Below are 57671 nucleotides of genomic sequence, written 5' to 3'. Positions count from 1 at the left end.
CGGGAAAAGGCCGCTGCCGTGTCCATGCCCGGGCGAGAGGCACGCCGGCTTCCGACCATGGCCAACTGTGGTTTTTCCAGAATACCGGGGTCGCCCGCAACGAATAACAGCGGCGGTGCATCGTCGATCTGCGCGAGCAACGCCGGGTAATCAGGTTGGTCCCACATCAGCAAATGCTGGGCCGGACGCGCCAGCCAGGCCAAAGCCTCACTGGCACCGTCACGGACTTTGGGGCTACGTCGAGCCTCGGCACTGACCGCGGGCAAACCGAGGGAACGCCAGGCGCTGGCGGGAGCACTCAGGGCCTTGGAAGCGCAACCAAAGGCTTGGATCAATACGTGAAAACGCTTGGGCCCCAGTTCTGGCAGCCTGTGCAAGCGTAGCCGGGCTTCCAGCTCTGCCGGGGAAATATCGCTACTGTTTATCGGATTCATATGATCATCCTTGACCGGAACAAGCTGTGGATAACTCTGTTGGTAACTTATTTAGCAGGCTATTTATTGCGCTTGATCAGCCGTCTCGAAACGGTCTTGCACGGCCAGCGACCGTGAAGCACTGAGCACCAGGGCATAGCTGAGCTTTTCATAGGTGCGAAACACCAGCAGGGTGCCGGATCGCTCATCCGGGAGTGGTGTGGGCGTGCCGGTGAGGGCGTCTCGCACGATGGCGCCAGCCTTGATCACCGTCAGCAGTTGGCCTTCCACCAAGCCATCGCGGCGGCCCTTGTTCAGGGTCACAGCGTCGAGCACGCCAATCTGCGTGACGCCCTTGGGGATGTCGATGATGTGCCCTGTAATCAAGGGTGCAGGTTTGCAGGGTTCCAGGTTGGCAAAAGCAACGGGAGGCTCGGCGCGCAACAAACGGTCACCCGGGCGAATTTCCTGGGTCACCCGTTGCACTGCCAAGGTGGTGAGGCTGTCGGCAAGCACAAAGCGCGCAGTGCCGATGTCGTCGGCATTGATGCCGAGTAATTCCTGGGTAACGGGGTCGGTGTAGGCCTTGCCCCGCCGGAAGATCCCGTAGCTCGGCTGGGCCGGGTCCAGATGCCCGCGCGCATGCACACGCTCGTCGTTGGCACCCAGCACGCGCCCGCCTTGCGCCGCAATAATGTAAGGCGCGTTGTCCAGGTCCTGGGGTGAGTCAAAAATACGGTTGTGCAGTAAAAAGTGCTGGATGGCCTGTTGCGCTGCCTGATCCAGGCGCTCAGTGGGTTGCGCAATCAATGCCGTGGCGAATGGGGCCCACAGCAGCAAGACGAGTAGCGATTTCCTCATGGGGTGAATCTCCTTTATTATGTGCGTTCGCGTGAAATGCCATGGCCTTCGCGGCTTCCGAGCGTTTCACACCGGCCGTATGGGTCCATCCCACCGCCGATTTGTCTCTTCCTTACATGTGCAGCAATTACGCTTATGGCTATTTTGAACATCCTCGAATTTCCCGACTCGCGCCTGCGCACGATCGCCAAGCCGGTGGCCGTAGTGGACGACAAGGTTCGTCAGTTGGTCGATGACATGTTTGAAACAATGTATGAAGCCCCGGGCATCGGCCTCGCCGCTACCCAGGTCAACGTGCATCTGCGCGTCGTGGTCATGGACCTGTCGGAAGACCGCAGCGAACCTCGGGTGTACATCAACCCTGAGTTCGAACCGCTGACCGAAGAGATGGGCGAATACCAGGAAGGCTGCCTGTCGGTGCCGGAGTTCTACGAGAATGTGGAACGCCCGCTGCGCGTGAAGATCAAAGCGCTGGACCGTGACGGCAAGCCTTTCGAGCTGGTTGCCGAAGGCCTGCTGGCGGTGTGTATCCAGCATGAATGCGACCACCTCAACGGCAAGCTGTTTGTCGATTACCTATCCACGCTCAAGCGTGACCGCATCAAGAAGAAGCTGGAAAAAAAGCATCGCCAGCAAGCCTGATGCCCTTCTTCCAAAGGCTTGCTGCGGCAAGCCTTTTTCTTTTGTGACTGCTTTTAACCGAGAACTCCCATGACCGAGCCATTGCGCATTGTTTTTGCCGGCACTCCTGAATTTGCCGCCGAACACCTCAAGGCGCTGCTTGCCAGCCCTTATGACATCGTCGCGGTGTACACCCAGCCGGATCGCCCGGCCGGTCGCGGGCAAAAACTGATGCCGAGCCCGGTCAAGCAGTTGGCGCTGGAGCACAACATTCCTGTGCTGCAACCGCCGACCCTGCGTAACGCCGAGGCCCAGGCCGAACTGGCCGCGCTGAAGCCGGACCTGCTGGTGGTGGTGGCTTACGGTTTGATCCTGCCTCAGGCTGTGCTGGATATCCCGCGCCTGGGTTGCATCAACAGTCATGCTTCACTGCTGCCACGCTGGCGCGGTGCGGCGCCGATTCAACGCGCCGTTGAAGCAGGCGACAGCGAGAGCGGCGTGACCGTGATGCGCATGGAAGCCGGCCTGGACACCGGGCCGATGCTGCTCAAGGTCACTACACCGATCACCGCCCAGGACACCGGCGGCAGCCTGCACGACCGCCTCGCTGAGCTGGGGCCACCCGTCGTGATCCAGGCCATCGCCGGCCTGGCTGCCGGCACCCTGCAAGGTGAAATCCAAGACGACAGCCTGGCCACCTACGCCCACAAGCTGAATAAGGACGAAGCGCGCATTGACTGGAGCCGCCCGGCCGTGGAGCTGGAGCGCCTGGTACGTGCCTTTAACCCATGGCCGATCTGCCACAGCACCCTGAACGGCGAAGCGTTGAAAGTGTTGGCCGCGACCCTGGCCGATGGCGCAGGCGCTCCCGGCGCGATCATCGGCGCCAGCAAAGACGGCCTGTTGGTGGCTTGCGGTGAACAGGCGCTGTGCCTGACGCGCCTGCAATTGCCCGGCGGCAAGGCGCTGAACTTCAGCGATTTGTTCAATAGCCGTCGTGAGAAATTCGCCCTGGGCACCCTGCTTGGGGTGGTCACTCAATGAACCCACGTCTGGCCGCCGCCAAGGCTCTCGCCGTCGTCCTCAACGGCAAGGCTTCGCTGAACAGTTCGCTGCCGACGCAGTTGGACAAGGTCGAAGACCGCGACCGGGGGTTTACCCAGGACCTGGCCTTTGGCACCGCCCGTTGGCAGCCAAGGTTGTCTGCACTGGCGGCCAAGCTGCTGCAAAAACCGTTCAAAGCGGCGGACGCGGATGTCGAGGCGCTGTTGCTGGTGGGTCTCTACCAGTTGCTCTACACCCGCGTGCCCGCCCACGCCGCCATCGGTGAAACCGTCGGTTGCGCCGACAAGCTGAAAAAGCCCTGGGCCAAGGCCCTGCTCAATGCCGTACTGCGCCGCGCCCAGCGCGAAAGCGAAGCCCTGCTGGCCGAGCTGGAACATGATCCAGTGGTGCGCACCGCCCACCCGCGTTGGCTGCAAAAATCCCTGAAGGCCTTTTGGCCTGAGCAATGGGAAGCCATCTGCGCAGCCAACAATGCGCATCCGCCAATGATCCTGCGGGTCAACCGTCGTCACCACAGCCGTGACGCGTATCTGCAGTTACTGGCCGACGCGGCCATCAACGCCACCCCTTGCGTGTACAGCACGGACGGCATCGTGCTCGAAGCCGCCACCGATGTACGCAGCCTGCCGGGCTTTGCCGAAGGCTGGATCAGTGTGCAGGACGAAGCCGCGCAGTTGGCCGCCGACTTGCTCGACCTCGCCCCCGGCCAGCGCGTACTCGATGCCTGCTGCGCGCCCGGCGGTAAGACCTGTCACATCCTCGAAGTGGAAAAAGGCCTGGCTGGTGTAGTCGCAGTGGACCTTGAAGCCAAGCGCCTGGTGCGCGTGCGGGAAAACCTCGCACGCCTGGGCTTGAGCGCTGAACTGATCGCCGCGGATGGCCGCGACACCGCCACTTGGTGGGACGGCAAGCCATTCCAGCGCATCCTGCTGGACGCTCCCTGCTCGGCCACCGGCGTGATCCGCCGTCACCCGGACATCAAGCTGACCCGCCAGCCCGACGACATCGCCGCCCTGGCGGTGCTGCAAGGCGAACTGCTCGACGCGCTGTGGCCGACCCTGGAAGTCGGCGGCATCCTGCTTTACGCCACCTGCTCCACCTTGCCCACCGAAAATACCGAGGTCATCCAAGCCTTCCTCGCCCGCACCAGCGGCGCGCGTGAACTGGACCTCGCTACCACGGCCGGCATCAAGCAGCCCCACGGTCGCCAACTGCTCGCGCAGGAAGGCGGGCACGATGGCTTCTACTACGCCAAACTGATCAAGATTGCCGCCGCGCGCGGCTGAATGGTTTTAAGGGAGTGACCGGATGAAAATCATCATCCTTGGAGCAGGGCAGGTTGGTGGCACGCTGGCCGAACATTTGGCCGGTGAAGCCAACGACATCACCGTGGTCGACACCGATGCCGAGCGCCTGCGCAACCTCGGCGACCGCCTGGACATTCGTACGGTGCAAGGCCGCGCGTCGTTTCCGACGGTGCTGCGCCAGGCCGGTGCCGACGATGCCGACATGCTGGTGGCTGTAACCAACAGCGACGAGACCAACATGGTCGCCTGCCAGGTCGCCCACACCCTGTTCCATACCCCGACCAAGATCGCACGGGTGCGCGAAGCGGCCTACCTGACCCGCGCCGGCCTGTTCGATAACGACGCCATCCCGGTTGACGTACTGATCAGCCCGGAGCAGGTGGTGACCCACTACATCAAGCGCCTGATCGAAATTCCAGGTGCGCTGCAGGTCATCGACTTCGCCGAAGGCAAAGCGCAACTGGTGGCAGTGAAGGCCTATTACGGCGGGCCGCTGGTTGGCCAGCAATTGCGCCAGCTACGTGAGCACATGCCGAATGTGGAAACCCGCGTCGCCGCGATTTTCCGCCGTGACCGGCCGATCCTGCCCCAGGGCGATACAGTGATCGAGGCTGACGATGAAGTGTTTTTCATCGCCGCCAAGGCGAACATTCGCGCAGTCATGAGCGAAATGCGCAGGCTTGACGAAAGCTACAAACGCATCGTCATCGCCGGCGGTGGGCAGATCGGCGAGCGTTTGGCCGAAGCCATCGAAAGCCGCTACCAGGTGAAGATCATCGAGATGAGCCCGACGCGGTGCCGGCATTTGTCCGACACCCTCGACAGCACCGTCGTACTGCAAGGCAGCGCCTCGGACCGTGACCTGCTGATGGAAGAGAACATCGCCGACGCCGACATCTTCCTGGCCCTGACCAACGATGACGAAGCCAACATCATGTCGTCGCTGCTGGCCAAACGGCTGGGGGCGAAGAAGGTGATGACGATCATCAACAACCCGGCCTATGTCGACCTGATCCAGGGCGGCGATATCGACATCGCCATCAGCCCGCAACTGGCGACTATCGGCACCTTGCTCGCCCACGTGCGCCGTGGCGACATTGTCAGCGTGCACTCGTTGCGCCGTGGCGCAGCGGAAGCCATCGAGGCGATTGCCCACGGTGACTCCAAGTCCAGCAAAGTGATTGGCAAGGCGATTCGCGATATCGGCCTGCCGCCGGGTACCACCATTGGCGCGATCATTCGCGATGAAGAAGTGATCATTGCCCATGACGATACGGTGATCGCCACGGGTGACCATGTGATTTTGTTCCTTGTGGATAAGAAACATATCCGCGATGTGGAGAAGCTGTTCCACGTGGGGCTGAGTTTTTTCTGATTAAAAAATTGAGTGAGCCTGCCGCCGCCATCGCGGGCAAGCCCGCTCCCACATGTGATCGCGTTCCAAGTGTGGGAGCGGGCTTGCCCGCGATGACGATATCTAAACCGCTATGTAGCTAAAGGACGCACAGCCATGCTCGAATCCCTGGAAAAAATGCTCGCCAAGGGTGTGGATAATTCATTGCTGCGCTTTGGTCTGGGCAAGGGTTACCTGGACCTGAAGGACAACGCCAAGGCGGCCGAGCATTTGCAGCGATGCGTCGAGTTTGATCCGAAGTATTCGGCGGCGTGGAAGTTGTTGGGGAAGGCGCGGCTGGGATTGGAAGATCGCGCGGCAGCACACCTGGCATGGGAGAAGGGCATCGAAGCCGCCCAGGCCCATGGCGACAAACAGGCCGAAAAAGAAATGACGGTGTTCCTGAAGAAACTTGATCGCCAAACCTGAGGTGATCACCTGTGGGAGCTGGCTTGCCTGCGATGCAGACACCTCGATATATCAGGCACTCCGAGGTGATGCTATCGCAGGCAAGCCAGCTCCCACATTTGATCTCCATTGGGCTGGAGGTCAGCGGTGAGTCAGTACCACCGCGCCTCACCCGGCGGGCGTTTCTTGAAGCGCTTCATGCTCCACATGTACTGGCTTGGGTAAGCACCTACATAGCGCTCAACTACCTTGCTCATCGCCGCACAGGACGTCGCGGTGTCGGTGCTGTACATGTCCTCCGGCGCCGCTTCCAGGATCACCTTGTAGCCCGAGCCGTCCGGCAGCCGCAGGGCATGCAGGAACACACCCACCGCCTTGTGGCCCGCAAGCATGTTCGGCACGAACTTGCTGGTAAGCGCCTGGGTCGCAAAAAACGGTACGAAGATCCCGGCGGACTCAGCCGGCTCCGGGTCGGCAGGAATGCCCACCTGGCCACCTTTGCGCACTTCCTTGATCACGCTGAGAATGCCTTCCTTGGTGGAAGCCGCCACGCGGTTGCCCAGCTGCACGCGCTGCTTGCGCAGTAATTCGTCCACGGCCTTGAGCTTGGGCGGGCGATAGAAAATGATCGGTTTGCACTGGCTGCAGTAGAAGTGATTCAACACTTCCCAGTTGCCCAGGTGGCTGGTGATGCCCACCACGCCTTTGCCAGAAGCCAGGGCCTCGTGCAGCACTTCCAGGCCCTCGACTTCGCGGACCAGATCGATAGAGCGCTGCGCCGGCCAGATCCACGCACAGGCGCTTTCGGTGAGGGACTTGCCGATGTCCATCAGGCTGCGGCCCACCAGGCGCTCGCGCTCTGCCGGGTCCATGTCCGGGAAGCATTTGGAGAGGTTGATCCGCACCGTATCGCGGGAACGGTTGGGGGTTTTCCACATGATCCAGCCGATCCCTGTGCCGACGGCTTGTACAGCGCGCCAGGGCAGCAGGGCAAACAACCGAAGAGCGCCTACCAGCAAGGCGCCTTTAAACTTTTCCACAGGTCACTCCTGATCGTGTGTGGTGCGCAAAGCCGGCATTCTAACCGGCGTTGACCAAGTCCGCGTAACGGTCGCAGTCCTGAGTGTGATCCATGACCATGCCCGAGGCCTGCATGAAGGCGTAGCAAATGGTCGGCCCGACGAAGGTGAAGCCGGCCTTTTTCAAGGCTTTGCTCATGGCTTCGGCTTCGGGCGTAATCGCCGGGACGTCGCTGCGATCCTTGAAGTGATTGACCTTGGGTTTGCCGCCGACAAACGACCACAGCAACCCCACCGGATCTTCCAGCGCCAGCCAGGCCGCGGCGTTGCGCCGGGTAGCGTTGAGCTTCAAGCGATTGCGCACGATGCCCGGGTCCTGCATCAGCACCTCGATTTCTTCATCGCTCAACTGCGCCAGACGTTGCGCGTCAAAGCCGAACAACACCTTTCGATAATGCTCGCGTTTGCGTAAAACGGTGATCCAGGACAGGCCTGCCTGGAACCCTTCGAGCAAAAGCAACTCGAACAAACCCTGCGCATCGCGCAGCGGCGTTCCCCACTCTTGATCGTGATAAGCCATGTACAGCGGATCTTCAGAACACCAAAAGCAGCGTGGCATAAGGCTCCAGGGAGTGGTGGCGGGGCCGAATCGGGTATACTCCCGCTCTTTAAATCGCAGCCCAAGTAACAGGTGAATTTCGTGAGCCAGCCTACGCCAGCCGTGCGTACCTTCCAAGACTTGATCCTCGCCCTCCAGCAATACTGGGCCGAGCAAGGTTGTGTGGTACTTCAGCCCTACGATATGGAAGTAGGCGCCGGCACTTTCCACACCGCTACATTCCTGCGGGCCATCGGCCCGGAAACCTGGAACGCCGCTTATGTGCAGCCCAGCCGCCGCCCGACTGACGGCCGCTACGGCGAAAACCCGAACCGTCTGCAGCACTACTACCAGTTCCAGGTGGTATTGAAGCCCAACCCGGACAACTTCCAGGAACTGTACCTGGGCTCGCTGAAACATGTCGGCCTGGACCCACTGGTGCACGATATCCGTTTCGTCGAAGACAACTGGGAGTCGCCAACCCTGGGCGCCTGGGGCCTGGGCTGGGAAGTCTGGCTCAATGGCATGGAAGTGACGCAGTTCACTTACTTCCAGCAAGCCGGCGGCATCGAGTGCTACCCGGTCACCGGCGAGATCACCTATGGCCTGGAACGCCTGGCCATGTACCTGCAAGGCGTGGACTCGGTCTACGACCTGGTATGGGCTGATGGCCCGTTCGGCAAGGTGACCTACGGCGATGTGTTCCACCAGAACGAGGTGGAGCAGTCCACCTACAACTTCGAACACGCCAACGTCGACAAGCTGTTCGAACTGTTCGACTTCTATGAAAGCGAAGCCAAGCGCCTGATCGAACTTGACCAGCCGCTGCCGTTGCCAAGCTATGAAATGGTGTTGAAGGCCTCCCATACCTTCAACCTGCTGGATGCCCGCCGTGCCATCTCGGTCACCGCGCGCCAGCAATACATCCTGCGTGTGCGCACCCTGGCGCGTTCCGTCGCCCAAGCCTATTTGCTGGCTCGCGCCAAGCTGGGCTTCCCGATGGCAACCCCGGATTTGCGTGATGAAGTGTTGGCTAAGCTGGAGGCTGCACAATGAGTGCTCAAGATTTCCTGGTTGAACTGGGCACCGAAGAGCTGCCGCCCAAGGCCCTCAATACCCTAGCCGATGCATTCCTGGCCGGTATCGAAAAAGGCCTGCAAACTGCCGGCCTGAAGTTTGAAGCCAAAAAGGTCTACGCCGCGCCGCGCCGCCTGGCAGTACTGTTGACCGCGTTGGAAACCCAGCAGCCGGATCGCAGCATCAACCTGGACGGCCCACCGCGCCAGGCGGCTTTCGACGCTGAAGGCAACCCGACCCAGGCCGCCCTTGGCTTTGCCAAGAAGTGTGGCGTGGAGTTGAGCGAGATCGACCAGAGCGGCCCGAAACTGCGCTTCAGCCAGGTCATCACCGGCAAGCCGACCGCCAGCCTGTTGCCAACCATCGTTGAAGATTCCCTGAACGACCTGCCTATCCCCAAGCGCATGCGCTGGGGTGCACGCAAGGAAGAGTTCGTGCGTCCGACCCAATGGCTGGTGATGCTGCTCGGTGACCAGGTCATCGATTGCACCATCCTCGCCCAGAAGGCCGGTCGTGATTCCCGTGGTCACCGCTTCCATCATCCAGAAAGCGTGCGCATCACTTCGCCGGCCAACTATCTCAACGACCTGCGCGCTGCTTACGTGCTGGCCGACGCCAATGAGCGTCGCGAGCTGATCAGCAAGCGCACCGAAGAATTGGCCCGCCTGCAGGAAGGCACCGCCATCGTGCCGCCAAGCCTGCTGGACGAAGTGACCGCCCTGGTGGAGTGGCCGGTGCCGCTGGTGTGCTCGTTCGAAGAGCGTTTCCTCGATGTGCCGCAAGAAGCCTTGATCACCACCATGCAGGACAACCAGAAGTACTTCTGCCTGCTGGATGCGGACGGTAAGTTGTTGCCGCGTTTTATCACCGTGGCCAACATCGAAAGCAAAGACCCACAGCAGATCATCGCCGGTAACGAAAAAGTCGTGCGCCCGCGCCTGACCGACGCCGAGTTCTTCTTCAAGCAAGACAAGAAGCAGAAGCTGGAAGACTTCAACCTGCGCCTGCAAAACGTGGTGTTCCAGGAAAAACTCGGCAGCGTCTACGACAAGGCCGTGCGGGTTTCCAAGCTGGCGGCCTACATTGCCCCACGTATTGGCGGCGATGCCGCGTGGGCTGCGCGTGCCGGCTTGCTGTCCAAGTGCGACCTGGCCACCGAGATGGTCGGCGAGTTCCCAGAGATGCAAGGCGTGGCCGGTTACTACTACGCCCTCAACGACGGCGAGCCGGATGATGTCGCCCTGGCCCTGAACGAGCAGTACATGCCGCGCGGTGCCGGTGCAGAACTGCCGAGCACCCTGACCGGTGCAGCCGTGGCCATTGCCGACAAGCTGGACACCCTCGTTGGTATCTTCGGTATCGGCATGCTGCCCACCGGCAGCAAAGACCCGTATGCCCTGCGCCGTGCGGCCTTGGGCGTGCTGCGTATCCTGATCGACAAAAAGCTGGACCTCGACCTGACCCAGGCCGTGGTATTTGCCGTCGGCCAGTTCGGCACCAAGGTCAAGCAAGCCGGCCTGGCCGAGCAAGTGCTGGAGTTCGTGTTCGACCGCCTGCGTGCGCGTTATGAAGACGAAGGCGTGGACGTTTCCGTCTACCTGTCGGTACGTGCCCTGCAACCGGGCTCGGCACTGGACTTCGACCAGCGTGTACAAGCCGTGCAAGCGTTCCGCAAGCTGCCGGAAGCCGATGCCCTGGCCGCCGTGAACAAGCGCGTGTCGAACCTGCTGAGCAAGGCCGACAACCTCGGCACTGCTGAAGTCGACCCAGGTCTGTTCGCCGATGCCAAGGAGTTCTCGCTGAACTCAGCCATCGCCAAGGCCGAGAACGCCGTGAAGCCGCTGATCGCCGAGCGTGACTACGCGCAAGCGCTAGCGCGCCTGGCGTCGTTGCGTGAGCCGGTGGATGCGTTCTTCGAAGCGGTGATGATCAATGCCGACGATGCCGGCGTACGCAAAAACCGCTACGCCATGCTCGCGCGCCTGCGTGGTTTGTTCATCAATATCGCCGACATCTCCGTACTGGGCTGACCATGTTGAAACTGCTGATTCTCGATCGGGACGGGGTGATCAACCACGACTCCGACGCTTACATCAAGTCGGTGGAGGAGTGGATCCCGCTGCCCGGTTCGATCGAGGCCATCGCGCAGTTGAGCAAAGCCGGCTGGACGGTGGCCATCGCCACCAACCAGTCCGGCATCGCCCGCGGTTACTACGACATCGCGACCCTGGAGGCCATGCATGCGCGTTTGCGCACGTTAGTGGCCGAGCAGGGCGGCGAGGTGGGGCTGGTGGTCTACTGCCCCCACGGGCCGGACGAAGGCTGCGATTGCCGCAAGCCCAAGCCTGGCATGTTGAAAATTATTGCAGAACATTACAAGGTGCCCTTGGCTGGGATATGGTTCGTCGGGGACAGCCTCGGTGACCTGGAGGCGGCCAAAGCCGTCGACTCTCAGCCAGTTTTGGTTAAAACCGGGAAAGGCGAAAAGACCCAGGCTAAAAACCTGCCGGTAGGCACCTTGATTTTTGACGATCTGGCGGCCGTTGCCGCAGAACTTATCAACAACTAGCCGCCCTCGACTTCCTGACCAAGGACTGTTCGGGAGTGCGCTTTTAACAGGCGGGCCGTGTCCCGCAACGGTAAATGCCGCCATGTCGATCTTGCAGGCCATCAGAACCTTTTTCTTTTACCTGCTGCTGGGCACCAGTTCGTTTCTCTGGTGCACCCTGAGCTTTTTTATTGCACCGTTCCTGCCCTTCAAGGCGCGCTATCGCTTCATCAACGTCTACTGGTGCCGCTGCGCGTTGTGGCTGAGCAAGGTGTTCCTGAATATTCGTTTCGAGGTCAAGGGCGCTGAAAACGTCCCTGATCAGCCGTGCGTGATTCTCTCGAACCATCAGAGCACCTGGGAGACGTTCTTCCTCTCGGCGTACTTCTCGCCGTTGAGCCAGGTGCTCAAGCGCGAGCTGCTGTACGTGCCATTCTTCGGCTGGGCCATGGCCATGTTGCGTCCGATCGCCATCGACCGGGACAACCCCAAGGCTGCGCTCAAGCATGTCGCCAAGAAGGGCGATGAGTTGCTCAAGGACGGCGTCTGGGTGCTGATCTTCCCTGAGGGCACGCGGGTCCCCTACGGCACCGTGGGCAAGTTCTCACGCGGTGGCACCGCCCTGGCGGTCAACGCCAACCTGCCTGTGCTGCCGATTGCGCATAACGCCGGCAAGTTCTGGCCCAAGACTGGCTGGGCTAAACGCCCAGGCACTATCACCGTAGTGATCGGCGAACCGATGTACGCAGAAGGCGAAGGTCCACGTGCCATCGCCGCCCTGAACGACCGCGCTGCGGCGTGGAATGAGGCGCAGCAACGGGCCATGGGTTCCCTGCCTCCGGAACCGGTGGTGGTGGAGACACCGGCAGTTTGAGAATCTGTGGATAACCTGTGTACGCTTTGTTGGCGAATTGGCTTTTTTGCCTCATAACAATCTGATTTACTTACATATTTCTGAAGCTCATAAAATTCAGAAAAACGTGCATAAGTTTTTTCTTCATAAAAAAACCGGTCCTTGTGACCGGTTTTTTATGCACAGCAGAAAAGCCGCTTTTTCAGTCCTCCAATAGCGGTAGCAGCAGGATAAACGTCGAGCCCTTGCCCAGCTCACTTTCACACACGATGCGCCCACCGTGCCGTTCTACTACCGCCTTGACCATGGTCAGGCCCAACCCAAGACCTTCGCTGCCCTGGGCCGAATCGAAACGTCGGTATTGGTTGAACAACTCCGGTAGATCCTCAGACGCAATCCCCGGTCCCTGGTCGCTTATCCTGCATTCCAACCAACCTTGCGCACTGCCATGCCTCAACCTGACGGTTGTGCCGGACGGGGAGTATTTGATCGCGTTCTCCAGCACATTGAACAACGCCCGGGTGAGCAGCGATTGGTCGGCATAGACCATGGCCTCATCCGCCTCATCCAGGTCGTGGACCAAATGGATGCCCTTCAACTGCGCAATCACCGCCACTTGATCAAAGGCGTCCATCACCAGCATGGCAAACAGGGTGGGCTGGAACTGGTAACCGTCCGCTTCAGCCTTGGCCAATTGCACAAAGGATTCGGTCAGGCTCAAGGCTCGCCGTACCTGCTGTTCGATCTGGGTAAACACCGGGGACTCCCCGTTGTGCACGTCCAGCAGGGCGAGGATCGCTGAATGCGGTGCACGCAGGTCGTGGGAAAGGAAACGCAGCATCGTCTCGCGGTGCTGCTGGGCTTCACGCTCCTTGCTCAGGTCCGTCAGGCTCAACAACCAGCCGAGGGCGAAATCCCCTTCGGCAGGCAGCAAAGGTGCCAGTTCCATGCGCAAACTGCGTTGGTGGATATCGCGAAACTCGACCAGTTCCAGCGCCGACAGGGCAGGGCGTACACCATTGTGCAGCGGGGGATAACCCAGGTCGGCGAGCTGTTCGATGAGGTTTTCGCCGACCAGGTCATTGCCGAATACTTCACGGGCCACGCGGTTGGCCAACAGGATGCTGCCCTGGGGATCGGTGATCAGCGTTGCTACCGGCAGGCACTCCAGTCCGTCAGCCATAAAGCGCCGCGTATCGCGTGTACGACTGACGGCTTGTTCAAGAGCAAAGATCCGCCCTTGCAGCACATCGCCCTTACTGGCGGGCGCGCGACGACGTTCCGGAAGCACCTTGGGTTCGTTGTCCAGGCGTGCCAGTTCCCAGCCAAAGTAGGCGAGGATTACGCTCAGGCGTCGCCAATTCCAGATCAGGTAACTCAGCAACAAACCGATCAGGCACGCTGCGGGGCTCCACCAGTGGCCCAGGCGCAATAAGGCCCATGAGCCCAGCAAAGCCCCGGCCATGCCTGCCAAGGTCATCCACAGGGCGTAGCGTGGGCGCACAAGCAGAAGGCCCAACAGCAGGGCCACCAGGGACGTTGCCAGCAACGCCGCCAGCCAGCCGGGCAGATCGACAATGCTGCGGCCCTGCAACAAACCATTCAGTACATCCGCCTGGATCTCCACCCCTGCGGTGGTACCCACGGTGGAAGAGAGCGGCGTCACAAAACGATCGGCCATGCCATAGGCTGAGGCGCCGATCAGAACCAGGCGACCCCGCAGCGACTCGGGAAGTACCTCGCCGCGCAATAAGCTGACGTAGGACACACTGGGAAAATGGCCTGGTTGCGAAGTGAACGGCACACGAATCTCATGTTCCTGGTGCCAGTGCCCTCCAGTAGGCTCCTGTGGCAGGCCCGGCATCGTCTCGGCGTGCTCGCTCATGGCGAATGCCAGCCACGCCAACTGAGGGAGTGTGCTGCCCGGAGGGCCTTCACGTAGATACACGCTGCGCACCACACCGTCGTTATCCGCTTCAACGTTAATGTGCCCGACGCCCTTGGCGCACTTGAGCAGGGGCGATAACGGCGCTACAGGGGCCTTGGGGCTGACGCTACTGTCTCCGGCAATGGGCAGCAATACATTGCCGGCTTTGCATACGGCATCGGCCAGTCGTTGGTCGTCATTACTGTTGCCGGTCTCACTGAAGATCACATCAAACAAAATGCCCGCCGGCTGTGCGGCGTTCAGGCGTTCAATCAGCTCGGCATGTACGCTGCGCGGCCAAGGCCACGGGCCGAGTGCTTCCAGGCTGGGCGCGTCAATGGTCACCAGAACAATGCGTGGATCTACCGGTAAGGGCGTGAGGCGGCGCAGGCTATCATAGAGCGGATTGTTGAGCGCTAAGCCAGCGCTCAAGGATAAGTAGGCCGTAAAGGGCAGGAGTACCAAACCGATCAGCAGCCATTCACGAACCAACCCATGGAACAAAAGCTGGGCCTGGGTAGGTTGGCGTTTCTCGGCTTTGCGCCAGAGCTTCACAGGGCTACCGCCACGAGGGGGCCAAGGCATTGATGGTCGTTAAATAAAGATGTCATAAGCCCAGGATCCCTCTCCATGGGGTTGCGATGAAGTGCATGCGGTGTTCTGAAACCAGTGAAGCTTATTTCGGTCTCATTGGAGGACTTGCCACGACCGCGCAATGAACGATACCGCACATTGGAGCAGGCCTGGCACCGGCGAGGCGATCGGCACCGAGCCTTTTGCGCAACGACAAGAGCCGGTATCTTCTTCGAAGATCGTAGTGAAATGAGTTTACGGCGCTTTCAGCGTATCGAGAGATCCAAGCACTGTAGAATCCGTCCATAATTATTCAGATTCAGAGGCCGGCGTTTGTACAGCATGCGCCCCCATTAAAGCTCTCGTATTTTTGTAGGAAGGACCCCGCCCATGCGTGTCGCAATACTGGATGACGAACCCGCAGAATTGCGACGGGTGGAACAGACACTGCGACAGATTCCCGGCCCGGCTGAACAGCCCTGGTCGCTGCATTTTTTTGAACGTGGCGAAGACCTGCTGCGCCAGCTACGTCGGGAAACCTTTGACCTGCTGATCCTCGACTGGCAACTGCCGGATATTTCCGGGATAGCGTTACTGCGCTGGACCCGCGAGCACATGGAGTCGCCTCCCGCCGTTATCATGCTCACCAGTCGCGATGCCGAGAGCGACATCGTGACGGCGTTGAACAGCGGGGCGGACGACTATGTCAGCAAGCCGTTTCGGCCCAACGAACTCAAGGCTCGAGTCAGCGCCGTCCTGCGGCGCCACGGTTTGCAGAAGTCGAATACGCAGGAAGTGCAGAGCTTTAACGATCTGACATTCGACGATGCAGAACTGACCGTCACCCGCGCAGGTAAACCCATCAACCTCACAGAACGGGAATACCGCTTGGCAAGTTGTCTATTTGCCAACCTGGCCCGGCCGTTGTCTCGCGAGTACCTGTATGAGCGGTTCTGGAGCCACGAAGAAATGGTCTCGTCGCGGCCGCTGGACACGCATATCTACCGCCTGCGTAACAAGCTAGGGCTGACCGCGGATCGCGGTTGGCAGCTGCTGACGATCTACGGTTACGGATATCGATTGGAAAGTGTGACACCCGCTGTGGAAAGTTAGATATGCCGATGTTCCACGTGGAGCATTTAAAAATGGGGGACTGCAGACCAACAAAAAAGGCCAACGCTAAGCGTTGGCCTTTTGTTTTTAGCAGATGTACCTGATCAGAAGTCCAGGTTAGACACCGCCAAGGCATTGCTCTCGATGAAGTCACGACGAGGCTCGACCGCATCACCCATTAGGGTGTTGAAGATCTGGTCTGCGCCAATGGCGTCTTCGATGGTCACGCGCAGCATGCGACGCTGAGCAGGGTCCATGGTGGTTTCCCACAGCTGATCCGGGTTCATCTCGCCCAGACCTTTATAGCGCTGGATGGTATGACGCTTGGTGCTTTCCGCCATCAACCAGTCCAAGGCTTCCTTGAACTCCTTGACCTGCTTCTTGCGTTCGCCACGCTGAATGTAAGCACCGTCGTCCAGCAGGGTGCTCAGTTGCGCGCCGAGGGTGACTACGGTCTTGTAGTCGTTGCTGCCGAAGAAGTCGCGGTTAAAGGTGACGTAATTGGACAGGCCGTGGGAGATCAGTTCGACCTCTGGCAGCCATACGTTACGTTCGCGGTCTTCACGCAGGCTGGCTTTGTACACCAGGCCAGACTTCTCCACAGTACGCAGGCGCACTTCGTATTGGGCCAGCCAATCCTGCATGGCGGCGTGATCGCCCAACTGCTCCAGGCTCACGGCCGGCAGGTAGATGAAGTGCTCGGTCAGCTCCTGAGGGTACAGGCGCGACAAGCGCTTGAGCGTCTTCATGACCATACGGAAGTCGTTGACCAGGCGCTCCAGCGACTCACCCGAGATACCCGGCGCTTCGTCATTCAAGTGCAGGCTGGCATCTTCCAGGGCCGACTGCGTCATGTACTCTTCCATGGCGTCGTCGTCTTTGATGTATTGCTCTTGCTTGCCCTTTTTCACTTTGTACAACGGCGGCTGGGCGATGTAGATATAGCCACGCTCGATCAGCTCCGGCAACTGACGGAAGAAGAAGGTCAGCAACAGGGTACGGATGTGCGAACCGTCGACGTCAGCATCGGTCATGATGATGATGTTGTGGTAACGCAGCTTGTCGATGTTGTACTCATCGCGGCCAATACCGCAGCCCAATGCCGTGATCAAGGTGCCGACTTCCTGGGAGGAAATCATCTTGTCAAAGCGGGCCTTCTCAACGTTGAGGATCTTGCCCTTCAACGGCAGGATGGCCTGGGTGCGACGGTTACGGCCCTGCTTGGCGGAACCGCCAGCAGAGTCACCTTCCACCAGGTACAGTTCGGAGAGGGCAGGGTCCTTCTCCTGGCAGTCAGCCAGTTTGCCGGGCAAACCGGCAATATCCAGCGCGCCTTTACGACGGGTCATCTCACGGGCCTTACGTGCGGCTTCACGGGCACGTGCAGCATCGATCATCTTGCCGACAACCAGCTTGGCTTCGTTCGGGTTTTCCAACAGGAAGTCGGAGAAGTACTTACCCATTTCCTGTTCAACCGCGGTCTTCACTTCGGAAGACACCAGCTTGTCTTTGGTCTGGGAGCTGAACTTCGGATCCGGAACCTTGACCGAGATGATCGCCGTCAGGCCTTCACGAGCATCGTCACCGGTGGTGGCGACTTTGTGCTTCTTCGCCAATCCTTCCGCTTCGATGTAGGTGTTCAGGTTACGCGTCAACGCAGAACGGAAACCCACCAAGTGAGTACCGCCATCGCGCTGGGGAATGTTGTTGGTGAAGCACAACAGGTTCTCGTTGAAGCTGTCGTTCCACTGCAGGGCGATTTCCACGCCGATGCCGTCTTCACGCTGGATGTTGAAGTGGAACACCTGGTTGACCGCAGTCTTGTTGGTGTTCAGGTATTCAACAAAAGCACGCAGGCCGCCTTCGTACTTGAACAACTCTTCCTTGCCGCTGCGCTCATCCTTGAGGACGATGCCAACACCGGAGTTAAGGAAAGACAGTTCGCGAATCCGCTTGGCCAGGATGTCCCAGCTGAAGTGGATATTCTTGAAGGTCTCAGCCGATGGCTTGAAGTGGATCTGGGTACCGGTGGTTTCACTGTCACCAACGATTTTCATCGGTTCCTGTGGCACACCGTGGACGTAAGTCTGTTCCCAGATCTTGCCGCTACGGCGAACGGTGAGAATCAACTCTTCGGACAGAGCGTTCACTACCGACACACCTACACCGTGCAAACCGCCGGATACTTTATAGGAGTTGTCGTCGAATTTACCGCCGGCGTGGAGCACGGTCATGATGACCTCTGCCGCCGAAACGCCTTCTTCTTTGTGTACGTCTACCGGGATGCCACGACCGTTGTCACGCACGGTAATGGACTCATCCGGGTGGATGATAATGCTGATGTCGTCGCAGTGACCGGCCAGAGCTTCGTCGATGGAGTTATCGACCACCTCAAACACCATGTGGTGCAGACCGCTACCATCATCGGTGTCGCCAATGTACATACCGGGACGTTTGCGTACGGCATCCAAACCTTTCAGCACTTTAATGCTGGTCGAGTCGTACGTGTTTTCTTCGCTCATGCCTTCACTCCCGATGGTCGTGGGTCTGGGTGATACGGCCTTGTTCCACGTGGAACAAAGCGACTGGCGTTTCCGTCTGCCAGCCTTCCCTCAATAATTCGTGGTCTACACAGGTGATAAACACCTGGCAGCGTAAGTCTTCCAACAAGCGGCATAGCGAGCGGCGGTGCTGCTCATCGAGTTCCGACGGCAAGTCATCCACCAAATAAATACACTGACCGCGCCGAGCTTGGCTAACCAAGTGACCTTGCGCGATACGCAACGCACAGACCACCAACTTCTGCTGGCCGCGGGACAAGATATCCGCAGCATTGTGTGCACCTAATCTAAGGCGCAAATCAGCGCGCTGGGGGCCGGCCTGGGTGTGTCCGATTTGCTGATCCCGTTGCAAGGACGTTGCAAGCACTGCACTCAGCTCACGTTCTTTGTCCCAACCCCGGTAATAACTCAGCGTCAGCCCCTCGAGGTCCAATAACTCGCTCAAGGTCTGCTCAAAGACTGGTTTCAAGGCTTTGATATAGGCGCGGCGGTATTCATCTATTTCGTCGCTGGCCAGGCACAGTTCACGGTCCCAGGCTGCTTGCGAAGCGGCGTCAAGTGTACCATGCCGCAGCCATGAGTTCCGCTGCCGCAGGGCCTTCTGCAGGCGCTGCCAAGTGGCCATGAAACGTGGTTCCACGTGGAACACGCCCCAGTCGAGGAATTGCCGACGGATTTTCGGGGCCCCTTCCAACAATCGAAAGCTGTCGGGGTTGATCAGCTGCAACGGCAGGATCTCTGCCAACTGCGCTGCGCTGCGCGCATTTTGCCCGTCGATTCGGATCTGGAATTCGCCACCGCGATCACGTGATATCCCCAAACTGCTATGACCGCCCTCAGCCAGTTCCACTTGGCCGAAGACGGTGCAGGCCAATTGTTCGTACTGAATCACGGGTAGCAGGCGGGCGCTGCGAAAGGAACGCGCAAGCCCCAGCAGGTGGATAGCTTCCAGCACGCTGGTTTTACCACTGCCGTTGGCGCCATGGAGGATGTTGATGCGGGGGGAAGGAGAGAAGGTCACCGGGTGCAGATTGCGCACCGCGGTGACTGAGACGCGACTGAGGGACATCTAGCTTCTGCTGAGCATGATTACAGGCGCATCGGCATGACAACGTAAGCCGAGTCGTCGTTGTCGGATTCTTGCACCAGGGCGCTGCTGTTGGAGTCCGACAGGATCAGACGAACCTGTTCGGTGGTCATAACACCCAGCACGTCCAACAGGTAGCTCACGTTAAAGCCGATTTCCAGCGATGCGCCGTTGTAGTCGACACCCACTTCTTCTTCCGCCTCTTCCTGTTCCGGGTTGTTGGCCTGGATTTTCAGTTGGCCGTTGGCCAGTTGCAGGCGAATACCACGGTACTTTTCGTTGGACAGAATCGCGGTACGGCTGAAAGCTTCACGCAGAGCCTGACGATCACCGACCACCAACTTGTCGCCACCCTTGGGCAATACACGCTCGTAGTCCGGGAACTTGCCGTCGACCAGCTTGGAGGTGAAAGTGAACTCGCCGGTGGTCGCACGAATGTGGTGCTGGCCCAACACGATGCTGACGTTGCCGTCCGGCTCGGTGAGCAAGCGTGCCAGTTCAAGGATACCTTTGCGTGGAACGATCACCTGGTGACGATCCGGCTGACCGATATCGGCACGCATCGAGCACATCGCCAGACGGTGACCGTCGGTGGCGACGGCACGGATGATGCCTTCCGATACTTCCAGCAGCATACCGTTGAGGTAGTAACGCACGTCCTGCTGGGCCATGGCGAAGCTGGTGCGCTCGATCAAGCGACGCAGCTTGCTTTGCTCCAGGCTGCATGTCAGCGAGCCCGGGCCTTCTTCCACGGTAGGGAAATCATTGGCCGGCAAGGTCGACAGGGTGAAACGGCTGCGGCCTGCCTTGACCACCAACTTCTGCTCGTCCACCTTGATGTCGATCAGCGCATCGTTAGGCAGGCTTTTGCAGATATCCATCAGCTTGCGCGCTGGCACGGTGATCTCGCCCGGTTCGGCGGGCTCTTCGAGCTGGACGCGACCCACCAGTTCGACTTCCAGGTCGGTACCGGTCAAGGACAACTGTTGGCCCTCGACCACCAGTAATACGTTGGAAAGCACCGGCAAGGTCTGTCGGCGCTCGACGACGCCTGCGACCAGTTGCAGGGGTTTCAACAGGGCTTCGCGTTGAATGGTGAAATGCATGGTCTAGTCCCTTGCCTTAATAAGCTGCGCTGGTGTCATCACGTAGTCAGTGTACGCAGCAGGTTCTTGTAGTCCTCGCGAATATCCGCGTCGGATTCCTTAAGTTCATTGATCTTGCGGCATGCGTGCAAGACCGTGGTGTGGTCGCGTCCGCCAAACACATCACCGATTTCCGGCAGGCTGTGGTTGGTCAACTCCTTGGAGAGGGCCATGGCAACCTGGCGTGGACGTGCGACCGAGCGCGAACGGCGCTTGGAGAGCAGGTCGGAAATCTTGATCTTGTAGTACTCGGCCACGGTGCGCTGGATGTTATCCACACTCACCAGCTTGTCCTGCAAGGCCAACAAGTCTTTCAAGGACTCGCGAATCAGCTCGATGGTGATATCGCGGCCCATGAAGTGCGAGTGAGCGATGACCCGCTTGAGCGCGCCTTCCAGCTCACGCACGTTGGAACGGATGCGTTGGGCGATGAAGAACGCAGCATCGTGCGGCAGATCGACTTTAGCCTGATCGGCCTTCTTCATCAGGATCGCAACGCGGGTTTCCAGCTCCGGTGGCTCGACTGCAACGGTCAGGCCCCAGCCGAAACGCGACTTCAGACGTTCTTCCAGGCCTTCGATTTCCTTCGGGTAACGGTCACTGGTCAAGATGACCTGCTGGCCACCTTCGAGCAGGGCGTTAAAGGTGTGGAAGAACTCTTCCTGGGAACGTTCCTTACGGGCGAAGAACTGAATGTCATCGATCAACAAGGCATCAACGGAGCGGTAGAAACGCTTGAACTCGTTGATGGCGTTGAGCTGCAAGGCCTTGACCATGTCAGCCACGAAGCGCTCCGAATGCAGGTAAACCACCTTGGCATTCGGGTTCTTCTTTAATAGGTGGTTACCGACGGCATGCATCAAGTGCGTCTTACCCAAGCCCACGCCGCCATACAGGAAAAGCGGGTTGTAACCATGCTTGGGGTTATCGGCGACCTGCCAGGCGGCCGCTCGGGCCAGCTGGTTGGACTTGCCTTCGACAAAATTCTCGAAGGTAAACGTGCGGTTCAGGTAACTGGTGTGCTTTAGCGCGCCTTCTACCTGCACAGTACGCTGCTCGGAGCGCACAGGCGCCTGCTGGGAGCTGGCACCGGCCATCGGGTCAAAGCTGTCGCGGGACGGCTCCTCATTCTCTGGCGCATTTTTGCGCGACGACGGCATGGACGGCGCAGCTGTCGGTGCTGGTGCAGTGGCGACAGGCGCCACTGCGGACTGGGCTTGCGACGCGGCGGCGGCCAATGGTGCATTCGGCGCGGCGCGGGGAGCTGAGCTGCGCTTGCTGCCTATTAATAAGGAGAGAGCAGGCGCCAGACCGTTGCCATGTTCGTCGAGCAATTCGAGAACACGGCCCAGGTACTTCTCGTTGACCCAGTCGAGGACAAAACGATTGGGCGCATAGACGCGCAACTCGTCGCCTTCGGCTTCGACCTGTAGCGGACGGATCCAGGTGTTGAATTGCTGGGCAGGCAGCTCATCGCGCAAAAGCTCCACGCACTGCTGCCAAAGTTCCACTGACACGGATATCCCCTAAGTTGAAAGCCGGTGAGGCAAAAACAGCCGCCATTGTAGCGGCCAGCCGTCCACTTATCCACATGTAGGTTGCTCACAGGCCACCCAAAATCAATGCCTTAACCGCTAAAAAGGCGACCAGTGGTCTGTGTATAAGCTCTGTGGATAAACCCACCTAAGCTCGTTGTACAAGTGGGGTCGAAAGTCTGTGGGTAACCAGCCTGTGGATAACTAGCTGTTCCACACACAGCTTATCCGATAGCGCAGCACAGGCAGAGCACCGCTTCTCCCCCGTGTTGTCATTCTCTGTACAACACGTAGAACAAGGGCTAAAGGCAGTTATCCACAGATGATTGCGCCCCTAGCTTTTATAAGCTTTACAGAAAAGCTTTAAATAACTTCCTTCTTTATTTTTATATCTATGGCATGCCGGATGGAAGCCAAACGTGGAGAAAGGCGTCACGACCCCCTCGACATCTAATTAAAGGAAAAGCTGGTTGGAAATTGACCTAGAGGCTTGCTTTCTCTAGAATCGCCGGTCTCTTAAAACGGGGGCCATTCCGGCCCGTTGTGGACGAACCAGGTAACAACGCCATGAAACGTACTTTCCAACCAAGCACCATCAAACGCGCCCGTACTCACGGCTTCCGTGCTCGCATGGCTACCAAGAACGGCCGTGCTGTCCTGTCGCGTCGCCGCGCCAAAGGTCGTGCGCGTCTGGCAGTTTGATAATCCGGTACTGGTGGTGAGTCAGGACTTCAGTCGGGAAAAGCGTCTGCTAACCCCCCGGCATTTCAAGGCAGTCTTTGACTCCCCCACCGGCAAGGTTCCGGGGAAAAATCTCCTGCTCCTTGCGCGTAACAACGATCTTGATCACCCCCGTCTCGGGCTGGTGATCGGCAAGAAGAGCGTAAAGCTCTCCGTTGAGCGCAATCGCCTCAAGCGTCTGATGCGCGAATCGTTTCGCCTCCACCAGGACACTCTGGTTGGTTGGGATATTGTTATCGTCGCGCGCAAAGGCTTGGGTGATGTAGAAAACCCCGAATTGATTCAGCATTTCGGCAAGCTCTGGAAACGTTTGGCGCGTACCCACAAGCCAGCACCAGCAGTCAGCACCGAAACTGTAGGGGTAGACAGCCTTGATGCGTAAACTGGCAATCGTTCCGATCCAGTTTTATCGCTATGCCATTAGTCCTCTGATGGCCAGTCACTGTCGTTTCTACCCCAGTTGTTCCTGCTACGCGTTAGAGGCCATAGAAAATCATGGTCTTCTGCGCGGTGGCTGGCTGACCTTTCGTCGTTTAGGTCGCTGTCATCCGTGGAATCCCGGTGGTTATGACCCGGTTCCACCTATCCCTACCTCCCGTTCTTCTTCGATGGCCGAGTAATCATGGATATTAAACGCACAATCCTGATCGTCGCCCTGGCAATCGTGTCCTATGTCATGGTCCTTAAATGGAACCAGGACTACGGTCAGGCTGCCCTGCCGACTCAGAATGTTGCTACCAATCAGGCTGCGCCGGCTATTCCGGACACCCCGCTGGGTAACAATGCGTCCGCGAGTGCCGATGTTCCCAGCGCGAATGGCGAGACAAGTGCCCCGTTAGAAACGCCAGTGGTCACCAACAAAGACCTCATCCACGTGAAAACGGATGTGCTCGACCTGGCTATCGATCCACAAGGCGGTGATATCGCACAGCTGAAGCTGCCGCTTTATCCACGTCGCCAAGACCATCCGGATGTGCCGTTCCAACTGTTCGATAACGGTGGTGAACGTACTTATCTGGCGCAAAGCGGCCTGACCGGTACCAACGGTCCGGATGCGCGTGCTACCGGTCGTCCGGTTTATTCGACCGAGCAGAAGACTTATCAACTGGCAGACGGCCAGAACCAGTTGAACGTCGACCTGAAATTCAGCCTCGACGGCGTCAACTACATCAAGCGTTTCAGCTTTACCCGCGGTTTGTACGATTTGAAGGTCACTTACCTGATCGACAACACCAGCGACAAAGCCTGGAGCGGCAACCTGTTTGCCCAGCTCAAGCGTGACGCCAGCTCCGATCCGTCTTCCAGCACTGCCACTGGCACCGCGACTTATCTGGGCGCCGCCCTGTGGACAAGTAACGAGCCGTACAAAAAAGTGTCGATGAAAGATATCGACAAGGGCACGCTGAAAGAAACCGTCCAAGGTGGCTGGGTAGCGTGGCTGCAGCACTATTTCGTGACAGCCTGGATTCCGAACAAGGGTGACGCGAACCTGGTTCAAACCCGCAAGGACAGCCAGGGCAACTACATCATTGGCTTCACTGGCCCGGCGTTGACCGTCGCTCCAGGTGCCAAGGCTGAAACCAGCGCTACCCTGTACGCCGGTCCTAAAAGCCAGGCTGTGTTGAAAGAGTTGTCCCCAGGTCTGGAACTGACTGTGGATTACGGCTTCCTGTGGTTCATTGCCCAGCCGATCTTCTGGCTGTTGCAACATATCCACAGCATCGTCGGTAACTGGGGCTGGTCGATCATCTTCCTGACCATGCTGATCAAAGGGCTTTTCTTCCCTCTGTCGGCAGCCAGCTATAAGTCGATGGCGCGTATGCGTGCCGTGGCTCCGAAACTGGCCGCGCTGAAAGAACAACATGGTGATGACCGGCAGAAAATGTCGCAGGCCATGATGGAGCTGTACAAGAAAGAGAAGATCAACCCGCTGGGTGGATGCTTGCCGATTCTGGTACAGATGCCAGTGTTCCTCTCGCTTTACTGGGTACTCCTGGAAAGCGTGGAAATGCGCCAGGCGCCGTTCATGCTGTGGATAACTGACCTGTCTATCAAAGACCCGTTCTTTATCCTGCCGATCATCATGGGCGCGACCATGTTCATCCAGCAGCGTCTGAACCCACCCCCGCCGGATCCGATGCAGGCCAAGGTAATGAAAATGATGCCAATCATCTTCACCTTCTTCTTCCTGTGGTTCCCTGCTGGCTTGGTGCTGTACTGGGTGGTCAACAACGTGTTGTCGATCTCTCAACAGTGGTACATCACACGTAAAATCGAAGCGGCTACCAAAAAAGCCGAGGCGTAATTTACTCTGTGGATAACCACTCAAGACGCCCCCTAGTGGGGCGTTTTGCTTTCCGTCACTTTTGTTCTGGAACCTGCTGATGAGCGCACCTCGTGAAACCATCGCTGCTGTCGCCACCGCTCAAGGTCGAGGCGGCGTCGGTATCGTTCGAATTTCCGGGCCGTTGGCGGGCGTAGCAGCCAAGGCTATCAGCGGCCGGGAGCTGAAACCCCGTTATGCCCATTACGGCCAGTTCCTGGATGCCGACCAAAGCGTATTGGATGAGGGTCTGGCTATCTACTTTCCAGGGCCAAACTCGTTCACCGGTGAAGATGTCCTTGAATTACAAGGGCACGGTGGGCCTGTGGTGTTGGATATGCTGCTGCAGCGCTGCTTGCAATTGGGTTGCCGCCTGGCCAGACCCGGGGAATTCAGCGAACGCGCATTCTTGAACGATAAGCTCGACCTGGCCCAGGCCGAAGCCATCGCCGATTTGATCGAAGCCAGTTCTGCACAGGCTGCACGTAACGCATTGCGTTCATTGCAGGGGGCTTTTTCCCTGCGTGTGCATAACTTGACCGAGCAGTTGATCAGTCTGCGCATCTACGTCGAAGCCGCGATTGATTTTCCGGAAGAAGAAATCGACTTCCTGGCGGATGGCCATGTATTGGCGATGTTGGATAAAGTCCGTGATGAGTTATCCACAGTGCTGCGTGAAGCCGGGCAGGGCGCCTTGCTGCGCGATGGTATGACGGTGGTGATTGCCGGCCGGCCCAATGCCGGCAAGTCCAGTCTGCTCAATGCTCTGGCAGGGCGCGAGGCGGCCATCGTCACCGAGATCGCGGGCACTACCCGGGATATCTTGCGTGAACATATCCACATCGACGGTATGCCGCTGCACGTGGTGGACACCGCTGGTTTGCGCGACACCGACGACCAGGTGGAAAAGATCGGCGTGGAACGTGCGCTCAAGGCGATCAGCGAAGCCGATCGTGTGTTGCTGGTGGTGGATGCCACTGCACCGGAAGCTGTGGATCCTTTTGCCTTGTGGCCCGAATTCCTTGAACAACGGCCAGACCCGGCCAAAGTCACCTTGATCCGTAACAAGGCCGACCTTACGGGTGAAGCCATCGCCCTGGAAACCAGCGAAGATGGCCACGTCACTATCAGCTTGAGCGCGAAATCGGCCGGTGAGGGTCTGGAGTTGCTGCGCGAGCACCTTAAAGCCTGCATGGGCTACGAACAGACGTCGGAAAGCAGCTTCAGTGCACGGCGCAGGCACCTGGAAGCGCTGCGTCATGCCAGCGCGGCCTTGGAGCACGGGCGGGCCCAGCTGACCTTGGCGGGGGCTGGGGAGCTGCTGGCTGAAGATTTACGTCAAGCACAGCAACTGCTGGGAGAAATTACCGGCGCGTTCAGCTCGGACGATTTGCTGGGCAGGATCTTCTCCAGCTTCTGCATCGGTAAATAGACCTTCGTTGTCCACAGACAGGCCATTCGCGCCTGTCTGTTCAGCCCGATTCAGGGCAACCCAATCCATTTTTGACTGACCCGCCGAGCAATCGGTGTTTTTCCGTGCGCGCTATTCGCCTCGGCTGGTACTTTTTTGTGGATTAAGCCCTGTGAATAACCGCGCCTGTGCCCAGTTGATAACAGGGCCTGAAACCTGAGTAAAAACCCCTCTGTGGATAACCACCTGTTTAATCCACAGGCTTAAAGCACTTATCCAAGGGACTCATTGGCACATGACCACAGGCTTTTGAATCTCTGTACACATTGTAAATAAAGGCCTACAGCAATCTATCCACAGAAAGGTGGTTCAGTATAAATAAACATAAAAACAAAGATTTAATAAATTTCTCTCTTTTAATTTCTATTGTCTGTGATTCATCCACAGCTGGTTAAATTTTGTGCAAAGGGTTCTTTAGGAAGGCCTAAGTCCCTATACTTGCCCGCAAAGCTCTAAAACCCTTTCAACAAACAATTCCTGATTACCTACATAAGCAGGCACGAGGTGCGTGGTGGATTTCCCTTCCCGTTTTGAAGTGATCGTCATCGGCGGCGGTCATGCCGGTACCGAGGCAGCACTGGCGTCAGCACGCATGGGCGTAAAAACCCTGTTGCTGACGCACAACGTGGAAACCCTCGGTGCCATGAGTTGCAACCCCGCGATTGGCGGGATTGGCAAAAGCCATCTGGTCAAGGAAATCGATGCCCTTGGCGGCGTGATGGCCATGGCCACCGACAAAGGTGGTATTCAGTTTCGTGTGCTCAACAGCCGCAAAGGCCCGGCCGTGCGTGCAACGCGTGCCCAGGCCGACCGTATCCTGTACAAGGCAGCGGTACGGGAAACCCTGGAAAACCAGCCGAACCTGTGGATATTTCAGCAGGCAGCCGATGACCTGATCGTCGAACAGGACCAGGTACGCGGTGTTGTCACTCAAATGGGCCTGCGTTTCTTCGCAGAATCCGTAGTACTAACCACCGGCACCTTCCTGGGTGGGCTTATCCACATCGGTATGCAGAACTATTCCGGTGGTCGCGCTGGCGATCCGCCGTCGATTGCTCTGGCAAAACGCCTGCGGGAATTGCCGCTGCGGGTCGGTCGCCTGAAAACCGGGACCCCGCCACGTATTGACGGGCGTTCTGTGGATTTTTCGGTGATGACCGAACAAGCCGGCGATACGCCGATTCCGGTCATGTCGTTCATGGGCTCCAAGGAACAGCACCCGAAACAGGTGAGTTGCTGGATCACCCACACCAACGCCCGTACCCACGAAATCATTGCTGCGAACCTTGATCGTTCGCCGATGTATTCCGGGGTGATCGAAGGCATTGGCCCGCGTTATTGCCCGTCGATCGAAGACAAGATCCACCGCTTTGCCGACAAGGAAAGCCACCAGGTCTTTATCGAGCCGGAAGGGTTGACCACCCACGAGTTGTATCCGAACGGAATTTCCACTTCGCTGCCGTTCGACGTGCAAATCCAGATCGTGCAGTCGATTCGCGGTATGGAAAACGCGCACATCGTGCGTCCGGGCTACGCCATCGAGTACGACTACTTCGACCCGCGCGACCTGAAATACAGCCTGGAAACCAAAGTGATCGGCGGCCTGTTCTTCGCCGGCCAAATCAACGGCACCACCGGTTATGAAGAAGCCGGCGCCCAAGGTTTGCTGGCCGGGACCAACGCAGCATTGCGTGCACAGGGCAAAGACAGCTGGTGTCCGCGTCGCGATGAGGCCTACATCGGCGTATTGGTCGACGACCTGATTACCTTGGGTACCCAGGAACCGTACCGGATGTTCACATCTCGGGCGGAATACCGTCTGATCCTGCGCGAAGACAACGCCGACCTGCGCTTGACCGAAAAAGGTCGCGAGCTGGGCCTGGTCGATGACGCCCGCTGGGCGGCCTTCTGCAAAAAACGCGAAAGCATCGCGCTCGAAGAACAGCGTCTGAAAAGTACCTGGGTTCGCCCGGGCACGGAGCAGGGCGACGCCATTGCGGAAAAATTCGGCACGCCGTTGACCCATGAGTACAACTTGCTCAACCTGCTTTCCCGTCCGGAAATCGACTACGCTGGTCTGGTCGAAGTGACTGGCCACGGCGCAGAAGACCCACAGGTTGCCGAACAGGTTGAAATCAAGACCAAATACGCAGGCTACATTGATCGCCAGCAGGACGAGATCGCCCGGCTGCGCGCCAGTGAAGACACCAAGCTGCCTGTGGATATCGACTACACCGGGATTTCCGGGTTGTCGAAAGAAATTCAAAGCAAGCTGGGGATAACTCGGCCGGAAACCCTCGGGCAGGCTTCACGTATCCCAGGCGTCACCCCGGCAGCCATCTCGCTGTTGATGATTCATTTGAAAAAACGCGGCGCGGGCCGTCAGTTGGAGCAAAGCGCTTGAGTTCGTTGGTCACCTCGCAACACGCCGAAGAGTTATCCACAGGAGCGCGCCAGTTGGGCGTGGCCCTGACCGAAGCCCAGCATGAGCTACTGCTGGGCTACCTGGCCCTGTTGATCAAGTGGAACAAGGCTTACAACCTGACCGCAGTACGTGACCCAGACGAGATGGTGTCGCGACATTTGCTCGACAGCCTCAGCGTGATGCCGTTTATCGAAAATGGCCGTTGGCTCGATGTGGGCAGCGGCGGCGGCATGCCTGGCATTCCGTTGGCGATCCTGTTTCCCGAGTCCCACGTGACCTGCCTGGACAGCAACGGCAAGAAAACCCGCTTCCTGACCCAGGTCAAACTCGAACTCAAGCTGGATAACCTGCAAGTTATCCACAGTCGTGTCGAAGCATTCACGCCTGAACTGCCTTTCAACGGGATTGTGTCCCGGGCGTTCAGCAGCATGGAGAACTTCAGCAACTGGACGCGCCACCTGGGCGGCCGTGATACCCGCTGGTTGGCAATGAAGGGCGTTCATCCAAGCGACGAGCTGTTAGCATTGCCGGCAGACTTCCACCTCGATAGCGAACACGCCTTGGCCGTACCTGGTTGCCAAGGCCAACGCCATCTGCTGATACTGCGCCGCACGGCATGATTGGGAACACAAGCAAGAATGGCTAAGGTATTCGCGATAGCGAACCAGAAAGGTGGCGTGGGTAAAACCACCACCTGTATCAACCTCGCAGCATCCCTGGTCGCGACCAAGCGTCGGGTGCTGCTGATCGATCTCGATCCACAGGGCAACGCCACCATGGGTAGCGGTGTGGATAAACACGGCCTGGAAAACTCGGTCTACGATTTGCTGATTGGCGAATGCGACCTGGCCCAGGCCATGCACTATTCCGAGCACGGCGGTTACCAACTGCTGCCGGCCAACCGCGATCTGACCGCGGCGGAAGTGGTGCTGCTGGAAATGCAGATGAAAGAAAGCCGTCTGCGCAGCGCCCTGGCGCCCATTCGCGACAACTACGATTACATTTTGATCGACTGCCCACCGTCGCTGTCGATGCTTACGCTTAACGCCCTGGTGGCCGCCGATGGGGTCATTATCCCCATGCAGTGCGAGTACTTCGCTCTCGAAGGCTTGAGCGACCTTGTGGATAACATCAAGCGGATCGCCGAGTTGCTCAACCCGAACCTGAAAGTCGAAGGCCTGCTGCGTACGATGTATGACCCGCGCCTGAGCCTGATGAACGATGTTTCGGCGCAGCTCAAGGAACACTTCGGTGACCAGCTGTACGACACCGTGATTCCACGCAACATCCGCCTGGCCGAAGCGCCAAGCTATGGCATGCCCGCGCTGGCGTACGACAAATCCTCGCGCGGCGCCATTGCCTACCTGGCGTTGGCTGGCGAGATGGTTCGCCGCCAACGCCGCAATTCACGCACCGCTGCAGCCCAGCCAACTTAAGGAATCCCCATGGCCGTCAAGAAACGAGGTCTCGGACGTGGACTGGATGCACTGTTGAGTGGTCCGACCGTCACATCGCTTGAAGAACAAGCGGTGCAGGCCGAGGAGCGCGAGCTGCAGCACTTGCCGCTGGACCTGATCCAGCGCGGCAAATACCAGCCACGTCGGGACATGGACCCCCAGGCCTTGGAAGAACTGTCCAACTCGATCAAGGCCCAGGGCGTGATGCAGCCCATCGTGGTGCGCCCCATTGGCGGCGGCCGCTTTGAGATCATCGCCGGGGAGCGCCGCTGGCGTGCCAGCCAGCAGGCCGGCAAGGAGACCATCCCGGCGATGGTGCGCGATGTGCCGGATGAAACCGCGATCGCCATGGCGTTGATCGAGAATATTCAGCGTGAAGACCTCAACCCGATCGAAGAAGCGATTGCGTTGCAGCGTTTGCAGCAGGAATTCCAGCTCACCCAGCAACAAGTGGCCGAGGCAGTGGGCAAGTCCCGCGTCACCGTGTCCAACTTGTTGCGTTTGATCGCGCTGCCGGAAGTGATCAAGACCATGTTGTCCCACGGCGACCTGGAAATGGGCCATGCCCGTGCGTTGCTCGGTTTGCCGGAAAATCAACAGGTTGAAGGGGCGCGACACGTTGTCGCACGAGGCCTGACCGTACGTCAGACCGAGGCGCTGGTGCGCCAGTGGCTGAGCGGCAAACCTGCACCGGTCGAAACCGCCAAACCTGATCCGGATATCGCGCGACTTGAGCAGCGCCTGGCCGAGCGCCTGGGCTCTGCGGTGCAAATTCGTCACGGCAAGAAGGGCAAAGGGCAATTGGTCATCGGATATAACTCCCTTGACGAGCTTCAAGGCGTCCTTGCCCACATCCGCTGAAACATTTGCTTATGTAGCGCGTGATCGGAAATCACTCCCCGACAGTTGAATAGGGGCTGAACCGCCCCTATACTCTGCGCGCATTTTGTCGGCACAAATTATGCCAAGTTATTGATTTCCGGCAGCCGACCATTGAGGAGCAAGAGTGATGGAAACCCGCACGCCAAACACGTTGCCGTTCCATCGCTTGGCTGTTTTTCCGGTTTTACTGGCTCAATTTGTCATTTTGCTGATCGCCGCATTGGCGCTTTGGTATTGGCATGGAGTCGTAGCCGGGTATTCAGGACTCTGCGGAGGCCTGATAGCCTTGCTGCCCAATATGTATTTTGCTCACAGGGCCTTTCGGTTTTCCGGCGCCCGAGCAGCCCAGGCTATTGTCCGGTCTTTTTATGCCGGCGAGGCGGGGAAACTGATTTTGACGGCAGTGCTGTTTGCACTGACCTTTGCAGGTGTGAAGCCATTGGCGCCGCTGGCTGTATTCGGCGTCTTCGTGTTGACCCAACTGGTCAGCTGGTTCGCTCCCCTGCTAATGAAAACAAGACTTTCGAAACCTTAGGGCGTTTGAGGCAACCATGGCAGAAACAACCGCTTCGGGCTATATCCAGCACCACTTGCAGAACCTGACCTTCGGTCAGCTTCCTAATGGCGGCTGGGGCTTTGCCCACACCGCAGCAGAAGCCAAAGAAATGGGGTTCTGGGCTTTCCACCTGGATACTCTGGGTTGGTCGGTCGCATTGGGTCTGATCTTCGTCCTGATTTTCCGCATGGCGGCAAAGAAGGCGACTTCCGGTCAGCCAGGTGCTTTGCAGAACTTCGTTGAAGTATTGGTCGAATTCGTCGATGGCAGCGTGAAAGACAGCTTCCATGGCCGTAGCCCGGTGATTGCACCGCTGGCACTGACCATCTTCGTCTGGGTGTTCCTGATGAACGCCGTCGACCTGATTCCGGTGGACTGGATTCCTCAGTTGGCCATGGCGATCTCCGGCGACCCGCACATTCCATTCCGCGCCGTATCCACCACTGACCCGAACGCCACACTGGGCATGGCTCTGTCGGTATTCGCGCTGATCATTTTCTACAGCATCAAGGTCAAGGGCATCGGCGGCTTCATCGGCGAACTGACCCTGCACCCGTTCGGCAGCAAGAACATCTTCGTTCAAGCCCTGCTGATCCCGGTGAACTTCCTGCTGGAATTCGTCACCCTGATCGCCAAGCCGATTTCCCTGGCTCTGCGACTGTTCGGCAACATGTATGCCGGCGAGCTGGTGTTCATTCTGATCGCTGTGATGTTTGGCAGCGGCCTGCTCTGGCTTAGCGGCCTGGGCGTAGTTCTGCAGTGGGCGTGGGCTGTGTTCCACATCCTGATCATTACCCTGCAGGCCTTCATCTTCATGATGCTGACCATCGTCTACCTGTCGATGGCGCACGAAGAGAACCATTAAGACCAGTCTCGACTAGTCTGATGTCCTTCCCGGTCAAACGGGAAGGTGGCCCAACAGGGCTATGAAACGATTTGTTTTACCGCTTTAAAATCTAAAAAACCTAAACCATACGACGTAAAAGTCGGGAGGAAAGATGGAAACTGTAGTTGGTCTAACCGCTATCGCTGTTGCACTGTTGATCGGCCTGGGCGCCCTGGGTACTGCCATTGGTTTCGGCCTGCTGGGCGGCAAATTCCTGGAAGGCGCAGCGCGTCAGCCAGAAATGGTCCCAATGCTGCAAGTTAAAATGTTCATCGTCGCCGGCCTGCTCGACGCCGTGACCATGATCGGCGTTGGTATCGCACTGTTCTTCACCTTCGCGAACCCCTTCGTTGGTCAACTCGCTGGCTAATCACTCGACGTTTCGAGTGATTGGGGTGATGGACAACGAATGAGCGAGGTGTTGGCGTGAACATTAATGCAACCCTGATTGGCCAATCCGTTGCGTTCTTCATTTTTGTAGTGTTTTGCATGAAGTTCGTGTGGCCTCCGGTCATCGCGGCTTTGCACGAACGTCAGAAGAAGATCGCGGATGGTTTGGACGCTGCCAGCCGTGCAGCTCGCGACCTGGAGTTGGCCCACGAGAAAGTGGGTCAGCAACTGCGCGAAGCTAAAGCACAGGCAGCCGAGATCATTGAGCAAGCCAAGAAACGCGGTAACCAGATCGTCGAAGAGGCTGTTGAAAAAGCCCGCGTCGAAGCTGACCGTGTGAAGGCTTCGGCTCATGCCGAGATCGAACAGGAACTGAACGGTGTCAAAGACGCGCTGCGTGCCCAACTGGGTGCTCTGGCCGTTGGCGGTGCTGAGAAGATCCTCGGTGCCACAATCGATCAAAACGCGCACGCGGAGCTGGTTAACAAACTGGCTGCTGAAATTTAAGCGAGGGCGATCATGGCAGAACTGACCACGTTGGCCCGACCTTACGCTAAGGCAGCCTTCGAGCACGCCCAGGCCCACCAGCAGCTGGCCTCTTGGTCAGCCATGCTCGGCCTGGCTGCAGCAGTGTCGCAAGACGACACCATGCAGCGCGTGCTCAAGGCCCCGCGCCTGACGAGCGCAGACAAGGCCGCCACTTTTATTGAAGTGTGCGGCGACAAGTTTGATGTGAAGGTGCAGAACTTCATCCACGTCATTGCCGAAAACGACCGTCTCCCGCTGTTGCCGGAGATCGCCGCTCTGTTCGACCTGTACAAGGCCGAAGCAGAGAAATCGGTAGACGTTGAAGTGACCAGTGCTTTCGCATTGAACCAAGAACAGCAAGACAAACTCGCCAAGGTTCTCAGTGCACGACTCAATCGGGAAGTGCGCCTGCAAGCTTCGGAGGACGCATCGCTTATTGGTGGTGTTGTTATCCGTGCCGGCGACCTGGTTATCGATGGCTCGATTCGCGGCAAAATCGCGAAACTTGCCGAAGCATTGAAATCTTGAGTTTGAAGGGGCAGCAGAGCAATGCAGCAACTCAATCCTTCCGAAATAAGTGAAATTATCAAGGGCCGCATCGACAAGCTCGATGTGACCTCCCAAGCCCGTAACGAAGGCACTGTCGTCAGCGTATCTGACGGCATCGTGCGGATTCACGGTCTGGCCGACGTCATGTACGGCGAGATGATCGAGTTTCCGGGCGGCGTCTACGGTATGGCCCTCAACCTGGAGCAAGACTCCGTAGGTGCCGTTGTATTGGGCGCATACACCAGTCTGGCTGAAGGCATGAGCGCCAAGTGCACAGGCCGCATCCTGGAGGTTCCGGTTGGTAAGGAACTGCTGGGTCGCGTAGTCGACGCACTGGGTAATCCTGTTGACGGTAAAGGTCCACTGGGCAACACCGAGACCGACGCGGTCGAGAAAGTTGCTCCAGGCGTGATCTGGCGTAAGTCGGTAGACCAGCCTGTACAGACTGGCTACAAGGCTGTCGACGCCATGATCCCAGTCGGCCGTGGCCAGCGTGAGCTGATCATCGGTGACCGTCAGATCGGTAAAACCGCTCTGGCGATCGACGCGATCATCAACCAGAAAGACAGCGGCATTTTCTGCGTCTACGTAGCGATCGGTCAGAAGCAATCGACTATCGCCAACGTGGTTCGCAAGCTGGAAGAAAACGGCGCCCTGGCCAACACGATCATCGTGGCTGCCAGTGCTTCGGAATCTCCTGCGCTGCAATTCCTGGCACCGTACTCCGGTTGCACCATGGGTGAATTCTTCCGCGACCGCGGTGAAGACGCGCTGATCGTTTATGACGATCTGTCCAAGCAAGCAGTGGCTTACCGCCAGATTTCCCTGCTGCTGCGCCGTCCACCAGGCCGTGAAGCTTACCCAGGCGACGTGTTCTATCTCCACTCCCGTCTGCTTGAGCGCGCATCCCGCGTTTCCGAAGAGTACGTAGAGAAGTTCACCAATGGCGCAGTGACCGGCAAAACCGGTTCCCTGACCGCACTGCCGATCATCGAAACCCAGGCTGGCGACGTTTCAGCGTTCGTTCCGACCAACGTGATTTCCATCACCGACGGTCAGATCTTCCTGGAATCGGCCATGTTCAACTCAGGCATCCGCCCTGCAGTGAACGCCGGTGTTTCGGTATCCCGTGTGGGTGGTGCCGCTCAGACCAAGATCATCAAGAAGCTCTCCGGTGGTATCCGTACCGCTCTGGCTCAGTACCGTGAACTGGCAGCATTTGCCCAGTTCGCTTCTGACCTGGACGAAGCGACCCGTAAGCAACTTGAGCATGGTCAGCGCGTTACCGAGCTGATGAAGCAGAAGCAATACGCCCCAATGTCGATCGCTGACATGGCGTTGTCGCTGTATGCCGCTGAGCGTGGGTTCCTGACCGACGTTGAAATCGCCAAGGTCGGCAGCTTTGAACAAGCGCTGATTGCTTACTTCAACCGCGATCACGCCGAATTGATGGCGAAGATCAACGTGAAGGGTGACTTCAATGACGATATCGACGCTGGCATGAAAGCCGGTATCGAGAAGTTCAAGGCCACCCAAACCTGGTAAGCCGCAGCGGGAGCCGCAAGGCTCCCGCTTGCTAACCTGATAGGTGTTACATGGCAGGCGCAAAAGAGATTCGCAGTAAGATTGCGAGCATCAAAAGCACGCAAAAAATTACCAGCGCCATGGAAAAAGTGGCGGTCAGCAAAATGCGCAAGGCACAAATGCGCATGGCTGCTAGCCGTCCTTATGCGGAGCGTATCCGCCAGGTAATTGGGCATCTGGCCAACGCCAACCCGGAATACCGCCACCCGTTCATGATCGAGCGCGCCGTCAAGCGTGCAGGTTATGTGGTAGTGAGCAGTGACCGTGGTTTGTGTGGTGGTCTGAATACCAACCTGTTCAAGGCCCTGGTCAAGGACATGGCGGTAAACCGCGAAAACGGCGTCGAGATTGATCTGTGTGTTGTTGGTAGCAAGGGTGCGGCCTTTTTCCGCAACTTCGGCGGTAACGTCGTTGCAGCTATCAGCCACCTGGGTGAAGAGCCGTCGATCAATGATTTGATCGGCAGTGTGAAGGTGATGCTGGATGCGTACCTGGAAGGCCGTATTGACCGCCTCTCCGTGGTATCCAACAAGTTCATCAACACCATGACCCAGCAGCCAACCGTGGAGCAATTGATTCCACTGGTGGCGACCCCGGATCAGGAACTCAAGCACCACTGGGACTACCTCTACGAACCAGACGCCAAAGAGCTGCTTGACGGCTTGATGGTGCGCTACGTGGAGTCGCAGGTGTACCAGGCGGTGGTCGAGAACAACGCAGCTGAACAAGCGGCGCGGATGATCGCGATGAAAAACGCTACCGATAACGCCGGTGATCTGATCAGCGATTTGCAGCTGATCTACAACAAGGCGCGTCAGGCTGCGATCACCCAAGAGATCTCGGAAATCGTCGGCGGCGCTGCCGCGGTTTAACGGTTCAAATATTCAGAGGATCCAGCTATGAGTAGCGGACGTATCGTTCAAATCATCGGCGCCGTTATCGACGTGGAATTTCCACGCGACAGCGTACCGAGCATCTACAACGCGCTGAAAGTACAAGGCGCGGAAACTACCCTGGAAGTTCAGCAGCAGCTGGGCGACGGCGTAGTTCGTACCATTGCGATGGGTTCCACCGAAGGCTTGAAGCGCGGTCTGGACGTTGTCGACACTGGCGCTGCCATCTCCGTACCGGTCGGTAAAGCGACCCTGGGCCGGATCATGGACGTACTGGGCAACCCGATCGACGAAGCTGGCCCGATCGCTACCGAAGAGCGCTGGGGCATTCACCGCGCAGCACCTTCGTTCGCAGAACAAGCAGGCGGCAACGACCTGCTGGAAACCGGCATCAAGGTTATCGACCTGGTTTGCCCGTTCGCCAAGGGCGGTAAAGTCGGTCTGTTCGGTGGTGCCGGTGTAGGCAAGACCGTAAACATGATGGAACTGATCCGTAACATCGCCATCGAGCACAGCGGTTATTCCGTGTTCGCAGGTGTGGGTGAGCGTACTCGTGAGGGTAACGACTTCTACCACGAGATGAAGGACTCCAACGTTCTGGACAAAGTGGCACTGGTTTACGGTCAGATGAACGAGCCGCCGGGAAACCGTCTGCGCGTAGCCCTGACTGGCCTGACCATGGCCGAGAAGTTCCGTGACGAAGGTAACGACGTTCTGCTGTTCGTCGACAACATCTACCGTTACACCCTGGCCGGTACTGAAGTATCCGCACTGCTGGGCCGTATGCCTTCGGCAGTAGGTTACCAGCCGACCCTGGCTGAAGAGATGGGCGTTCTGCAAGAACGTATCACTTCGACCAAGGAAGGTTCGATCACCTCGATCCAAGCGGTATACGTACCTGCGGATGACTTGACCGACCCGTCGCCAGCCACCACCTTCGCCCACTTGGACGCTACCGTCGTTCTGTCCCGTGACATCGCATCCCTGGGTATCTACCCAGCGGTCGATCCACTCGACTCGACGTCGCGCCAGCTGGACCCGAACGTGATCGGCCAGGAGCACTACGACACCGCTCGCGGCGTTCAGTACGTGCTGCAGCGCTACAAAGAACTGAAGGACATCATTGCGATCCTGGGTATGGACGAGCTGTCGGAAGCCGACAAGCAGTTGGTAAACCGTGCTCGTAAGATCCAGCGTTTCTTGTCGCAGCCGTTCTTCGTGGCTGAAGTCTTCACCGGTGCCTCGGGTAAATACGTTTCCCTGAAAGACACCATTGCTGGCTTCAAAGGCATCCTCAACGGTGACTACGACCACCTGCCAGAACAAGCGTTCTACATGGTCGGCGGCATCGAAGAAGCGATCGAGAAAGCCAAGAAACTGTAATCCTGGCGCCCGGAAACGGGCGCTCATCAGGTTGAGGCAATCAGATGGCTATGACAGTCCATTGCGATATCGTCAGCGCGGAAGGGGAAATTTTCTCCGGTCTGGTCGAGTTTGTAACAGCGCACGGTGACCTGGGTGATCTTGGTATCGCCATGGGTCACGCCCCGCTGATCACAAGCTTGAAGCCAGGTCCGATCACTCTGACCAAGCAAGGCGGGGAACGTGAGGTGTTTTACATCTCCGGTGGTTTCCTCGAGGTTCAGCCGAACATGGTCAAGGTACTTGCCGACACCGTGCAACGTGCTGGCGACCTGGATGAAGCCTCCGCTCAGGAAGCCGTCAAGGCTGCCGAGAAGGCGCTGAACGAAAAAGGCGCAGACTTCGACTACAGCGCTGCTGCAGTCCGTCTGGCCGAGGCCGCAGCCCAGCTGCGTACTCTCCAGCAGATCCGCAAGAAGTAAGCGGCCACGCCGTTTTGCTTGATGCGTGATTGATTAAAAAGGGTAGCCTCGGCTACCCTTTTTCTTTTTTGCAAAACACTTCTTTGGTCTGAACCCGGACCGCCCAGGATTGGTAGCCATTCATGTCTCTTGAAATCGTTATTCTCGCCGCAGGCCAGGGCACCCGCATGCGTTCAGCCCTGCCCAAGGTACTGCACCCGGTCGCGGGCAACTCCATGCTGGGTCATGTTATCCACAGCGCCCGCCAGTTGGACCCACAACGTATTCATGTGGTGATTGGCCACGGTGCAGACGTGGTCCGTGAGCGTCTGGCTGCGGACGATCTGAATTTCGTATTGCAAGACAAGCAGCTGGGCACCGGCCACGCGACCGCGCAGGCTGTGCCTTTCATCACCGCGGACACGGTATTGATCCTCTACGGCGATGTCCCGCTGATTGAAGTGGAAACCTTGCAACGCCTGCTCAAGCACGTGGTGCCTGGCCAGATGGGCCTGCTGACCGTTGAGCTGGATGACCCTACGGGCTACGGCCGCATTGTGCGCAACGCCGACGGCAAGGTGGCTGCCATCGTTGAACACAAAGATGCCAGCGAAGCCCAGCGCGCGATTACTGAAGGCAACACCGGCATTCTCGCGGTGCCTGCCAACAAGCTCGCCGACTGGATGAGCCGCCTGTCCAACAACAACGCCCAGGGCGAGTATTACCTCACCGACGTCATCGAGATGGCCGTCAGCGATGGCCTGCTGGTCGCCACCGAGCAGCCCCACCACCCGATGGAAGTGCAGGGCGCCAACGACCGCAAGCAACTGGCAGAGCTGGAACGTCACTATCAACTGCGCGAAGGCCTGCGCCTGATGGCCCAGGGCGTGACCCTGCGAGACCCGGCGCGTTTCGATGTACGTGGCGAAGTGACGGTGGGCCGCGACATCCTGATTGATATCAACGTGATCCTCGAAGGCCGCGTGATCATTGAAGACGGTGTGGTCATCGGCCCGAACTGCGTGATCAAGGACAGCACCTTGCGCAAAGGTGTGGTGGTCAAGGCCAACAGCCATATCGACGGTGCGGTGATGGGCGAGGGCAGCGATGCCGGGCCGTTTGCGCGCTTGCGTCCGGGTAGCGAGCTGGGAGCCAAGGCCCATGTGGGTAACTTTGTCGAACTGAAAAACGCTCACCTGGGCGAAGGCGCCAAAGTCGGCCACCTGACATACCTGGGCGATGCCGCCATCGGCGCACGCACCAATATTGGTGCCGGCACCATCACCTGCAACTATGACGGTGCCAACAAGCACCAGACCACCATTGGTGAAGACGTGTTCATCGGCTCCAATAACTCGCTGGTTGCTCCTGTAACCATCGGTGATGGTTCCAACACCGCAGCGGGCTCGACCATCAACCAGGATGTGGATAAGTCCCAACTGGCCGTTGCCCGTGCTCGCCAACGCAACATCGACGGCTGGAAACGCCCGGTCAAAATCAAGAAGAGCTGAGTTATCCACAACTCGATAGGTTGAGACTCACTCCTGTGGGAGCTGGCTTGCCTGCGATAGCGGCGTTCCAGGCAACATTACTGTTGACTGTCTGACCGCTATCGCAGGCAAGCCAGCTCCCACAGTTGTTTTGTGCAATGCCGAACGCTTTGCAAAAATTTTCTCCGCCCCTTGACGATCTTTCGCTAATAGGTTTTGATTGCCTTCGTTATCTTTCGAAACGAAACTTACCACTACCATGTCGAAACGAAACACCCCCCAACGACGCCACAATATCCTCACCTTGCTCAACGAACAGGGCGAAGTCAGCGTGGACGAGTTGGCCAAGCATTTCGAAACTTCGGAAGGGACCATCCGCAAGGACCTTGCTGCCCTCGAAAGTAACGGCTTGCTCCTGCGTCGCTATGGCGGCGCAATCACCATGCCCCAAGAGCTGGTGGGCGACGCTGCCCAGCCCATTTCGGCCTACAAGCGCGCCATTGCCCGTGCGGCCGTGAAGCGTTTGCGTGAACATGCGCGCATCATCATCGACAGCGGCAGCCCCACCGCCGCGATGATTCCTGAACTGGGCCATCAACCGGGCCTGGTGGTGATGACCAACTCCCTGAACGTGGCCCGCGCCTTGAGCGAATTGGAACACGAGCCCGTGCTGTTGATGACCGGCGGCACTTGGGACCCGCATTCGGACTCGTTCCAGGGGCAGGTCGCCGAGCAGGTCCTGCGTTCTTACGACTTTGATCAGTTGTTCATCGGCGCCGATGGCATCGATCTGCAGCGCGGCACCACCACCTTCAACGAGCTGCTGGGCTTGAGCCGTGTGATGGCCGAGGTCGCCCGTGAAGTGGTGGTGATGGTCGAATCCGACAAGATCGGCCGCAAGATTCCCAACCTGGAGCTGCCCTGGAGCAGCGTCCATACCCTTATTACCGATGATCGCCTGCCGCTTGAGGCCCGCGACCAGATCCAAGCCCGCGGCATTACGCTGATATGCGCGGCAATCATCTAGGAGAAACACCATGTGTGGAATTGTTGGCGCAGTCGCCGAACGTAACGTTACTGCCATCCTGATCGAAGGCCTCAAGCGCCTCGAATACCGCGGCTACGATAGCGCCGGTGTGGCCGTCTTCACTAACGCCGGCAAGCTGGAGCGCATGCGCCGCCCGGGCAAGGTCAGCGAGTTGGACCAGGCCCTGGCCGGTGAGCCGCTGGTAGGTCGCTTAGGGATCGCCCACACCCGTTGGGCCACCCACGGTGCACCGTGCGAGCGTAACGCTCACCCGCACTTCTCTGGCGACCTGGCGGTGGTGCACAACGGCATCATCGAAAACCATGAAGTGCTGCGTGAACAACTCAAGGGCCTGGGCTACGTCTTCACCTCGGACACCGACACCGAAGTGATCGCCCACTTGCTCAACCACAAGCTCAAGGACCATAGCGATCTGACCACCGCCCTTAAGGCCACGGTCAAGGAGCTGCACGGCGCCTACGGCCTGGCCGTGATCAGCGCCAGCCAGCCTGACCGCGTCGTGGCGGCCCGCAGCGGTAGCCCATTGGTAATCGGCCTGGGCCTGGGTGAGAACTTCCTCGCGTCCGACCAACTGGCCCTGCGCCAGGTGACCGACCGCTTCATGTACCTGGAAGAAGGCGACATTGCCGACATCCGCCGTGAAAGCGTGCAGATCTGGGACGTGAACGGTCAGTCCGTCGAGCGCGAAGCCGTGCAATACCGTGATGGCGCTGAAGCCGCCGACAAAGGCGAGTTCCGCCACTTCATGCTCAAGGAGATCCACGAGCAGCCGTCCGTGGTACAGCGCACCCTGGAAGGTCGCCTGAGCCAGAACCAAGTATTGGTCAACGCTTTCGGCCCGCAAGCCGCCGAACTGTTCGCCAAAGTGCGCAATGTGCAGATCGTCGCCTGTGGTACCAGCTACCACGCCGGTATGGTGGCGCGTTACTGGTTGGAAGAACTGGCCGGCATCCCGTGCCAGGTCGAAGTCGCCAGCGAGTTCCGCTATCGCAAGGTGGTGGTGCAGCCCGACACCCTGTTTGTGACCATTTCCCAGTCCGGCGAAACCGCCGACACCCTGGCCGCCCTGCGCAATGCCAAGGAACTGGGTTTCCTCGGCAGCCTGGCGATCTGTAACGTCAGCATCAGCTCCCTGGTGCGTGAATCCGACCTGACCCTGCTGACCCAGGCCGGTCGTGAAATCGGCGTCGCCTCCACTAAAGCCTTCACCACCCAACTGGTGGGCCTGTTGCTGCTGACCCTGTCCCTGGGCCAAGTGCGCGGCACCCTCGCTGAAGGTGTCGAAGCCACCCTGGTGGAAGAACTGCGCCGCCTGCCGACCCGCCTGGGCGAAGCCTTGGCCATGGACAGCACCGTGGAAAAAGTCGCCGAGCTGTTCGCCGACAAGAACCACACCCTGTTCCTAGGCCGTGGTGCGCAGTACCCGGTGGCGATGGAAGGCTCGCTGAAACTCAAGGAAATCTCGTACATCCACGCCGAAGCGTACCCTGCCGGTGAGCTGAAGCACGGCCCGCTGGCCCTGGTGGATGACGACATGCCGGTGGTTACCGTCGCACCAAACAACGAACTGCTGGAGAAGCTCAAGTCCAACCTGCAGGAAGTACGCGCCCGTGGCGGCCAACTGATCGTCTTCGCTGACGAGAAGGCCGGCATGACTAACGGTGAAGGCACCCACGTCATCAACATGCCGCACATCCACGACACCCTGTCGCCGATCCTCTACACCATCCCGCTGCAATTGCTGTCGTACTACGTCGCCGTGCTCAAGGGCACCGACGTTGACCAGCCGCGTAACCTGGCGAAGTCGGTGACGGTGGAGTAAGCCTTACTGACGTACCCAAAAGGTGGCTTTTGAGAATTAAAACGGTCGCATGCGAATTAAAACGGTCTCATGCGGCCGCTGAACCTCCTGGCCATCACATCTCAAGCCGAAGCTCCTCGCGCAGTGGCATCGGCAATTCAAGCGCGCGGAGAATTCGTATCGAATGACATTGAGGCCTGTGCTGAGGTTTCGGTGTTGATCTTCTGCCAACCAGGCGCTCTTCGCCTTGGTACTTTAAATAAAGCGGCTTTAAATAATGCTTCTACGTATTCAGCGCGATGAGTCAATACGTTCCTTTGTAGAGCGCAACATCTTTATTTTAGGAAAAGGCCTGTTTCCAAATTGGTATGTGTCTAAACGTATTACAACGGAAGACATCAGGTACATTGCATCGTTACTGAAATGGCATGGATGCTTTGGGTTCAATCGCGTTTTGCATAACCATACCCATCAACCGTTGCAGTCATTTTTTAAAAACTTTCAAGACATGGCCTATTCTGGCTCTAAATATATTGCTGAATTCGCAGATGTCGACCCTGCTTTTCCGAAGAGTTTGACCTTCTGTCCTGAATGCGTGAAGGCTGACTTGGCTACACTTGGTTTCTCATATTGGCGTAGGGCTTCCCTTGAATCTGTCGGCGTGTGTGCAATTCATAATGTCATTTTAGAGTCGATCTGCTCTCAATGTGATAGGCCATTTACCTCTCAAGGTCATAGTCGTAATGTTATGTGGGAGGGGTGTGGTGGAAAGTATCTTAGCGAAACCGCCACAAGGGTGAATAATAATCTCGCAGAGTTAAAGCGCGCACGGATAGTCGACGAAATTTATGAGTGCCAGTTTCACGTGTCATTGATTCCAGCCCTAGAAGCTCTGTCGATGAGATTCTCTTTAATCTCATCAAGGAAATCTTCGAAAACTCTCGACCAAGAAAAGCTGTTTAAATTATCGAATATCGTCTGTACCAGTCTCGTTCTAGTGAAAGAACATGCGATAAATAATGTTGCATTCTATTTTGAGCGCATCGACTTTGAAGCTATTATTGACTCAATAACTATGCTTTATGATAGTTTTCAGGACTTTTTGTCGGATGTCGTTGCACCCTGTGATCAACTACGTGCGTACACTTCATTATGGTCAACGTACAGGGCCGGGGGTCATGAGTCAGCCCATTATGTGGACGAAAACTATTCGCTTGGCGTTGGCTACTGGTATTGCCCGTATCCATCACCTTTATCTCTTGAATATGGTCGTGGCGATTACATTAGGACGCAGTCTCCGATAGCCTATGCATGCTGTTCATTTGTCGATGTAAAAGACGGTGGAGTGCAACGCGCGTCAAGCTGGGCGGATCCCCCACACCCCGCTATTCCGGTTATATGAACAGCGTTCTATCATGCCCATCAACCCTTATCGTTTTGTAAAAGTTCTCTTATAAGTAGTCTCGTCTTAGGATAATGCGTGCGTTTTTCTAATGATCGCGACAAGCTTGGAACTAGATTGTAAAGTGATAATTTACATAATCTCAGTTGGTGAAATTCGCCATGCACCTGACGCATCCTCGAAAGTATCAACTCCTGAAGTGCTACATCACGCTTGTCCCAGTCAATGGATGTGTAGTTTCCCAGCCTGCCGCATGGCAATTCCGAATTTCGCTCTAGCAACCAATCACGATCATTTCGATATAGCCAAGCGTATAAATTAGGTTTGCTCGATCGTAAATCGTTTGTGGACATGTGGCTGTTTTCTTTGATCGCACTGTCCCATTGGGCTCGAAAAGTACATAGATTTTCGCTGAGCTGTTTCTCTTGTCTTGACCGTTTTACTAATTGATCTGAAGATAGAAGGCGATTGACGGTGCTAATCGAAACTTTGAATTCAGAACAGATTTTATCTTTTGGGGCGCCCTTTTTCAGGCTCTCCAATATTGCAGTGCGTAATTTAGGTTTTAATTTTTTAGGCCTTCGACTAACTGAAGTTCTTATCTCACTGGTAGTAGGCCGTGGATCCTCTTCCGCGAAATAAACATTTTTAAGTTTAGCTGATGAATCAGCTTTACTTAGCACGTCGTATTGATCGATAAAGAGCTTAAGCCGTCCAAATATCCAAGTGATCAGCACCAGATGCTTTAGGGGATGGCATCTGCTACGAGCTTTGCGCGTCAGTTGTGCGATAAAAGCTGAGGCTTTTGACGGCGTAGTTGGGAGGGCGGTATATGGCGAATATGGTTGAATAAGCGATGCGTATTCGGCGAACGAGGTTACCGCCTTGTTTTGCACATCGAAGATTGCTCCAGAGAGAACGAGCGCATCTTTGTAAACGTTGGAGACGATATCCGGATCAAAGCAAAGTGATTTAGCAACAGACACAAGGTCGAGTACCGCTTCACTCATCGTTTTAAGAGCATTTTTAGCTACGTCGCTAGGATAGGGGCGCGAGTACGACTCAAACAGCTCTTCGCTCGGAAGAACCCATTTAAACCGACCCGACCACTGCCGATTCTCGATGCATTCCTTTAGAAGCTCTTCGTGAATGGGGCACAACACTACGCCTGGATATTGATGCGAAAGGTGCCAATAAGCGACACCCAGGGTTAGACGGTCCTCTCGCATGCAGGATGTGCATGCTTTCAAGGGATGTTCGGCTCCGAATCGACCGGTTACAAGGCCGAGACTGTACTTCATCGATCCAATTGCAGGGCTTTTCATCGCCAGGACTGCGTTGTCGATTCGATCTCTGCACTGAAATGGGATCAGCAGGGGGAGAATAGTGTGGTCATAGATAATCGATGTGGGTTCCCCCCAGAGGGCTGTCACCCGGGGATCTAGCGAGCTGACGTTACTGGGGAAGTCATGACTGATCGAACGCGGTGATGATCCGTACAGCCATTCTAACGTGCTGGAAGTGTCTAGGTGACCCAGAAATTGGTGTTGGCGGCTGCATAGACTGAAAAATGTCTCATCATCAAACCACCGCAAAATCGGGTCTGGCCGAGTCATGACCTACAGATCTATCAGTCGGATGGGGCTTTAGAATAGCCGAGGTTAATGGATCCTTAGAAATCACGATGAGGGATAACTACCGACTCTTTTAATTCCATTGCACGCTAAAGGTGCAGTGGGCACAGTATCCCAATCGTGATTACACGGAATTAACCTTCCATGCTTAGCTAAGGAATGCAGCGTCACACGCTTTACATCATGATTCTTTCTATTGTCATGCAACAATTTCAGGCGTTACCATAATTCGTTTTTTGTTTGCGATGCTTCGTCAATTTTCTGAATGGCAGACGCAGTAGAATTGCACTCCTGTTAACACCGGAAGTAATACTAGCATCTTACAAAGGAATACTTATCGCGTATCTATAATATTGATTTAGCAACTTAGAGACAGGGGACCCAAGCGCCAACTTGGGCCCCTGTGGATAAGTCAGATTAGACGGCTGACCTATCCATTCTCTATTCCTACCTGCACGACGTCAAGTCGCGCACGGTTTCGTTCGTCCACAGGAAAGTTGGTGTTATCCACAGAACTTACCCGTGTTCGAGCCCGCAATACTTGGGTTTTCATCAGCTTAAGAGTTTTATCCCCAAGCGATGTGAAGAAGTAAAGCCCAGAAATGGAATGTGTATATGACGCCGGAAGAACGAATTCAATTGATCCTCAGTCGCCAAAGCGGCTTTGACTGGGGCGACACGTACATCCCCTCCACCCTAGCTAAGCCACGCGAAGCTCCAAAGGGATCGCGTATTTGCAGGCTCAACAGCCGCAAGCTTGGTCGGGAAGTGCACGCGTTATCCACCCCTGAGAAAGTGTTCATCCAATTGGCTTTGTCCCATCCCGCTCTGTTCGATCTGCACGAGCAGAAAATGCTATGGCCGTTGGAATCCGGCAACCCATTGCGCGGTCACCCATTAATGAAAGGTGTTTTTCTGCCTTCGCTGAGAGGGACGGTCGAGGTCGCAAAAGACATTGGATTTAAGCATTACGAAATCGCTGTCGATTTACCCGACGGCCGCCGGACGAAAATTCCGTTTCCTTATCAGGGTGACCTGCTGCTTTACCTGAGAGGAGAGGAGGGCATTCCATACGCCGTCAACTGGACAATGAAAGATCGTAAAGAGGCATTTGGAGAACGCAGACTTTCGAGCCCGAAGACTCCGGTGCAGGAGAAGAAAGATCGGGATCATGCAACCCTTCGAACCAAGCTGGAAGATATGTACTACGCCAGCGCGGGTATACGAACTGTGCAAGTGTCTCTGGAGGAGCTTCCTCCCACAGTGATTGCTAATTTGGATTTGCTGTTCTCGACCCACGGGATCCCACTGACGCTCGAACGCAGCCTACTGGACGATTTCAGTGATGCTCTTCGAGAAGCTGTTAGCGATGGTGAGCCCGTTGCCTATCTGGCCATTAAATATGCGAAACGTTGGGGCCGACGTGACCAATTTATTACGAAAATCTACCAGGACATCTGGGAGCGCAAGCTCACCATCAATTTCTTCAAGCCAATCCTGATTGATCATCCTTTATCGACAGATGACGGTGATCTCCTGAAGGTGTACGGAACCCTCTTTCAGGAGAAGGAATCATGATGGCTGGTGCCAGGCTTATTGCTCCCGAGGGTTTTTGTTGCCTGGAGAAAGGCAAGATATATCACTTCCTTCACAGCAATGGTGGCACCAATCGGGTGCGACTGGTCAATTTCTGCGACGACGGTCGTAAGATCAGATCGCATCTGATCACTTTCACGAGGTTTGAATTCGAAGAAGCGCTTGAAGCCGGCTTTATTCTGGAGGACGGCCCGGCGGATAAAATCCCCCCGTGGCTAGCGCCGGTCGATGGACTCTCTGTAGCTCAGCGAGAGATGCTGCGTATTTCAACCACAGAGAGCTACGACCAGAAGGTTAACCGGCGTTTCGCAGCCATTTCCGAACTCGTTCTCCAGCTAGGCGAAATTCTGGCAAGCGATAACCCGGATGACATCATTAACGCTCATGCCAAGACCCTGAAGCCTTTGCAAAATACCTCACGCTTGCGGCTCTGGTTCTATACGTACATCGTTTTTGGTCGCAATAAGTGGTCATTGATGCCGCCCCTTCATCGTATCGGCGGCTGGGATCGTGATGACCCTTCGTATGTCCGCAGGCTGGGACGCCCTTCTCCAAAGGGCAAGTATTGGGGCTTTCGAGCAGACGCCGAAATGAAGGAAAAGATAATTGAAGGTTATGTCGAGTTTAGGGCTCCGAATAAGACAGCTAACGACATCTACAGTGAAATAGTAACGAAGAAGTTCGGCTGCAACGCCGTAAAGAGGAATGGCAAAATTGAGTTCATTCATCCTGATAACGAGCCGTTCCCTACGCGTTCTCAGATCAGAACTCAAATAGAGCGTCGATTCAGCCCAAGACAACGCTCTGTTGCCGTCAGAGGTGAGCACAAAACTCGTGCCAATACCGGCTCCCAAGGAAGCTTTGCTGACCGCTTACTTAATGTAAATCAACGTGTTGAGTTTGATGGCTACTACATATCTGAAAAGCTCTCAGGCATTTCGGAAGGAAGCGCGGTTGATAGTTTTTGTGTCGTTCGAGGAGTTTGCGGCCTTTCAGGACTCGTGGTGGGGATAGGCTTCGCTGAAGGCAAGGAGACTATGGATGCGTACAAAATGTGCCTACTTTCAATGGCTGCCAATAAAGTCAAATTCGCGGAGTTGTTTGGGCTAACTATCGGGCCCGACGAGTGGCCAAGTGAGGGCCTTTCACGCGGGATCGTCTTTGACCGCGGACCGGGAGCGAACTTTGACGTGGAATCGGCGATTAACTGGCTGGGTACCTTTGAAACCACCCCTGTATTTTCGGGGCAGTCCAAGGCCACCGTCGAGGCATCTCATCCACGTGACAAGAAGTCATTGGACCAGCCTACCTATGTACATAGTCGGCTTAACTTCGTTCAGATGGCTAAGCGGGAGATCCTCCAAGTCCTTATGGACAACCGCGGGTCTGATGCCAGCGGTCGCTTGGACGATGAACTGGTCCTCGCTGGAGTCATGCCCACCCCTCTCGCGATTTTCAACTACTGGGATCAACGAGGTCGAAACTCTGCGGACAGTATGCAACTCCACACTGCGATTCGAGAATTTCTCGCTGTGCGCCCTGCAGCAATTCGAAATGACGCCGTGTATTTTTACGGTCGCAAATATAGATCTGCGGAGCTTGTTGCCACTGGGGTATTCGATCGAGTCGCGAAAGACGGCGTGATAACCACTACTGCATACACGCTAACTATGTGCGTCCGCCATATTTGGATCGAAGTAAACGGTAGGCTTTATGAGCTGGATTTCATACGTTCTCAACGAACTCTCGATGGGACCGTGGACATCTCGCTACGTGACTTGCAGTTGTATGATCAAATGCGGCGCGATGGAAATGCTGCTTTTTATGATGAAATTCCTGCTGTTCAGCAGTTTTTTAAAAATCGGTTCAAACAGGAAACTGGAGAGGACTGGCATGCCGGGGATAGGAGAACTGGGCGCCCTGCGAAAAACGCATCAGCGCAACGTGATGAAGCAGATTACGATCGCTTTATGGGAAAGGCCAAATGAACAAGTTGATCGTTGACCGGTTCAGTGAATGCCTGGACATAGAGAAGATCCGCGCGAAGGTCACGGTCAGGCCTGACCCCGTTGCTGCGCTTGATTCCCTTGATGCCTTGATTGCCTCTGAGCAATTGGCAGGTACGTTGAAGCAGATCTTCATTCCCAATGAGTTCTCGCTAGCTTTCATACGGGAGATGGTTGGTAGAGCATCGATGCACAGCCAGATGCTATTCAAAAGTGAGGCGGAGTACGCATCGAAGGTCTTCAATCCGCCCGAGGTTGAAGTTTCTCCGGTCTGCCTCACCGGCCTGGCTGGCGTTGGTAAAAGCCAAACCATTACTGCTCTACGCAAGGTATTGCCTTTACCAACGGATTTTTCCTGTGACCTATACGAAGGGACCGTAACCTTGGTGTCTCACTGGTATGCGAGCGCACGTGGTAGGGCAAGCGGTAAGGCACTGCTCGAAGACTTTGTTTTCGGAGATGGCAAGCGAATAGGCAGAACCACAGTTGCTCAGTTACTGAAGGAGTCGCGCCGCAGGGCCAACAGAGATGGCGTTTCTCTTGCGCTGTTAGAAGAGATGCAACACACCAACGCCGGCTCTGGTGCTGCAAAGGTGACTGAGATTTTGCTTACCATGGCCGCAATTGGCTTGCCGATGGTTTTTGTCTGCAACTACAGCCTGGCTCACAAGCTGCTTGGACGAAACAGCGAGGACAAGCAGCGCCTGCTCACTGATCCCCGAATCATGTTGCCGGACGATCCTGATAGTGCGGATTGGCGCAGTTACGTTGCTGAATGCAGCAGAGTGAGCAACGGCTATATCAAAGCCGACGTCGGTGAGCTGGCCGTTGAGCTGTACCGCTGTACTTTTGGGATCAAGCGACTAGTGGTGCTGTTGTTGAAGCAGGCATACGTGGAATGCCGCAAAGCGAACCGGCGGTGGGTGAATCTGATCGATATCACTCGTGCGTACCGTTCTGCAGCATACACAGCAAGTGCCGCTGAGGTCGAAGAGCTACAGCTACAGGCGATGAGCAATCGCAAAAAGCAGAAGCACAAGGACTTGCAATGCCCCTTCGATCTGCCCGATGCGATGAAGTCAAACGTCGTAGATTTCACCCGTGCAGATCGTAGCGAACGTGTGATTGCGACTGTCTTTCAATCCGCGTTGAGCGAGAAAGAACGAGCAGCAGTTAGAGATATGGATACCCTGGGGATTGACGCGCCTCAGGCAGTTAAATCGCCCCGTCGCGCTCCAGTTTTGAATCTGACTGATGAGGAGAAAGCGAGTGCTTTCCTTGAGTATAAGGACAACGTGGCACGTCCCAAGCCAAAACGACCAATTTAACAAGCTAAATAAAACAGGTGTGCTTTCAGCAGTCTATCCCCAGTGTTAACCGCTTTTTCACTTTGTTAACCATCTTGGTTTACACAGTGAAAATTCGGTTTATCGACCCGAAAGTGCAGCGCGAATGGAATCGCCTTCCTCCAGGATAGCGCTCAACGGATCGCCGCCTTGGCTAAAAACGGCTGAACGCTTGCCTGAGGAGTCTCCAATGTCTATCACGACAAAAACCGCACTGTTGAATGTCGCGGAAACACAGATGCGCTCCAGAGGTTACTCAGCGTTCAGTTACGCCGACCTAGCAGCACAGATCGGCATCAGGAAAGCCAGCATTCATCATCACTTCCCGACCAAGGAATGTCTGGGCGCGGAATTGATCAGGGATTACATCCATCGATTCACAGAGACGCTTGGCTCGATAAAAACCAGGCATCCCGATCCGCTGTTGCGGCTACGTGAGTTTTCGCGGCTGTTCGTCGCCAGCGCCCATGGCGGGCTGCTGCCGTTGTGTGGTGCATTGGCGGCAGAAATGGCCGCATTGCCCATCTCGCTGCAAGAGCTCACTCGGGAATTCTTTGAGTCTCAGCTTGACTGGCTGACCACCCATCAATGATGCCGTCCAACTGCACCACTGGTTGCTGGATAAACCCGTTGAGGAATACGCCTTCATGCTGCTGAGCACGCTAGAGGGCTCAAGCCTCATCGATTGGGCATCGGGCCCGATCAACCTACCCTTTAGCTGGCTTTGACCATTTGCTTGAGTCGCTGGCAATGCGGTCTTCATATCTTCTCGCAGGATGACTTATGCAATACGAGCCATACCGAGAATCACTTCTAAGCATCCCACAGAGAAGAAAGACGTCCATTTCTCATATTGCCCGTGTAGCAAAACGAAAAGTGCTGCGACGACTCTTGGTCGAGTATTGGTTGATCTTGGTACGGTGTGGTGAATCAAAACTCGACAAAAGCGAAACGATTATAAAGCTATACGCTACACTCTCGCCAAATTCCGTAACAGAACACTCCCTGAGCGAATCAAAACCGTGGAATACCTTTCTGAAATCTTGAAGATCCTGGATGGAGCTCTCAAGGCAAATGCCAGCATGGCCTCCAACTATGCTGGCCTCTTGGCTGACAAGCTTGAGAGTGATGGTGATAAGAAACAGGCCCGCATGATCAGAGAGCGACTGGCGCGAGCACCTGTCGCTCTAGCCAGCGCGCAAGATGCTGCCAACGGGCTCAGCTTGTCGAATCTGCCTACCGACGGTGAAAGCCACCTGCATACGGTGGACGTAAGCTATCCGGCACTGGACCATGAGTTGCTGATTCTTTCGAGCGCCGTAGATAGCCGCATTCAGGAGTTCCTGGCGAACATCAATCGATATGATGATCTAGCCAGAGTCGGTGCCGCTATGCCAAGTCGACTGCTGACCTATGGGCCTCCAGGCACTGGCAAAACACGTCTTGCTCGTTACGTCGCAGCCAATCTTGGGATGCCACTTCTCACTGTTCGATGCGACACTCTGATCAGCAGTTTGCTGGGCCAGACCAGCCGAAATCTGCGTCGGGTGTTCGAATTCTCACAGCAGCGGCCCTGCGTCTTGTTTCTGGATGAGTTCGATGCGCTGGCTGGAGCTCGTGGCAATGAGCGCGACGTGGGCGAACTGCAGCGGGTGGTCATCGCATTGCTTCAGAACATTGATGCAGTGCCTGATAACACGATTATTATCGCAGCAACCAACCACGATCAGCTTCTGGATCCTGCTGTATGGCGTCGTTTTAGCTTCCGGATCCCGCTGGGCGAACCAGACTTTGCGCTGCGCACCTTGCTATGGAAGCAGTTCCTAGCACCGTTTAATTCCGAGGAATTGGATTTCTCCAACTTGGCTAAGGTTTCCGCAGGTATCACCGGCGCAAACATTGAACAGGTTTGTCTTGATACCAAGCGCGCGGCAGTGCTTTCTAACAAAACAGAAATAGATGAGGGCCAGTTGCTCCGCCGATTGGGTTTAAATCTTGCGCTGAGTGGTGGCCGGGTGCTATCTACTGTGGAGTCTGAAATACGGTGGCTTAATGGATGGGCACCTCGATACTTCTCCCTAAGAACATTAGGGCGGCTGTACGACCTGTCGACTAGGCGTATTACCAAGATCCTTAAGGAGGAGATCGTAAGTGGCCCGGAAGAACTTGCCCCCGGGGCATTCGCTGAATGCCAGGGTTGAAAACCCCTTTATCCATATCCCGTTCCAAGCACGGGATCTCAACGCTGTAGATGGCAACGCCAGAAGCCCAAAACCGCTACTGGATGTTGATGAGGCCTACCGCCAAGCCCTCTCGATGGGCTTGGCAAGCGCTATGACAGCGCTTTCGCGAGAGAAAGCACTTCATCCCCAAGCACTGACGCACTTGGTTCTCAAGCTGCGAGAACAGGGAATCGCTAAAACCCACAGACCTATAAAGTTGGCTGAAGAAGCCAGCCTCCAACCTGCAGGCCATGCTCGTATCAACGAAATGCTTGTCGGTGCGTCGTCGAAAAGCCTGAACGACTTGAATAAAGTGATTCTCCAGCGCGGAACGCAGAAAATTCTTCATAACCTGAGCGTAATCGAAGAAATTCAGCCTTGGAGCCGTGAGCGACGTAATCCAGAAGGCAGCGCGCGACTGTTGGAGCACGGCCGAGCGGTGTTGCGACTTTTCCAATATCAGCACGATGCTTTCAATGCCTATAACTATGAGACCGTGCAGCGCACGCTTAAGTTGTTATCACTCCCGTTTATTGAAATTCCCCAAGGCCGAGGCTTGCCAGTATTCGCCATTCGAGACCTAGACAAGATTCAAAATGACCATCTTGAGTTGCTGCTCGATTTCCCCGGTATACGAACAGTATTCGCCGAGCCTGTATTCAGGCCACGCCAGGCTGTTGCCACACCTCAAAGCGGCGGGAATGCCGCTCAGGCTTCAGCCGATCTGGACGGTCTGCCGACAGTTGGGGTTTTCGATACCGGGGTGAGTCCCTCGGCCAAAGCAATCGCTCATTACGTTACGTCACGTGACCCGTACGTACTGCCCCCGGATACCAACTACGAGCACGGCACTGCGGTTGGATCATTGGTCGCCGCCGGAGCTCATTTCAATAATAAGCACACGTGGCTGCCTTCAACGCCCGCGTTGATTCATGACGTATGTGCGTTGGAGGTAGGTGGTTCCAACATGTCGGATTTGGAGCTGCGTCTTAGCCAAGCAGTACGCCGGCGCCCCGACGTTAAGATTTGGAACATTTCGATCGGTGGCGATCCATGTGACGAAAGCCTATTCAGCGATTTCGCCATGACGATGGATGAGCTAAGCGACAAGTACCAAGTGCTCTTCGTGGTTGCAGCTGGGAATTACAACGACGAGCCTCGGCGGCAGTGGTTAACGCCTGCGACTTTGACGGACAGGATTTCTTGCCCAGGTGAGTCCGTGCGGTCACTGACCGTCGGCTCGATCTCGCATATTGATGCGGCTGACGCGCTGTCTGCCGTCGGCCATCCAGCTCCATACTCGCGCTCAGGTCCTGGACCGGTATTCACACCCAAACCCGACATCACCCATGTAGGTGGAGGTGTACATGCCCCGTGGAACGCCGGTCAGGCAAGCCTCTTAGTTCTAGGTCCTACCGATCAGTTGCATTATTCGTTCGGAACTAGCTATGCGGCACCGTTGGCGTCGAGCATGGCGGCTCATGCTTGGCGGGCCATCGCCGGTCGTCCTGGTCTTGATCCGTCGCCATCGCTGGTCAAGGCGTTAATGATTCATGCCGCTCAGCTTTCATCGCCCGATTACGATGCCTACCATCGCCGCTACCTCGGCGCTGGGCGGCCAGATGATGTATTGAAAGCGCTCTACGATTCTAATGACAGCTTCACGTTGGTGTTCCAGGCCAATCTAGTTCCTGGAAACATGCGTTGGCGGAAGGCCAACTACCCTATGCCGGACGTGCTGATGGATGGGGACAAGTTCCGCGGCGAAATCATCATAACGGCCGCTTATGCTCCACCGCTGGATCCGAACGCAGGGAGTGAATACGTACGGGCGAACATTGAGTTGAGCTTCGGACTCATCCATGGCGAGACAATCAAGGGTATGGTTCCTATGGATAGCGATGAGGGACGAAGTGGTTATGAGGCTGCTCAGATCACATGCGGTAGCAAATGGTCACCCGTAAAAGTGCATCGCAACAGCTTCCCGAGAGGCGTCACAGGTGAGCAGTGGGGGCTACAGGCGACTGCTCTTCTGCGTGCATATGAGCCAGCTCTGATAGAGCCTTTGCCAGTCCACATCATTGTCACTGTTCGCTCACTGGACGGAGATCCACAGGTTCGCGCAGCGGGCCTTCGAGCCCTTGCCCAGACCAACTGGGTGAACACACCACTGCCTGTGCGAGTACCGCTCCGCGTGTGATTAAGATTATTGGCGTAGCCTGATAGATATCGAACGTAAACTCTGGGTCGTATTTTCTATCTACCAGCTCAAGAGGCCCATGAGGAGACAGGGATGTTCAATTTGCTAGTTGCTGGCCATAGTGAGATGTGGGAAACGCCGCCGTATTCATTTGGGTTAGGACGATTCAAAGAGTACAGCGGTATTGATGCCGCTGCGATAGATCCGGCTCGCCCTGAGTCTATGCGCCGCCTGGAAGAGGTGCCCACCCTACTGATGTATGAGGTGGGCGCCGGCGGACCTCATGCCCGAGTAGTTCGTCATGGACGTATACGGAATATCTCACGCAGGGCGAACGAACTGACATTTGCTTTTGAACTTGACCAACAACATGCCTTCCTAGATAGGTCACAGGTTCTCGGCATTGCTGATCGCCTTGGAATCGATCAATTCGAGAAGCATCGTACACACTGGGCAATCAAGGATGGTGAACTCCCCCCTGAACTAATTGCGACGGGAGCTGCTGAACGTGTACAGCGTCCTGTCACCGTTGTCGCCGCCGAATTCACCGAAGCAAAACGCGAGCGCCGAGGTCCTGAAGCGGCCGACCTCGAAGAAGAGCTTGGGGGTTATCCGCCATCGCTGGAGAAAGCGATGGCATTGCTCCCAGCTCGAATTCTTCAGCACCCAACACCCGAACTCTTTCCAATTCTTGGAATTGAACCTCGTACAGCCGAAGGACGTAATGCATTGGTGGCTGTACTCGCCCGAGATGCCAGGGGCCGGCAATTGCCGCAGGACTGGTCCTTTTCCATTGCTTGGTTCCTTAGCCTTTATGGCAGCGCCACCGAGAGAGCTCGGCTTAACACGGCCCTATCTGATTGCGCGCAACGCTTGATCGAGCTAGGAGGGGATGAGTCAGAACGAGACGGGCTAGTCGAGGAGATTGGATATGCGCTTTGGCGAAGTAGTAGAAACCGCATGCTTATCGGGCGTCTTCGCCGAGAAACCGCCGTGCTTACTGATCGGCTGATCAGGCGACAGGAGCCGTTAGGTTGCTGGCGGGATCGATCTGGCGGTGATTCCATTGAAAGCGTACGAGCCACGGCGTTCGCTACAGTTGCCCTACAGCGCATAGGGGACGACCGGTATCATCAAGCGATTGGGCAGGCCGTTGCTTGGCTCTTGACCACAATCTTGCCCGAGAGCGGAGCTTTTCCACGGGATACTATCAACCGCGAGCCCGACCTCATCAGCACAGTTTTGGCGCTGGAAGCAATTCGTAGGTCGGATCAAGCAGATGAAATTCCTCATGTTCTCGAAGCTGGAGAGACTTGGTTAGTGGCTGGGCAGACGATTCTCGGGGGGTGGGAGGCTGAACCATGGACTGAGAATTTTACGGCTGGGGTAATTTTGGATTATTTGGCTAACAGGGGCCAAATGCTTGCGCAAGTAGACGGGTTTCTGTTGATGGCCCGAGATTTCTTCAGAAAAGCGGAAGAACTGCAATTGGAGGGTGGAGCGAATAATCGCCGGCTTGCTGCGATTGCCACTGTTCACGCTGTGGAGATGTTTCTTTATGGACTTTTCGAGCGGCGCGAAGATCTGGCCCTTTCAGCCTTCAAAGAGAATGGAACTGAGACTCTTGGGCCCCGTGAGGCATTGCGGGCGTTGCAAGACGCTCTTCAGCGAATTGGCGTATTAACACCTCCTCAGCGCCTACCCCATCGCGATAGGATCAGCGCCCTTATCGGTCGTAGGGACGGCATCATCCATCGCGCGCATGAGGTGAGTGAAGCCGAGCTGTCGGAAGGCATGCGCGATGCAAGGAGCTTTATAGACCGTTTCGCAAAATTATTGTTGAACCTAGATCTATTGCAATAGAAGGGCGGCGTGTCCTAGGAACAACGGCGATTCAATCCCTCAACCATCCTCCGGTGCCCTGAGTTCCGGAGGATCGCACCGGAGGTTCGTCCGTAGAGTTAATATTTGGGGATGAAAAGCTAAAAAATCACTGTTCGTGAACCAATTCAAGATCACAGAAGACCTTGATTTTCTCTATCAACCTTATGATTTTAAAGTGTTTTTTTGTATTTTTTTTTGAAAAGCGCGTCACCTATATCTAGAGAGAGCTGTTCCGAATTCGGTAGAAAGGTCTCATCAGAAGCCATTTTGAGATCTACCAAAATGAATAACTTTCGCAAAGCTGTAGAAGCACTGGAAAGACTCGCATCTACCCCCGGTGTCAGGATAGTTGTCGCCTCTCCTGATTTACCCCCAAAGAGCATACCGAGGGCGGAAAGAGGCAGGTTGTGACGTACTATTCACCCGAACG

At 56.6% G+C, this 57671-nt stretch carries 48 protein-coding genes and 1 pseudogene (1 of these 49 running past the window's edge); 39 read left to right on the top strand and 10 right to left on the bottom strand.

The window, feature by feature from the left end:
* A protein-coding gene (gene dprA, locus CER19_RS04950; RefSeq protein ID WP_116665578.1) for a DNA-processing protein DprA crosses the window boundary here: on the bottom strand, positions 1-434 show its start. The gene continues 670 nt to the left of window position 1, outside the view; the window shows 434 of its 1104 coding nt (coding positions 1-434); its start codon is at positions 432-434; the stop codon falls past the left edge of the window.
* A gap of 63 nt (positions 435-497) precedes the next feature.
* Positions 498-1274 carry a peptidoglycan-binding protein gene (locus CER19_RS04945; RefSeq protein ID WP_116665577.1) on the bottom strand — a complete coding sequence of 259 codons (777 nt, stop codon included), beginning with the start codon at positions 1272-1274 and terminating at the stop codon, positions 498-500.
* A gap of 135 nt (positions 1275-1409) precedes the next feature.
* On the opposite strand from CER19_RS04945, the gene def reads away from it, so the two are divergent.
* The 5 genes from def (at position 1410) to CER19_RS04920 (ending at position 6089) form a co-directional block, all read left to right on the top strand.
* A complete protein-coding gene (def, locus tag CER19_RS04940) occupies positions 1410-1916 on the top strand; it encodes a peptide deformylase (protein WP_020301426.1) in 507 nt (168 codons plus the stop codon).
* A 69-nt stretch (positions 1917-1985) separates the two neighbouring features.
* Positions 1986-2939, top strand: coding sequence for a methionyl-tRNA formyltransferase (fmt, locus tag CER19_RS04935; protein ID WP_116665576.1), 954 nt, complete (start codon positions 1986-1988; stop codon positions 2937-2939).
* Positions 2936-4246 carry a 16S rRNA (cytosine(967)-C(5))-methyltransferase RsmB gene (rsmB, locus tag CER19_RS04930; RefSeq protein WP_116665575.1) on the top strand — a complete coding sequence of 437 codons (1311 nt, stop codon included), beginning with the start codon at positions 2936-2938 and terminating at the stop codon, positions 4244-4246. Before fmt ends, rsmB begins: the two co-directional genes overlap by 4 nt.
* 22 nt (positions 4247-4268) lie before the next feature.
* Complete coding sequence (gene trkA, locus CER19_RS04925; protein WP_014716287.1) at positions 4269-5642, top strand: Trk system potassium transporter TrkA; 1374 nt, start codon at positions 4269-4271, stop codon at positions 5640-5642.
* 135 nt (positions 5643-5777) lie between these two features.
* Positions 5778-6089 (top strand): M48 family metallopeptidase, encoded by a 312-nt coding sequence (locus CER19_RS04920; RefSeq protein ID WP_044270209.1) that lies wholly within the window; start codon positions 5778-5780, stop codon positions 6087-6089.
* Between the two features lie 131 nt (positions 6090-6220).
* Here the strand turns inward: CER19_RS04920 and CER19_RS04915 are convergent, their stop codons facing one another.
* Together CER19_RS04915 and CER19_RS04910 are read right to left on the bottom strand one after the other, a co-directional pair.
* Positions 6221-7108, bottom strand: coding sequence for a lysophospholipid acyltransferase (locus CER19_RS04915; protein ID WP_014716285.1), 888 nt, complete (start codon positions 7106-7108; stop codon positions 6221-6223).
* A gap of 40 nt (positions 7109-7148) precedes the next feature.
* The gene (locus CER19_RS04910; RefSeq protein WP_003187266.1) at positions 7149-7706 is read right to left on the bottom strand and encodes a DNA-3-methyladenine glycosylase I; all 558 of its coding nucleotides are present in this window, start codon (positions 7704-7706) and stop codon (positions 7149-7151) included.
* A gap of 81 nt (positions 7707-7787) precedes the next feature.
* On the opposite strand from CER19_RS04910, the gene glyQ reads away from it, so the two are divergent.
* The 4 genes from glyQ to CER19_RS04890 all read left to right on the top strand — a co-directional run bounded on the left by glyQ (position 7788) and on the right by CER19_RS04890 (position 12184).
* Positions 7788-8741: a glycine--tRNA ligase subunit alpha gene (glyQ, locus tag CER19_RS04905; protein ID WP_003187265.1), complete on the top strand. Its 954-nt coding sequence runs from the start codon at positions 7788-7790 to the stop codon at positions 8739-8741.
* Positions 8738-10792 (top strand): glycine--tRNA ligase subunit beta, encoded by a 2055-nt coding sequence (glyS, locus tag CER19_RS04900; protein WP_116665574.1) that lies wholly within the window; start codon positions 8738-8740, stop codon positions 10790-10792. Before glyQ ends, glyS begins: the two co-directional genes overlap by 4 nt.
* 2 nt (positions 10793-10794) lie before the next feature.
* Complete coding sequence (gmhB, locus tag CER19_RS04895) at positions 10795-11331, top strand: D-glycero-beta-D-manno-heptose 1,7-bisphosphate 7-phosphatase (protein WP_165861595.1); 537 nt, start codon at positions 10795-10797, stop codon at positions 11329-11331.
* 82 nt (positions 11332-11413) lie between these two features.
* A complete protein-coding gene (locus tag CER19_RS04890; RefSeq protein WP_003187258.1) occupies positions 11414-12184 on the top strand; it encodes a 1-acyl-sn-glycerol-3-phosphate acyltransferase in 771 nt (256 codons plus the stop codon).
* Positions 12185-12365: 181 nt separating this feature from the next.
* Here CER19_RS04890 and CER19_RS04885 read toward each other — a convergent pair whose 3' ends face one another.
* Positions 12366-14645 carry a CHASE2 domain-containing protein gene (locus tag CER19_RS04885; RefSeq protein WP_116665573.1) on the bottom strand — a complete coding sequence of 760 codons (2280 nt, stop codon included), beginning with the start codon at positions 14643-14645 and terminating at the stop codon, positions 12366-12368.
* A 408-nt stretch (positions 14646-15053) separates the two neighbouring features.
* On the opposite strand from CER19_RS04885, the gene CER19_RS04880 reads away from it, so the two are divergent.
* On the top strand, positions 15054-15776 hold the full coding sequence (locus tag CER19_RS04880; RefSeq protein WP_116665572.1) for a response regulator transcription factor: 723 nt from the start codon (positions 15054-15056) through the stop codon (positions 15774-15776).
* Positions 15777-15880: 104 nt separating this feature from the next.
* Here the strand turns inward: CER19_RS04880 and gyrB are convergent, their stop codons facing one another.
* From gyrB to dnaA, 4 genes are read right to left on the bottom strand one after another with little or no spacing between them, the layout of a single operon-like run.
* A complete protein-coding gene (gene gyrB, locus CER19_RS04875; protein WP_017528682.1) occupies positions 15881-18298 on the bottom strand; it encodes a DNA topoisomerase (ATP-hydrolyzing) subunit B in 2418 nt (805 codons plus the stop codon).
* Between the two features lie 4 nt (positions 18299-18302).
* Positions 18303-19406, bottom strand: a complete 1104-nt coding sequence (recF, locus tag CER19_RS04870; RefSeq protein ID WP_003187251.1) for a DNA replication/repair protein RecF — start codon at positions 19404-19406, stop codon at positions 18303-18305.
* Between the two features lie 20 nt (positions 19407-19426).
* The gene (dnaN, locus tag CER19_RS04865) at positions 19427-20530 is read right to left on the bottom strand and encodes a DNA polymerase III subunit beta (protein ID WP_003187250.1); all 1104 of its coding nucleotides are present in this window, start codon (positions 20528-20530) and stop codon (positions 19427-19429) included.
* 38 nt (positions 20531-20568) lie between these two features.
* Positions 20569-22086 (bottom strand): chromosomal replication initiator protein DnaA, encoded by a 1518-nt coding sequence (dnaA, locus tag CER19_RS04860; RefSeq protein ID WP_116665571.1) that lies wholly within the window; start codon positions 22084-22086, stop codon positions 20569-20571.
* A gap of 585 nt (positions 22087-22671) precedes the next feature.
* Here dnaA and rpmH point away from each other — a divergent pair.
* The 22 genes from rpmH (at position 22672) to CER19_RS28530 (ending at position 44353) form a co-directional block, all read left to right on the top strand.
* Positions 22672-22806, top strand: coding sequence for a 50S ribosomal protein L34 (gene rpmH, locus CER19_RS04855; RefSeq protein WP_003213577.1), 135 nt, complete (start codon positions 22672-22674; stop codon positions 22804-22806).
* Positions 22807-22819: 13 nt separating this feature from the next.
* A complete protein-coding gene (gene rnpA / locus CER19_RS04850) occupies positions 22820-23227 on the top strand; it encodes a ribonuclease P protein component (RefSeq protein ID WP_020302575.1) in 408 nt (135 codons plus the stop codon).
* Positions 23220-23465, top strand: a complete 246-nt coding sequence (gene yidD, locus CER19_RS04845; RefSeq protein WP_019816912.1) for a membrane protein insertion efficiency factor YidD — start codon at positions 23220-23222, stop codon at positions 23463-23465. Before rnpA ends, yidD begins: the two co-directional genes overlap by 8 nt.
* A gap of 2 nt (positions 23466-23467) precedes the next feature.
* A complete protein-coding gene (gene yidC / locus CER19_RS04840; RefSeq protein WP_116665570.1) occupies positions 23468-25150 on the top strand; it encodes a membrane protein insertase YidC in 1683 nt (560 codons plus the stop codon).
* Positions 25151-25229: 79 nt separating this feature from the next.
* Positions 25230-26600 (top strand): tRNA uridine-5-carboxymethylaminomethyl(34) synthesis GTPase MnmE, encoded by a 1371-nt coding sequence (mnmE, locus tag CER19_RS04835; RefSeq protein WP_116665569.1) that lies wholly within the window; start codon positions 25230-25232, stop codon positions 26598-26600.
* A 550-nt stretch (positions 26601-27150) separates the two neighbouring features.
* Positions 27151-29043 (top strand): tRNA uridine-5-carboxymethylaminomethyl(34) synthesis enzyme MnmG, encoded by a 1893-nt coding sequence (gene mnmG / locus CER19_RS04830; RefSeq protein WP_003195895.1) that lies wholly within the window; start codon positions 27151-27153, stop codon positions 29041-29043.
* Complete coding sequence (gene rsmG / locus CER19_RS04825; RefSeq protein WP_116665568.1) at positions 29040-29684, top strand: 16S rRNA (guanine(527)-N(7))-methyltransferase RsmG; 645 nt, start codon at positions 29040-29042, stop codon at positions 29682-29684. The genes mnmG and rsmG overlap by 4 nt, the downstream gene beginning before the upstream one ends.
* 18 nt (positions 29685-29702) lie before the next feature.
* On the top strand, positions 29703-30500 hold the full coding sequence (locus tag CER19_RS04820) for a ParA family protein (protein WP_056790763.1): 798 nt from the start codon (positions 29703-29705) through the stop codon (positions 30498-30500).
* Positions 30501-30509: 9 nt separating this feature from the next.
* Complete coding sequence (locus tag CER19_RS04815) at positions 30510-31382, top strand: ParB/RepB/Spo0J family partition protein (RefSeq protein ID WP_116665567.1); 873 nt, start codon at positions 30510-30512, stop codon at positions 31380-31382.
* Positions 31383-31530: 148 nt separating this feature from the next.
* Positions 31531-31938 (top strand): F0F1 ATP synthase subunit I, encoded by a 408-nt coding sequence (locus CER19_RS04810; protein ID WP_010565865.1) that lies wholly within the window; start codon positions 31531-31533, stop codon positions 31936-31938.
* Positions 31939-31954: 16 nt separating this feature from the next.
* Positions 31955-32824, top strand: coding sequence for a F0F1 ATP synthase subunit A (gene atpB, locus CER19_RS04805; RefSeq protein WP_003195886.1), 870 nt, complete (start codon positions 31955-31957; stop codon positions 32822-32824).
* Positions 32825-32957: 133 nt separating this feature from the next.
* Positions 32958-33215 carry a F0F1 ATP synthase subunit C gene (gene atpE, locus CER19_RS04800; protein WP_002555987.1) on the top strand — a complete coding sequence of 86 codons (258 nt, stop codon included), beginning with the start codon at positions 32958-32960 and terminating at the stop codon, positions 33213-33215.
* Positions 33216-33271: 56 nt separating this feature from the next.
* The gene (locus CER19_RS04795; protein ID WP_003195835.1) at positions 33272-33742 is read left to right on the top strand and encodes a F0F1 ATP synthase subunit B; all 471 of its coding nucleotides are present in this window, start codon (positions 33272-33274) and stop codon (positions 33740-33742) included.
* A 12-nt stretch (positions 33743-33754) separates the two neighbouring features.
* The gene (locus tag CER19_RS04790; protein ID WP_003195833.1) at positions 33755-34291 is read left to right on the top strand and encodes a F0F1 ATP synthase subunit delta; all 537 of its coding nucleotides are present in this window, start codon (positions 33755-33757) and stop codon (positions 34289-34291) included.
* Positions 34292-34312: 21 nt separating this feature from the next.
* Positions 34313-35857 (top strand): F0F1 ATP synthase subunit alpha, encoded by a 1545-nt coding sequence (gene atpA, locus CER19_RS04785; protein ID WP_003195831.1) that lies wholly within the window; start codon positions 34313-34315, stop codon positions 35855-35857.
* Between the two features lie 50 nt (positions 35858-35907).
* Positions 35908-36768, top strand: coding sequence for a F0F1 ATP synthase subunit gamma (atpG, locus tag CER19_RS04780; RefSeq protein ID WP_005792602.1), 861 nt, complete (start codon positions 35908-35910; stop codon positions 36766-36768).
* A 27-nt stretch (positions 36769-36795) separates the two neighbouring features.
* A complete protein-coding gene (gene atpD, locus CER19_RS04775; RefSeq protein WP_003195827.1) occupies positions 36796-38172 on the top strand; it encodes a F0F1 ATP synthase subunit beta in 1377 nt (458 codons plus the stop codon).
* Positions 38173-38216: 44 nt separating this feature from the next.
* Positions 38217-38633, top strand: a complete 417-nt coding sequence (locus tag CER19_RS04770; protein WP_003195825.1) for a F0F1 ATP synthase subunit epsilon — start codon at positions 38217-38219, stop codon at positions 38631-38633.
* A gap of 122 nt (positions 38634-38755) precedes the next feature.
* A complete protein-coding gene (glmU, locus tag CER19_RS04765) occupies positions 38756-40123 on the top strand; it encodes a bifunctional UDP-N-acetylglucosamine diphosphorylase/glucosamine-1-phosphate N-acetyltransferase GlmU (RefSeq protein ID WP_116665566.1) in 1368 nt (455 codons plus the stop codon).
* A gap of 238 nt (positions 40124-40361) precedes the next feature.
* Complete coding sequence (locus CER19_RS04760) at positions 40362-41129, top strand: DeoR/GlpR family DNA-binding transcription regulator (protein ID WP_116665565.1); 768 nt, start codon at positions 40362-40364, stop codon at positions 41127-41129.
* 10 nt (positions 41130-41139) lie between these two features.
* Positions 41140-42972, top strand: coding sequence for a glutamine--fructose-6-phosphate transaminase (isomerizing) (glmS, locus tag CER19_RS04755; RefSeq protein WP_032894388.1), 1833 nt, complete (start codon positions 41140-41142; stop codon positions 42970-42972).
* Positions 42973-43228: 256 nt separating this feature from the next.
* Positions 43229-44353 carry a hypothetical protein gene (locus CER19_RS28530; protein WP_133298306.1) on the top strand — a complete coding sequence of 375 codons (1125 nt, stop codon included), beginning with the start codon at positions 43229-43231 and terminating at the stop codon, positions 44351-44353.
* A gap of 20 nt (positions 44354-44373) precedes the next feature.
* On the opposite strand, the gene CER19_RS04750 is transcribed toward CER19_RS28530, so the two are convergent.
* Positions 44374-45969 (bottom strand): TnsD family Tn7-like transposition protein, encoded by a 1596-nt coding sequence (locus CER19_RS04750; RefSeq protein WP_116665564.1) that lies wholly within the window; start codon positions 45967-45969, stop codon positions 44374-44376.
* A gap of 633 nt (positions 45970-46602) precedes the next feature.
* Between CER19_RS04750 and CER19_RS04745 the strand changes: the two genes are divergently transcribed.
* The 7 genes and pseudogenes from CER19_RS04745 (at position 46603) to CER19_RS04715 (ending at position 57220) form a co-directional block, all read left to right on the top strand.
* Complete coding sequence (locus tag CER19_RS04745; protein WP_116665563.1) at positions 46603-47565, top strand: transposase; 963 nt, start codon at positions 46603-46605, stop codon at positions 47563-47565.
* Positions 47562-49571 (top strand): transposase, encoded by a 2010-nt coding sequence (locus CER19_RS29005; protein WP_256660382.1) that lies wholly within the window; start codon positions 47562-47564, stop codon positions 49569-49571. Before CER19_RS04745 ends, CER19_RS29005 begins: the two co-directional genes overlap by 4 nt.
* Positions 49568-50917 (top strand): transposase, encoded by a 1350-nt coding sequence (locus CER19_RS04735; protein WP_116665562.1) that lies wholly within the window; start codon positions 49568-49570, stop codon positions 50915-50917. The genes CER19_RS29005 and CER19_RS04735 overlap by 4 nt, the downstream gene beginning before the upstream one ends.
* 208 nt (positions 50918-51125) lie before the next feature.
* Positions 51126-51715 (top strand): annotated as a pseudogene (locus CER19_RS04730) (TetR/AcrR family transcriptional regulator).
* A 242-nt stretch (positions 51716-51957) separates the two neighbouring features.
* On the top strand, positions 51958-53136 hold the full coding sequence (iteA, locus tag CER19_RS04725; RefSeq protein WP_218568475.1) for an anti-phage ATPase IteA: 1179 nt from the start codon (positions 51958-51960) through the stop codon (positions 53134-53136).
* Complete coding sequence (iteS, locus tag CER19_RS04720; protein ID WP_116665561.1) at positions 53087-55357, top strand: S8 family anti-phage peptidase IteS; 2271 nt, start codon at positions 53087-53089, stop codon at positions 55355-55357. Before iteA ends, iteS begins: the two co-directional genes overlap by 50 nt.
* A 93-nt stretch (positions 55358-55450) precedes the next feature.
* On the top strand, positions 55451-57220 hold the full coding sequence (locus CER19_RS04715; protein WP_116665560.1) for a terpene cyclase/mutase family protein: 1770 nt from the start codon (positions 55451-55453) through the stop codon (positions 57218-57220).
* The last annotated feature ends 451 nt before the right edge of the window (positions 57221-57671 follow it).

It is taken from the genome of Pseudomonas sp. GL93, from assembly GCF_003408955.1.
Classification (GTDB): Bacteria; Pseudomonadota; Gammaproteobacteria; order Pseudomonadales; family Pseudomonadaceae; genus Aquipseudomonas; species Aquipseudomonas paracarnis.
The sequence above is the reverse complement of the archived record's forward strand: the minus strand, read 5'-3'. Positions and strand labels throughout refer to the sequence as shown.

Bases quoted from the DNA above. Each gene is read 5' to 3' on its own strand.
- mnmE (WP_116665569.1), top strand. From the start codon at position 25,230: ATGAGCGCACCTCGTGAAACCATCGCTGCTGTCGCCACCGCTCAAGGT.
- recF (WP_003187251.1), bottom strand. From the start codon at position 19,406: ATGTCCCTCAGTCGCGTCTCAGTCACCGCGGTGCGCAATCTGCACCCG.
- yidC (WP_116665570.1), top strand. From the start codon at position 23,468: ATGGATATTAAACGCACAATCCTGATCGTCGCCCTGGCAATCGTGTCC.
- gmhB (WP_165861595.1), top strand. From the start codon at position 10,795: ATGTTGAAACTGCTGATTCTCGATCGGGACGGGGTGATCAACCACGAC.
- dnaN (WP_003187250.1), bottom strand. From the start codon at position 20,530: ATGCATTTCACCATTCAACGCGAAGCCCTGTTGAAACCCCTGCAACTG.
- CER19_RS04715 (WP_116665560.1), top strand. From the start codon at position 55,451: ATGTTCAATTTGCTAGTTGCTGGCCATAGTGAGATGTGGGAAACGCCG.
- CER19_RS04815 (WP_116665567.1), top strand. From the start codon at position 30,510: ATGGCCGTCAAGAAACGAGGTCTCGGACGTGGACTGGATGCACTGTTG.
- fmt (WP_116665576.1), top strand. From the start codon at position 1,986: ATGACCGAGCCATTGCGCATTGTTTTTGCCGGCACTCCTGAATTTGCC.
- CER19_RS04760 (WP_116665565.1), top strand. From the start codon at position 40,362: ATGTCGAAACGAAACACCCCCCAACGACGCCACAATATCCTCACCTTG.
- CER19_RS04750 (WP_116665564.1), bottom strand. From the start codon at position 45,969: ATGACTCGGCCAGACCCGATTTTGCGGTGGTTTGATGATGAGACATTT.
- glmS (WP_032894388.1), top strand. From the start codon at position 41,140: ATGTGTGGAATTGTTGGCGCAGTCGCCGAACGTAACGTTACTGCCATC.
- atpE (WP_002555987.1), top strand. From the start codon at position 32,958: ATGGAAACTGTAGTTGGTCTAACCGCTATCGCTGTTGCACTGTTGATC.
- rsmB (WP_116665575.1), top strand. From the start codon at position 2,936: ATGAACCCACGTCTGGCCGCCGCCAAGGCTCTCGCCGTCGTCCTCAAC.
- CER19_RS04770 (WP_003195825.1), top strand. From the start codon at position 38,217: ATGGCTATGACAGTCCATTGCGATATCGTCAGCGCGGAAGGGGAAATT.
- trkA (WP_014716287.1), top strand. From the start codon at position 4,269: ATGAAAATCATCATCCTTGGAGCAGGGCAGGTTGGTGGCACGCTGGCC.
- rpmH (WP_003213577.1), top strand. From the start codon at position 22,672: ATGAAACGTACTTTCCAACCAAGCACCATCAAACGCGCCCGTACTCAC.
- atpG (WP_005792602.1), top strand. From the start codon at position 35,908: ATGGCAGGCGCAAAAGAGATTCGCAGTAAGATTGCGAGCATCAAAAGC.
- atpB (WP_003195886.1), top strand. From the start codon at position 31,955: ATGGCAGAAACAACCGCTTCGGGCTATATCCAGCACCACTTGCAGAAC.
- CER19_RS04745 (WP_116665563.1), top strand. From the start codon at position 46,603: ATGACGCCGGAAGAACGAATTCAATTGATCCTCAGTCGCCAAAGCGGC.
- CER19_RS04880 (WP_116665572.1), top strand. From the start codon at position 15,054: ATGCGTGTCGCAATACTGGATGACGAACCCGCAGAATTGCGACGGGTG.
- CER19_RS04920 (WP_044270209.1), top strand. From the start codon at position 5,778: ATGCTCGAATCCCTGGAAAAAATGCTCGCCAAGGGTGTGGATAATTCA.
- glyS (WP_116665574.1), top strand. From the start codon at position 8,738: ATGAGTGCTCAAGATTTCCTGGTTGAACTGGGCACCGAAGAGCTGCCG.
- CER19_RS04735 (WP_116665562.1), top strand. From the start codon at position 49,568: ATGAACAAGTTGATCGTTGACCGGTTCAGTGAATGCCTGGACATAGAG.
- CER19_RS04890 (WP_003187258.1), top strand. From the start codon at position 11,414: ATGTCGATCTTGCAGGCCATCAGAACCTTTTTCTTTTACCTGCTGCTG.
- yidD (WP_019816912.1), top strand. From the start codon at position 23,220: ATGCGTAAACTGGCAATCGTTCCGATCCAGTTTTATCGCTATGCCATT.
- CER19_RS04945 (WP_116665577.1), bottom strand. From the start codon at position 1,274: ATGAGGAAATCGCTACTCGTCTTGCTGCTGTGGGCCCCATTCGCCACG.
- CER19_RS04790 (WP_003195833.1), top strand. From the start codon at position 33,755: ATGGCAGAACTGACCACGTTGGCCCGACCTTACGCTAAGGCAGCCTTC.
- CER19_RS29005 (WP_256660382.1), top strand. From the start codon at position 47,562: ATGATGGCTGGTGCCAGGCTTATTGCTCCCGAGGGTTTTTGTTGCCTG.
- CER19_RS28530 (WP_133298306.1), top strand. From the start codon at position 43,229: ATGCTTCTACGTATTCAGCGCGATGAGTCAATACGTTCCTTTGTAGAG.
- CER19_RS04810 (WP_010565865.1), top strand. From the start codon at position 31,531: ATGGAAACCCGCACGCCAAACACGTTGCCGTTCCATCGCTTGGCTGTT.
- def (WP_020301426.1), top strand. From the start codon at position 1,410: ATGGCTATTTTGAACATCCTCGAATTTCCCGACTCGCGCCTGCGCACG.
- CER19_RS04820 (WP_056790763.1), top strand. From the start codon at position 29,703: ATGGCTAAGGTATTCGCGATAGCGAACCAGAAAGGTGGCGTGGGTAAA.
- atpD (WP_003195827.1), top strand. From the start codon at position 36,796: ATGAGTAGCGGACGTATCGTTCAAATCATCGGCGCCGTTATCGACGTG.
- glmU (WP_116665566.1), top strand. From the start codon at position 38,756: ATGTCTCTTGAAATCGTTATTCTCGCCGCAGGCCAGGGCACCCGCATG.
- gyrB (WP_017528682.1), bottom strand. From the start codon at position 18,298: ATGAGCGAAGAAAACACGTACGACTCGACCAGCATTAAAGTGCTGAAA.
- CER19_RS04910 (WP_003187266.1), bottom strand. From the start codon at position 7,706: ATGCCACGCTGCTTTTGGTGTTCTGAAGATCCGCTGTACATGGCTTAT.
- atpA (WP_003195831.1), top strand. From the start codon at position 34,313: ATGCAGCAACTCAATCCTTCCGAAATAAGTGAAATTATCAAGGGCCGC.